Raw genomic sequence first — 57010 nt, 5'->3', positions numbered from 1 at the left:
GGTTCGAAGACGCGCTCGGCGCGCATCTGGCCGCCTCGGACCGCGCGCTGCGACGTGAACGGGCGGCATCGTGACCATCGTCATCACCCCGCGCACGATCGTGGGTCAGCTCGACTACGACATGGCCGAATTGCGCGCTGCGGCAACCGAACACGCCGCCTTGCTGGAGTCGCTCGGACCGGTTCCCGACCGGGACGAGACGGCGGCCGCCGCGGCCGCGGCCGCGCACCACGTGCTGCGCCGCCTGCGTCGGCAGTTCCTGCGACGGCACCTCGCTGTCGTCTACGGAACGGCCACCGATGACCTGCGGCGAGGTCTTCGGCTGAGCGCGCTCGCCGCGGCCGTGACTGTGCTGTATCCCGGCCTGCTCCCGAGCACCGCGCAGGTGCACGCCGACGCCGCGGTGCCGCAGCCGGCGAAAGAGGGCTGGGAGATCGATCAGGGCATCTTCTTCCAGGCCGTGTTCGCGGACCCGGTCCTCGGCAATCACCTGCTCGACGCGATGCGCGCGCCCACCGAGGCCGCCCTCGACCTGCTCGCCGACTTCCGCGCTACCGGCTCGATCGCACTGCCTGCCGCGCGCCTCGAGCGCAGCGGCAGCACCTCGACGATCACGATCACCAACACCGAGTGCCTCAACGCCGAGGACAACCAGCACGTCGCCGATATGGAAACCGCGGTCGACCTGGTACTGCTCGACCCCGAGACCCGGGTCGGCGTGGTCCGCGGCGGCGTGATGGACCATCCGCGCTATCGCGGTCGCCGAGTCTTCAGCGCGGGCATCAATCTCGCCCACCTGCACCAGGGCAAGATCTCCTTCCTCGACTTCCTGCTCGGACGCGAGACCGGCTACATCGCGAAGATCCTGCGCGGACACACCGAGGACGCGGCGCGCTGGCCCGCCGTCCCGGTCACCAAACCCTGGGTCGCGGCCGTCGATTCGTTCGCGATCGGGGGCGGAGCACAGCTGCTCATGGTCTTCGATCGGGTCATCGCGGCGACCGACAGCTACGTCAGCCTGCCCGCCGCGCAGGAGGGCATCATCCCGGGCGTCGCGAACCTGCGCCTGGGACGATCGGCGAACTTCCGGCTCTCGCGGGAGGTGATCCTGTGGGGCCGCAAGATCTGGGCGACCGAACCGGAGGCGCGGTCGCTGATCGACACCGTCGCCGAACCGGCCGACATGGACCTCGAAATCGGCAAGGCCGCAGCCAGACTCGCCTCGCCCGCCGTGGTCGCCAACAAGCACATGCTGGTCGTCGCCGAGGAACCACAGGACGTGTTCCGCCGCTATCTGGCGGAATTCGCGCTGCACCAGGCGTTGCGGCTGTACTCCCCGGACGTCATGGCCAAGACCGAGCGGTTCGACCGCAAGGCGCCGCGATGACCACCGTGGCGCCGTCGAGCACCGTCGAGTACCGCAAACACGGCCATCTCGCGACCGTGGAACTCAACCGGCCGCGGGTGCTCAACGCGATGAATCGCGCCATGCACGCCGAGCTGGCCGAGATCTGGGACGACATCGAAGCCGACGACGACATCTGGGCCGTCGTGCTGAGCGGGGCGGGGCGGCGGGCGTTCTCGGTCGGGCAGGACCTGACGGAACTGGCCGAGCGGATCGGCGACGGCGCCCCGACCCGGTCCTCGTTCGGCAGCGCGGGAAAGCCGGGGTATCCGCGGCTGACCGAACGCTTCTCCTTCGCGAAACCGATCATCGCGAAGGTGTCCGGGTACGCGCTCGGCGGTGGGTTCGAGCTCGCGCTCGCCTGCGACATCGTGATCGCGTCGACCGACGCCCGATTCGGGCTCCCCGAGGCGAAACTGGGGCTGATCCCGGGCGCGGGCGGGGTCTTCCGGCTGCCCCGGCAGGTGCCCTACCGCGTCGCGATGGGGCATCTGCTGACCGGCCGCCCGATGTCGGCCACCCGGGCCTACGAGCTCGGGGTGGTCAACGAGGTGGTCGACGAATCGGAACTGGACGCGTGCGCCGACCGCTGGGCCGCCGACGTGCTCGCCTGCGCGCCCCTGTCGATTCGCGCGATCAAGGAATCCGCCGCGCTGTCGGCGAATCTGCCACTGCCCGCCGCCTTCGAGGCCGACTACCCGTGGGAGCGCGTCCGCGCGGACTCGTCCGACGCGACCGAGGGCCCGCTGGCCTTCGCCGAGAAACGTCTACCGCACTGGACCGGGCGGTAGGACCAGACCGACTCGATTGCTTGAGGATCTTCATGCGAACACCCGATACCTACATAGCCGCCCTCGGCTCGTTCCTCCCCTCGACCGTCACCACCGAACAGGCTGTCGCACAGGGCTTGTACTCCGCCGAGACCGCGGAGATCCACGAGCTCGGCGGCGCGGCGGTGGCCGGTCCGATCCCTGCCCCGGAGATGGCGTTGCGCGCCGCGGAAGTCGCGGTGAAACGGTCCGGTCTGGCCGCCGACGAATTCGATCTGCTGCTGTACGCCAGCACCTGGCTGCAAGGCCCGGAGGGCTGGCTGCCGCACCCCTACCTGCAACGTCATCTCGTCGGGCCGATCCCGGCGCTGGAGATCCGGCAGGGTTGCAACGGCATGTTCGCCGGCCTGTCGATGGCATTCGACTACCTGCGCGCCGATCCCGACCGGCGGACCGCGCTGTTGGTGGCGGCCGACAATTTCGGCACCCCGCTGATGGACCGGTGGCAGATGTCGGCGCTGTTCGTCGCCGGTGACGCCGCCTCCGCGGTGGTGCTGAGCAAGACCGACGGCTTCGCCCAGCTGCTGTCGGTGTGCCACACCTCGATTCCCGAAGCCGAGGAGATCCACCGGGCCAGTGAACCGATGTTCCCGCCCGGTGTCTCGCTCGGGAAGTCGCCCGACTTCTTCGCCCGGCTGCAGGAGATCACCGCCAAGGTGGCCGCAGCGCCCGATTCGCCCTTGGGCGCGGCCCTGGCGCGGGTGCGCGAGCAGATCCCGGTGGTGGTCGGCCAGGCGCTCGCCGATGCGGGCATCGAGCTCGGCGACATCGCCCGCGTCGCGTTCCTGAACTGTTCGCGCGAGGCCACCGAACAGCGGTGCATGGTGCCGCTCGGTTTGCCCATGGAGATGTCGACCTGGGAATTCGGGCGCGACATCGGCCACTGCTCGGCCAGCGACCAGATCCTGTCGTTCGAGCATCTGATCACCACGGGTCAACTCGGGCCCGGTCAGTACATGCTGCTGTTCGGCTCGGCGCCCGGCGTGCTGCTGTCGGCCGCGGTCATCAAGGTTCTGCGTGATCCGGGGTGGATCGCGTGACCGTCCATCCCGATCCCACGTCCGTCGCATCCAGGAACGAGAACGCTATGTCCCACCCTGTCTCCGGCAACGCCTCCCACACCCCGGTCGATCCGGTGGCGGTGATCGGCATCGGCTGTCGCTTCCCCGGCGGCGTCGGTTCCCCCGCCGACTTCTGGCAACTGCTCTCGGCCGGGCGCGACACCTACGGCGAGATACCGCCGGAGCGCTGGTCGCGATATCGGCACCGCACACCACAATTCGCGACCGCCATCCAGAACACCGTGACCCGAGGCAGCTTCCTCGACGAGATCGAGCGCTTCGACGCGGAATTCTTCGGCATCTCCCCGCGTGAGGCCTCGCTGATGGACCCGCAGCAGCGGTTGCTGCTCGAGGTCACCTGGGATGCGCTCGAGCAGGCCGGGATCGCGCCGCGAGAACTCGCGGGCAGCGAGACCGGTGTGTTCGTCGGCGTCTGCACGGGTGACTACGGTGCGCTGATGCTGGAGGACCTGGCGAGCATCGAGGCGTGGACCGGCATCGGCGCGGCGACCTGCGCTGTCGCCAACCGGTTGTCGCACTCGTTCGATCTGCGCGGACCGAGCATCGCGGTGGACACGGCATGCTCGGCCTCGCTGGTGGCGCTGCACCTGGCCGCCCAGAGCCTGCGCAACGGTGACTGCGATCTGGCGATCGTGGGCGGGGTGAACCTGATCGTCACCCCCGGCCAGACGATCACCCTCGACGCGGCGGGCGCGCTCGCCCCCCGACGGCCGCAGCAAGGCCTTCGACGCCTCGGCCGACGGCTACGGCCGTGGCGAGGGCTGCGGCGTCGTGGTGCTGCGCCGCCTGGACAGCGCGCAGCGCGCGGGCGAGGAGGTGCTCGCGCTCATCCGGGGCAGTTCGGTGAATCAGGACGGCCGGACCAACGGGATCATGGCGCCGTCGGGCGAAGCACAGGCTCACGTCATGGCGCGGGCCTGCCGCAACGCCGGAATCGACCCGGCCACAGTCGATTTCGTCGAGGCGCACGGCACCGGCACCAGATTGGGCGACCCGATGGAAGCCGAGGCGCTCGCCTCGGTGTACGGATCGGTGCGTCCGGTCGGCGACCCCTGCCTGATCGGGTCGGTGAAATCGAACATCGGCCACCTCGAGGGGGCCGCGGGCGTGGCCAGTGTGATCAAGACGGTGCTGGCGTTGCGGCACGCCGAGATCCCGCGCACGCCGCTGTCGACCGAGCTCAATCCGGAGATCCCCTGGGACACTTCGGGTATTCGGCTCGCCACCGAGCACACCGCGTGGTCCGAGGGCAGCAGTCCGCGGCGCGCGGGCGTCTCGGGCTTCGGCTACGGCGGCACCGTCGCGCACCTGGTGCTGGAGGAAGCGCCCGCCGCGCCCGTGCCACCAGTCGCGCCGCCGCGGACCGAGCTCGACGGGCTCCGGCTGTTTCCGCTCTCGGCGGCCTCCGATGCCGCCCTGCGCGCGTACGCGGATCGGCTCGCGGAGTGGGTCAGCGACCGGGCGGGCGCGGTGTCGCTCGACGCCGTCGGCCGCACCCTGTCCCATCACCGGTCGCGACTGAACCACAACGCGGCCGTGGTGGCCCGCGACGAGCACGAGTTGATCGCACGACTGCGGGAACTGGCCGCCGCACGGCCGGACCCCGGCGTCGTGACGGGAACCGTGGCCGCCGAATTCGGTAAGGGCCTGGTGTGGGTCTTCTCCGGACACGGTTCACAGTGGCGCGGAATGGGACGCGAGCTGCTCGCCGTGCCCGAGTTCGCGGCGGTGGTCGACGAGGTGGAGCCGATCTTCCTGGCCGAGATCGGCTTCTCGCCGCGACAGGTACTGATCGACGACGAGATCGACGGCGTCGACCGGATCCAGACCATGATCTTCGTGATGCAGACGGGTCTGGCCGCGATGTGGCGAGCGTACGGGGTGACCCCGGACGCCATCATCGGCCACTCCGTCGGTGAGATCGCCGCCGCCGTGGCCAGCGGGGCGCTGCCGCTCGCCGACGGCGCCCGGCTGATCTGCCGGCGTTCGATCCTGCTGCGCCGGGTCGCGGGCAACGGCGCGATGGCGATGGTGACGATGTCGTTGCGGGATGCCGACGAAAAGCTGGGCGGCAGAACAGATCTGGTGGCCGCGATCGCGTCGTCGACAGTGTCGAGTGTGCTCTCCGGTGACCCGAGCGCGATCGAGGAGGTGCTCGCGCAGTGGCCCGACGACGGGATCGGAGTGCGCCGCGTCGCCTCCGATGTGGCGTTCCACAGTCCGCACATGGACCCGCTGCTCGCCGAGCTCGCGGCGGCGGGCGCCGACCTGGACTATCGCCCGCATTCGGTGCGGATGTACTCGACCGCGCTGCTCGACGCGCGTGCCGAACCGGCGGCCGACGCCGAGTACTGGGTCGCGAACCTGCGAAATCCCGTGCGGCTGGCGGGCGCCGTCGAAGCCGCGCTGGCCGACGGATTCCGCGACTTCCTCGAGATCTCGCCGCACCCGGTCGTCGCCCACTCGATTCGGGAAACGCTCGGCGAGAGCGGAATCGACGACGCGTTCGTCGGCACGACCCTGCGTCGCGACGTGCCGGAGCAGCAGGCCTTCCTGGCCGCGCTCGGCACCGTGCACTGCCGGGGACTGCTCGTCGACCTGGACCGCCTGCAGCCGCCCGCGGCGCAGGCGGATCTGCCCGGCTACGCGTGGCAGGGACGTCGGCTGTGGCACGCCCCCTCGGTGGCCGGTCGGGTCCCCGGCCAGGGGCACGCCGCGACCTCGCACACGTTGCTCGGCACCCCGAGCACCGTCGCGGGCAGCGATCTGCGGATCTGGAACACGGTGCTGGTGGACGAGAACCGCCCCTATCCGGGTAGCCACGCGCTCAACGGCGCCGAGATCGTCCCCGCCGCCGTGCTGGTCGAGACCTTCCGGCAGGCCGGTGTGCTCGGTGACGCCGCGATCGAGCTCGCCGGGGTGGCGATGCGCCATCCCCTGCTGACCGACGGTGAGCGTGAGGTGCAGGTCGTGCACGATCCGGATCGTGGGCTGCTGCGGATCGCTTCGCGGACACCGGGTGAGGACCCCGAGCAGGAAGCCGCCTGGCTGATCCACGCCGAGGCATCCTCGGTGCCGGTCGCAGCCGGGGTGCCGCTGCCCACGGCCCTGGACGACCCGGCGGCGCGCCGGATGTTCCCGGTCGAACCGGGCGTGGTCCACCAGCGACTGGCCGCGGTCGGGGTGCCCGAAACCGGGTTCGAGTGGCGTGTCGAGGAATTGCTCTTCGGCGCCGACGTGGTGCGCGCGCGAGTGCGCGTCGCGGCAGGCGGCAGCGCCACCTGGGCACCGGTACTCGATGCGGTGATGTCGATCGCGCCCGCCGCGTTCGGCGGCGAACCGGTCCTGCGGATGGTGGTCCAGATCGATGACGTGCGCTGTGCGGGTGAGCCGGCCGACGAGGTGATCATCGAGGTGGCCCTGGATCCGAAGCGCACCGATGTCGTGGACGGGCTGGTCGCGTCGACGGACGGCACGGTGATCGCCCGGGTCAGCGGAATGGAGTATCCGGTCATCGACCGTCCGGTCGAGGACGATTCAGCGGCAGGCTCGGCGCTGTCCGGTCCGGTGCTGTCGCTGGAGAACCTGACCACCGAGCAGGTGCGGGAGCTGATCGCGGCGGAGGTGTCGGGCACGATCGCCGCCGAGATGCGCTTGCCCGATCCGGCGGATCTGAATCCGCGCCGTCCGCTGCTGGAACAGGGACTCGATTCGGTGATGACGGTGACCATTCGCAAGAAGCTCGAGAAGCGGTTCGGCCACAAATTGCAGGCCACCGTCTTCTGGCAGCAGCCGACCGTTGTTGCGATCGCCGATCATCTGACGGAGATGCTGACGGCGTAGATCAGTGTCCTGCCGCCGTGCCGAGGCCTCGATCAGGCCCGGTACGGCGGCAAGGGCCGCGTTCTGCGCCACGGCTCAAACCCGGTGGGCGTTGCGCTCGTCCCACCACGCGGGCGCGTCGACGAAGTGGTTGTCGAATTCCTCCTGGGCGGCGACGAATTCCTCGTGGGTCGCCGTGCCGTGGATGAGCCGATCGAGCAGGCGGAAGTACTCGAAGCGTTCGACGCCGGGCATCAGGGCGATGAGGATGCGCGCGCCGCTGTCCGGGGTGGCGCCGAAGGCGTGCGGCATCTGCCGTGGGACGACCAGCGAGCCGCCCGCGCCGACGGTGAGGATGCGATCGCCCGCCATGACCTGGAGTTCGCCGTCGGCGACATAGAACAGCTCGTCGGAACGGGTGTGGAAGTGCGGAGCGGCGCCGTCGGCACCCCGCGCCATGGTGACCTCGAGGGTGCTCACCGCGCCGTCGCTGGCGTTCGCGTCGGTGAGCAGGCGCATCCGCACGTTCTCGGTGCCCAGTGTCTCGGCATCCTCGGGCAGGCAGAGGGCGATGTCGCGGGTGTTCGTCATGACCATTCCGTTCGTCGGTTGATAATTCGCTACCGAACTATATCTCAGCGAATAGAATCGTGTCCATGGATGAACGCGAACCGGACGTGGTGGATGCGATCACGGCGCAGTGGCAGCGGGAGCGACCCGAACTGGAACTCGAGGCGATGGCGGTCTTCGGCAGGCTCGGCAGGCTGATGAACATCGCCATGGCTCGGATCGAAAACGTCTTCGCCGCACACGGTTTGCAGCGTGGTGAGTTCGATGTGCTTGCGGCACTGCGTCGTTCGGGCTCGCCCTTCGAACTCAACCCGTCGGTGCTCGCCGACACTCTGATGCTGTCGCGCGCGGGGATGACCGGCCGCATCGACCGGCTCGAAGCGGCGGGCCTGGTCGTCCGGATCGCCGACCGCGAGGATCGTCGCGCCGTGCGGGTGGCGCTCACCGAGCAGGGCCGGGTGCTGGTCGACACGGTGGTCGTGGCGCACACCGAAAACGAGACGGCGATGCTGTCGGTGCTGACGCCCGCGGATCGGGCCGCCCTGGACCGGATCTCGCGAACCCTGCTCGATGGCTGGGCGAGCTGACCCGCCGATCCCGGCCGGGGAAAGGGCGCCCCGTGGTGATCCCGCCGTGCGCAATCGGCGAAAGTTCGGTGGCCATGGAGGCGGGAATCGAACCCGCGACATCCGTCCTGTGGAGTCGGCGTTCTACCTGCTGAACTACTCCATGGCCACGCCGAGCCTAACTCAGGATTCCTTGCGCCGCACCGAGGCTTCGACGAGATCCAGTACGGCGGAAAGGTTTTCGTTGGTGTGGCCCGAAGCGATGCGGGCGATGAGGCCGTCGAGAACCAGGTCGAGGTAGCCGAGCAGGACGTCGGTGGGGACGTCGTCGCGCAGGGCTCCGGCGGCCTTGCGACGCTCCAGGCGGGCGAGCGTCGCGGCGGTCAGTTCGGCCGAACGCTGGGTCCAGCCCGCGCGGAATTCGGGGTCGGTGCGGACTCGGCGCGCGATCTCGAGGCGGGTGCCCAGCCAGTTGAATTCCTCCGGGCGGGCGAGCATATCGCGCATCACCTGGACGATGCCCTGGTTGGCGGCGACTTCGGCCATGCGTTCGGCGTCGTCCTTGGCCAGGGCGAAGAAGAGAGCGTCCTTGTCACGGAAATGGTGGAAGATCGCACCGCGGGACAGGCCGATGGCCTCCTCCAGGCGGCGCACGGTGGCGCCGTCATAGCCGTATTCGGCGAAGCAGCGTCGTGCACCGTCGAGGATCTGGCTGCGGCGCGCGGCGAGGTGGTCGTCGCTGACCTTGGGCATGATTCCTCCAACTAGCGGATACACGGACCCCCGCCCCGGCGAACCGAGACGGGGGCTGTCGCATTATTCACGGGCACACGAATGCCCTTGTGGCGCAACATCTCACGATGTCACGCCACCGGATCGAGCAGTTAGCCGCGGATCATGTTGCGCAGCACGTACTGCAGGATGCCGCCGTTGCGGTAGTAGTCGGCCTCACCGGGGGTGTCGATGCGCACGACCGCGTCGAACTCGGTGACCTTGCCGTCTTCGGCGGTGGCGGTGACCTTGACGGTCTTGGGGGTGACACCCTCGTTGAGGGCGGTGATGCCCGCGATGTCGAAGGTCTCGGTGCCGGTCAGGCCCAGCGACGCGGCGGACTGCCCGGCCGGGAACTGCAGCGGCACAACGCCCATGCCGATCAGGTTGGAGCGGTGGATGCGCTCGAACGACTCGGTGATGACGGCCTTCACGCCCAGCAGGCTGGTGCCCTTGGCGGCCCAGTCACGCGAGGAGCCCGAACCGTATTCCTTGCCGCCGAGCACGACCAGCGGGATGCCCGCGGCCTGGTAGTTCTGCGAGGCGTCGTAGATGAACGCCTGCGGGCCACCGTCCTGGGTGAAGTCGCGGGTGTAACCACCCGAGACATCGTCGAGCAGCTGGTTGCGCAGCCGGATGTTGGCGAAGGTGCCACGGATCATGACCTCGTGGTTACCGCGACGCGAGCCCAGCGAGTTGTAGTCCTTGCGGGCCACACCGTTGGCGTCGAGGTACTGCGCGGCCGGAGTGCCGGGCTTGATCGGGCCCGCCGGGGAGATGTGGTCGGTGGTGACCGAGTCGCCCAGCAGCGCCAGCACGCGAGCGCCGGAGATGTCGGTGACGGGGGACGGATCCATCGACATGCCGTCGAAGTACGGCGCCTTGCGCACGTAGGTCGACTTCTCGTCCCACTCGAAGGTGTCACCCTCCGGGGTGGCCAGGCCCTGCCAACGCTGGTCACCGTCGAAGACGGTGGCGTAGGAGTTGCGGAACATGTCCTGGCTGATCGAGGACTTGATGGTGTCGTCGATTTCCTGCGGCGACGGCCAGATGTCCTTCAGGAACACCTCGTTGCCCTCGGTGTCGGTGCCGAGCGCGTCGGTCTCGAAGTCGAAGTCCATCGTGCCCGCGAGCGCGTAGGCGATGACCAGCGGCGGGGAGGCCAGGTAGTTCATCTTCACGTCGGGGGAGATGCGGCCCTCGAAGTTGCGGTTACCCGAGAGCACCGCGGTGACCGAGAGGTCGTTGTCGTTGATCGCGGCCGAGATCTCCTCGGGCAGCGGGCCGGTGTTGCCGATGCAGGTGGTGCAGCCGTAGCCACCGACGAAGAAGCCGAGCTTCTCGAGGTAGGGCCACAGACCGGCCTTCTCGTAGTAGTCGGAGACGACCTGCGAGCCCGGCGCCATGTTGGTCTTCACCCACGGCTTGGTCGACAGGCCCTTCTCCACCGCGTTGCGGGCGAGCAGGGCGGCGCCCAGCATGACCGACGGGTTGGAGGTGTTGGTGCAGGAGGTGATGCCCGCGACCACGACGGCGCCGTGATCGAGGACGAAGTCGCCGCGCTCCTGGGAGCGCACCTGCACCGGCTTGGACGGGCGACCCGCGGCGCCGTTGGCGGCCGAGTGGGCGGGGGTGTAGCTGTCGTTCGCCGAGGAGGCCGACACCGAGACCGGATCCGAGGCCGGGAAGGTCTCGTCGACGCCTTCGTCGAGCGCGGTGAAGTCACCGGTGACGTAGTCGCCGATGTCGGAGCGGAACGCCGACTTCGACTCGCTGAGCAGGATGCGGTCCTGCGGGCGCTTCGGGCCCGCGATGGAGGGTACGACGGTGCCCAGGTCCAGCTCCAGGTACTCCGAGTACGCGGGCTCGTTGTCGGCGTCGTGCCACATGCCCTGTTCCTTGGCGTACGCCTCGACGAGCGCGAGCTGCTCGTCGGTGCGGCCGGTCAGGCGCAGGTAGTTGATGGTCTCCTCGTCGATCGGGAAGATCGCCGCGGTGGAACCGAACTCCGGGCTCATGTTGCCCAGGGTGGCGCGGTTCGCGAGGGGCACCTCGGACACGCCGGCGCCGTAGAACTCGACGAACTTGCCGACCACGCCGTGCTTGCGCAGCATGTCGGTGACGGTGAGCACCACGTCGGTGGCGGTCACGCCGGGCACGATCTCACCGGTCAGCTTGAAGCCGACGACGCGCGGGATCAGCATGGAGACCGGCTGGCCGAGCATCGCTGCCTCGGCCTCGATGCCGCCCACACCCCAGCCCAGCACGCCGAGGCCGTTGACCATGGTGGTGTGGGAGTCGGTGCCGACACAGGTGTCGGGGTAGGCCTGACCGTTGCGAACCATGACGGTCGGGGCCAGGTACTCGATGTTGACCTGGTGGACGATGCCGACGCCCGGGGGGACGACCTTGAAGTCGTCGAAGGCGCCCTGGCCCCAGCGCAGGAACTGGTAACGCTCGCCGTTGCGCTCGTACTCGAGGTCGACGTTGCGCTCCAGTGCGTCCGCGCGGCCGAAGACGTCGAGGATCACCGAGTGGTCGATGACCATGTCGGCGGGCGAGAGCGGGTTGACCTTGCTCGGGTCGCCACCGAGGACGGTGACGGCCTCACGCATGGTGGCCAGGTCGACGATGCAGGGCACGCCGGTGAAGTCCTGCATGATCACGCGCGCGGGGGTGAACTGGATCTCGACGCTCGGCTGCGCCGAGGGGTCCCAGTTCGCGATCTCGCGGATGTGATCGGCGGTGATGTTGGCGCCGTCCTCGGTGCGCAGCAGGTTCTCTGCCAGCACCTTCAGGGCGTAGGGCAGCTTCTCGGTGCCGGGAACAGCCGAGAGACGGAAGATCTCGTAGGAGTTGCTTCCGACCTCGAGCGTGCCCTTGGCGCCGAAGGTATCAATCTTCGTCACGTCAGCTCCACTCATGTGTGAGGGTGTGCCGCCGGCGGGGCTGTGCCGGCGACTCGCGTCTTCGGAGGGGGTATCCGGCACCGTGAGATGCCTGATTCCTCGCCGTACGATCCTAACAGTACGCTTGTCCTATGAAATACGCGGGGGCCGTGGGTGGTGCCGCGCAGGCGTAGCCGGGCGCCGAGTCGCGTACTGTGCCTGACGAGCGAAGTCGGGGAAGACGCAGTGACGCTCACCTTGGCAGTGTTGGACGCCCGTCGCGACACCGGCGATCGTGGCTCGACAGACCGGATGGAACATGACCACTTTTGCGCCGATGGCGGCCGAACTGCCGCCGAACACCGTGCTGAGCAGCGTCGCGTCCGACCTCGCCGACAATCACGTCGCGGCCCCCAAGGGTCAGGATCAGGAGAAACTGGCGGCGATCGTCGCGCAGGCGCGATCCGAGGGGATCCCGCTCAGCGTCGTCATCGTTCCCGGTAATCCCGGCCACGACTCGAGCCTACGTGACCTGGCCACCGAGGTCGGCGAGAACACCCACGGCACTGTCGCCGTGTTCAGCGACGACTGGCTGGGCACCTACAGCGACACCATCAGCCGGGTGCGACTCGAATGGGCCGAGGATGCGGCCAAGTACAAGGGCAATCACCCCGAAGAGGCCGTGCAGGCCTTCGTCGACCGGCTCGAGCAGCCGGAGGGCGTTTCCTGGGGCGTCATCACCACGGTGTTGCTGACCCTGATGGCACTCGTGATCGCCGGGCTGTACCTGGTGAAGGTCCGCCGCGGTCCCGATGCGGACGCGTCGGCAGCCCCCACGTCCTCGCGCGTCGATGCGGGTTCCACCAACTAACTGGTTTCACTGCAGTCACATTTCCAGACCAACGGTCTGTTTTCTGCGGTAGAAAACTGTCTTTCGTCAGGCTAATTCCGAGCAATCTGTGAATTGATGCCGCGCCCCACTGTGACGGATGTTTCCTTTGTGAACTATGTGTCGTACGGTTGCGATGAACGCGATCGTGAATGCAGTGGTACAGGGGGCATTGGTCGACTCTTGTGGTCGGTGTTTCGACTGATGCGCCGGTGGCGTATGTCGAGTCGAGATACTCGGAGGTGCCGTGCGCAGTGCGGGCAGGCAGGACGAACCAGGTCTATTACGAATAGCGATCGGTTTGCTGGCGGTAGTGGCAGTGCTGCTCGCCGCGGGACCGGTCGCTGCTGTGCCACCCCCTCCACCCAATCCGTCCGACGGTGAGATCGCCGGTGCGGGCGCCCAGGTCGACGCGCGGGTCACCGAGATCGGTGTACTGATCAATCGCGTCGCCGCCGCCGATCAGCAGTTACGCGAACTCGACGATCAGCTCGCGGGCAAACGGGAAGCGGTCAACCAGGCACTCGTGGACCTGCAGACCGCGCGCGACGCCGCCGACGCCGCCGCAGCCGCCGTCACCGACAGCCAGACCCAGCTGGCCGACGCGGGCGTGAAAGTCGGTGCGGCACGCCAGGATTTCGATCAGGTCGCCACTCAGGCGTACGTGCGCCCCGCCAACAGTTCGGTCGTCACCTACCTCGCCTCCTCCACCCCCGATGCCGCGATGGATCGCGCGCAGGTGCTCGGCATGGTGTCGAAGAACCAGCGACAGGTCCTGGACGGCTTGCGCCGCGCCCAGGTCGCCCAGGCCAACCAGAACTCCGCCGCGCGGCAGGCCAAGACCGACGCCGACAACGCCGCCGCCGGGGCTGAGCAGAAGCGCGACGCCGCCCAAGCCGCGGTGAACATCGCGAAGTCCGAATTCGACACCCAGGCCGTGGCTCGCGACACCCTGCGTCGCGACCGCAGCGCGGCACAGTCCGCTCTCGACGTCGCCCGCTCGACCGTCGCCGGGCTGCAGAGCCAGCGCGAGATCTTCCTGGCCTGGGACGACCAACGCGAAGCCGAGGTGATGGCCCTGCTGGCCGCCGCCAACGCCGCCGCCTCGCGCGCCGCCGCCGACAAAGCCGCCCGCGACCGCGCCGCCCAGCTCAACGAGGGCCAGCGCCCGCACGCCGACCTCGAGTCCACCCCGGCCTCCCCGCGCCGAACCAAACCGCGACCCTCGCAACCGCAGGTCACCGGTTCGGCCGCGATCGAAACAGTGGTCGACCGCGCGATGTCGCAACTCGGCGTCACCTATGCCTGGGGCGGCGGCGACGAAGACGGTCCCACCCTCGGCATCCGCGACGGCGGCACCGGCGACGCCCACGGTGACTTCAACAAAGTCGGCTTCGACTGCTCGGGCCTGATGCTCTACGCCTTCGCCGGCATCGGCGTGTCGCTGCCGCACTACAGCGGCTATCAGTACAACGCGGGCACCCGGGTCGACGTCGAGGACCGCGAGCGCGGCGACATGCTGTTCTGGGGTCCCGGTGGCAGCGCCCATGTGGCGATGTATCTGGGCAACGGCAAGATGATCGAGGCCCCTGAATCCGGGGATGTCGTGAAGATTTCCCCGGTCCGCGAAGACGGCATCATGCCGTACGCGGTCCGCATCGTCACCGGCTGAGTGTCCATCGCCGCTGGTAGGGCCGCGATCGATGCAGCGTGCGCCACAGTCGCCGCTGCGCGTGAGCGGCGTCACGAGCATGACGAATCCCCGTCTAGTACTGGCCGGTTGCGGCGCACCGGGCGATTCAATGGAATAGTTGGTGCCGCACGCACAGGACCAAAGCGAAAGCGGGGATGTTGGTGACTTCGACGGAAGGTGTGAGCGGGCCGAAGCTGGCGAAGGACGCCGGTACGGCCACGCCGAGCACCCTGGAGCGTGACGTCCAGACTCTCGAGAAGGCGATCTACGAGGTCAAGCGGGTTATCGTCGGTCAGGACCGGCTCGTCGAGCGTTTGCTCGTGGGCGTTCTGGCGCGCGGACACGTGTTGCTCGAAGGTGTGCCGGGCGTCGCGAAGACTCTTGCGGTGGAAACCTTCGCCAAGGTCGTCGGCGGCTCGTTCTCCCGGGTGCAGTTCACCCCGGACCTGGTGCCGACCGATCTCATCGGTACCCGCATCTACCGGCAGGGCCGCGAGGAATTCGACACCGAGCTCGGCCCGGTCGTCGCGAACTTCGTGCTCGCCGACGAGATCAACCGCGCGCCCGCCAAGGTGCAGTCGGCACTGCTCGAGGTGATGGCCGAGCGCAAGCTGTCGATCGGCGGCAAGACCTACCCGATGCCCGATCCGTTCCTGGTCATGGCCACCCAGAACCCGATCGAGAGCGAGGGCGTGTACCCGCTGCCCGAGGCGCAGCGCGACCGCTTCCTGTTCAAGGTCGTCGTGGACTACCCCTCGGTCGAGGAAGAGCGCGAGATCATCTACCGGATGGGTGTGAGCGCGCCCGAACCGAACCAGATCCTCGACCCCGAGGACATCATCCGCCTGCAGAAGGTGGCCGCCAACGTCTTCGTGCACCACGCGCTCGTCGACTACGTGGTCCGTGTGATCACCGCGACCCGCACGCCCGCCGACTTCGGCATGGAGGATGTGGCGAGCTGGATCTCCTATGGCGCGTCCCCCCGCGCGAGCCTGGGCATCATCGCCGCGGCGCGCTCGGTCGCGCTGATCCGTGGCCGTGACTACGTGGTTCCGCAGGATGTCGTCGAGGTCATCCCGGACGTGCTGCGTCACCGTCTGGTGCTGTCGTACGACGCACTGGCCGACGAGGTTTCGCCCGAGGACGTCATCAAGCGCGTGCTCCAGACGGTCGGGCTGCCGCAGGTCGCCCCGCAGGCCAACGGCCAGGCCGCACCGCAGCAGCCGCCGGTGCCCCAGCCGCCCCAGCAGCAGCCGGTGCCGCAGGCGGTGAACGGGCAGCAGTCCCAGCCCGCCGGCTCCGTCGCGCCCCAGTGAGTGCGCCGGAACCCGTTGTCCGCGTGCCCGTGTCGTCTCACGCTCCGCCCTCGTTCCGTGCCGGTGAACTGACCGACCCGAAGCTGGCCGCCGCGCTCAAGACCCTCGAGTTGACCGTGCGGCGCCGCCTCGACGGCGTGCTGCACGGCGACCACCAGGGGCTGATCCCCGGACCGGGTTCGGAACCGGGGGAGGCACGGCTGTACCAGCCGGGTGACGATGTGCGACAGATGGATTGGTCGGTCACCGCCCGCACCACCCATCCGCATGTGCGGCAGATGATCGCCGACCGCGAGCTCGAGACGTGGCTCGTCGTCGACCTGTCGTCGAGCCTGGACTTCGGCACCGGCCGGGTACACAAACGCGATCTCGCGATCGCGGCGGCCGCGGCGATCACCCACCTCACCTCCGGGGGCGGCAACCGGATCGGCGCGGTCGTCGCGACCGGTCAGGATCTGGTACGCATCCCCGCTCGCAGCGGACGCATGCATGCCCAGACCCTGCTGCGCGGCATCGCCACCACCCCGCACGCCCGCGACGGCGTACGCGGCGATCTCAAGGCCGGGATCGAATCGCTGCGCCGTCCGCAACGCAAACGCGGTCTGGCCGTGGTGATCAGCGACTTCCTCGGTGACGTCGACTGGCAGCGCTCCCTGCGCGCCATCTCCGCCCGCCACGACCTCCTCGCCGTGGAAGTGCTCGACCCCCTCGATGTCGCGCTGCCCGACGGCGGCGACGTGGTGCTGCACGATCCCGAATCGGGCCGCACCCGCGAGTTCAGCGTCACTCCCACGCTGCGTGCCGATTTCGCGGCCGCGGCCCGAGCCCAGCGTGAGCAGGTGGCGCAGGCGCTGCGCAGCTGCGGCGCGCCGGTGCTCACCCTGCAGACCGATCGGGACTGGATCGCCGACGTGGTCCGGTTCGTGTCCACCCGGCGCCACAGCCTCGGCGCCCCGAGCGGGCGGGTGCCTCGCCAGTGAGTATTTCGCATTTCACGGCCGTCGTCTGGCTCGGTTTCCTCGTGGTCGTCGCCCTGCTCGTGCTCGGTTACGTGCTGGTGCAGCGCGCCCGGCACAAGCGGATGCTGCAGTTCGGCAACATGGCCATCCTGGAGCGGGTCGCCCCGTCGCGACCGAGCCCGATGCGCCATGTCCCGATCGCGTTGATCCTGGCGGGCCTGGTCCTGCTGACGATCGCCGCGGCCGGTCCGACCGCCGTGCAGAAGGTGCCGCGTAACCGCGCGACTGTGGTTCTGGTGATGGATGTTTCGCTGTCGATGGAAGCCACCGACGTGGAGCCGAACAGGTTGCAGGTCGCGCAGAAGGCAGGCAAGGATTTCGTCGACGGTCTGACCCCCGGTATCAACCTCGGTTTCGTCACGTTCGCGGGCACGGCCTCGGTGATGGTGTCGCCGACGACCAATCGCGAGGCGGTCAAGCACTCGATCGACAACATCAAGCTGGCCGAGCGCACCGCCACCGGCGAGGGCGTCCTCACGGCCCTGCAGTCCATCGACACTCTGGCCGCCGTCCTCGGTGGCGCCGAGACGCCACCGCCCGCGCGGGTGGTGCTGATGTCGGACGGCAAGCAGACCGTGCCCGACGACAAGGACGTCGACAACCCGCGCCACGGTTTCACCGCCGCGCGCCTGGCCAAGAACAAGGGCATCCCGGTCTCGACGATCTCCTTCGGTACCGAATGGGGCACGGTCGAGATCCCGGACTCCGACGGCAAGGGTTCCCAGCGGGTGAAGGTGCCGGTCGACAACGACTCGCTGCGCGAGATCGCCGAGCTGTCCGGCGGCGACTTCTACACCGCGTCGTCGCTGGCCGAACTCACCGCGGTCTACGACACCCTCGAGGAACAGATCGGCTACGAGACCACACGGGGCGATGCGAGCCGCCCGTGGCTGTTGTTCGGCATGCTGGCCATCGCGGCGGGAGTCGTGGTCAGTTTGCTCTATCGTCAACGCCTGCCCTAGCTCCCACCGCCCCGCGTTGTGAGCTGTCGCAACGGCGCGACCCTGACGCGGGGCGCACGAATCGGAACAGATAGGTTGGACCCTATGTCGAACGTCACATCCCGGTCGGTCCTGGTCACCGGCGGTAACCGCGGTATCGGTCTCGCGGTCGCGCAGCGTCTGCAGGCCGACGGCCACAAGGTCGCCGTCACCCATCGTGGATCGGGGGTACCCGAGGGTCTGTTCGGCGTGAAATGCGATGTCACCGACAGTGATTCGGTCGATCGCGCGTTCACCGAGGTCGAGGAGCACCAGGGTCCGGTCGAGGTGCTGGTCGCCAATGCGGGCATCACCGACGACACCCTGCTGATGCGCATGACCGAGGACCAGTTCGAGCGGGTCATCGACGCCAACCTCACCGGTGCCTTCCGCTGTGCCAAGCGCGCCAACCGCGCCATGCTCAAGGGGCGCTGGGGCCGGATGATCTTCCTCGGCTCCGTCGTCGGGCTCGGCGGTGGCCCCGGCCAGATCAACTACGCCTCTTCCAAGGCCGGTGTGATCGGTATGGCTCGCTCCATCAGCCGTGAGCTGGGCTCGCGTTCGATCACCGCGAATGTGGTGGCGCCTGGTTTCATCGAAACCGATATGACCGCTGAGCTGCCCGATGATCTGAAGGAAACCGCGAAGAAGTTCATCCCGCTCGGGCGTCTCGGCCAGGCCGAGGATGTCGCCGCGGTGATCAGCTTCCTCGCCTCCGAGGACTCTCGCTATGTCACCGGCGCGGTCATCCCGGTCGACGGCGGCATGGGCATGGGTCACTGATCCGATAACGGCGCTGTCGTCCACGTCGACGGCTGCTATTGCATGGGTCACTGATCCGCTAACGGATCGCCCCGCGCCACCGACAAGGTGGCGGCAACCATACTGATTTCAGGAGAACCGAAAACTCATGGGCGGACTGCTCGAAGGCAAGACCATCCTGGTCACCGGCATCATCACCGACTCGTCGATCGCGTTCCACGCGGCCGCGATCGCGCAGGAGCAGGGCGCGAGGGTGATCATCACCGGCATTCCCGACCGACTGCGGCTCATCGACCGCATCGCCAAGCGGCTGCCGCAGGAAGTGCCGCCCGCCATCGGCCTCGACGTGACCAACGAAGAGGATCTGGCCGCGCTCACCGAGAAGCTGCGTGAGCTGGCACCCGAGGGCATCGACGGCGCGCTGCACTCCATCGCGTTCGCGCCGCGGTCGATCATGGGCCCCGGCGCGCTGCCGTTCCTCGAGGGCCCCGGCCCCGATGTCGCCAAGTCGTTCGAGATCTCCGCGTGGAGCTACGCCTCGCTCGCGCGCGCCGTGCTCCCTGTCATGAACGAGGGCGGCTCGCTCGTCGGCATGGACTTCGATCCGCGCGTGGCCATGCCGTACTACAACTGGATGGGCGTGTCCAAGGCGGCGCTGGAGTCGGTGAACCGCTATGTGGCGCGTGAGGTCGGTGCCGCCAAGAAGGTGCGCTCCAACCTGATCGCCGCGGGTCCGATCAAGACCCTCGCGGCCAAGGCCATCGCCGGCACCGCGACCGACGATGCCAAGCAGCTCGTCCAGCTCGACCAGTACTGGGACGGCGCGTCGCCGATCGGCTGGGACGGCAACGACCCGCGCGCGGTCGGCAAGTCGATCGTGGCGCTGCTCTCGGATTGGCTGCCCGCCACCACCGGCTCGATCATCTACGTCGACGGCGGCGCCAGCCACAATATGTGGTTCCCGGAGAACATGTCCCTGAGCTGATGCCGGACGCCCTGCTGCTGCTGTCCTTCGGTGGTCCCGAGGGCCCCGAGGACGTGATCCCCTTTCTGGAGAACGTCACTCGGGGCCGTGGGGTGCCCCCCGAACGGCTCGCCGAGGTCGCGCAGCACTACCTGCATTTCGGCGGGGTCTCGCCGATCAACGCGTTGAATCAGCAGATCATCGCGGCGCTGGAGGCCGACCTCGCCGATGCCGGGCTGGATCTGCCGGTCTATTTCGGCAATCGCAACTGGCATCCCATGGTCGAGGACACGGTCGCGCGGATGACCGCCGACGGCGTGCGTTCGGCACTGGTCTTCCCGACGTCGGCGTGGGGTGGGTATTCCGGTTGCCGCCAGTACGACGAGGACATCACCCGCGCCCGCACGGTGGTCGGTGCCGGTGCCCCGGAACTGGTGAAACTGCGCCAGTACTTCGATCACCCGCTGCTGATCGAGTCGTTCGCCGACGCGATCGCCGCTGCGGTGCAACAGATTCCGGCCGAGCGCCGCGACGGCGTGCGCCTGGTTTTCACCGCACACTCCATCCCCGTCTCGGCCGACCTGTCGGCGGGCCCGCCGGCCGACGGTGGCCGCCTCTACAGCAGGCAGGTCGCCGAGGCCGCCCGATTGTGTGCCGCGGCAACCGGTTTCGCCGAGTTCGATGTGGTGTGGCAGTCGCGTTCGGGCCCGCCGCAGGTACCGTGGCTCGAACCCGACATCGTCGACCATCTGGATGTGCTGCACGGCAAGGGCATCGACGCCGTGGTGGTGTGCCCGGTCGGTTTCGTCTCCGATCATCTCGAGGTGATCTGGGACCTCGACAACGAAGCGTCGACCCGCGCCGCCGAGCTCGGCATGGCCTTTGCCCGTGCGGGGACACCCGGCACCGATCCGCGATTCTCCCGCATGATCGTCGAACTGATCGCCGAACGCGTGAGCGCCGGTCCGGTGCGCGAACTCGGCACGGTCCCCGGGTACGGCTGCACCGTCGACGGAGCCCTGTGCGCCCCCGGTTGTTGCGAACCGCCCGCGCGCCCGGTCCGGCGCTGAACACAACCGGATAACCATTCACCGGTAGTCCCCGGTTCGAGGAGTAGCCTTTTCACAGTTGCGCTCGACTGATCGGAGGATTTCCGATGATTTCGACCACGCCGCGCCGCGCTGCCGGGTTCGCCCTCGTGCTGACCGCCGCCGCGCTCGGTCTGACCGGCTGTGGCGGGGACTCCGGCTATCAGACCCAGCCCCCGCAGCCCACCGAGCCCACGATCTCGCAGGCATCCGTCGAGGAATTGTGCGGCATCCTCGACGGACAGAAGGGGACGTGGAAGGCGCTGGGCCCGCGCGTCGCGCGGGTGGCGTTCACCGGTGCGATGAAGCTGTGGACGGTCAACGACACCGTCGCCAACGCCGCGATCGCCTACAACCGCCACATCGTCGACACCGTCACCATCCGCACCTGCCCGCAGGTCCGCGATGCGACGCTCAGGTCGCTCGATGTGCCCGATCTCAAAGTCGCCCTCGGCGGATTCTGAACTGGCGCTTCCCCGTTCGGCGCATCTCTGCGTTAGCATCGCCGCAGACCTTCGCCCGAAGGTCGGGTGACGCTACGGGGAGGGCCCGATGAACCATGCCGACATGATGCTGACCGCACTGGCTCGGGGAGGTGGTCTTCTCGCCGGCGACGACATACGCGCGGGCGATGCGGAGGCGGTGCTGGCCCGTCGTGGGGGCGGTAGCAGCGTCAGCGTCGGTGGTGGCGGGGTCCCGGAGTGGGTCTGGTACCTGATCATCGGCGTTGTTGTGCTCATCGTGGTGATCGTGTTGATCCGCACGTTCAGCGGTTCCTCGAATCAGGCTGCGCCACATCAGATGCCGCCACAGCACATGGCACATCAGCAGCAGCCGTACCCGGCGCAGTACCAGCAGCCGTACCCACAGCAGCACCCGTCGGGCCCCGGCTATCCGCAGGCACAGTACTCGCCGCAGTATCCGCAGGGTCAGTACCCGCAACCGTATCCGCAGCAGCAGCCGATGCCGTACCCGCAGCAGCAGCCTTACCCGCAGCAGATGCCGTATCCACAACAGCCGCAGTACCAGCAGCCTTATCGGCACTGACGGATCGGCTCCGGCGTGCGCCACCGGACTCGGTGACTACCCCCGTCTGTCCGGAATGCGGAAGGTCAGCCGTCGCGGCGGGCAGCGGCGTGAACCGCGACGAGGCGCGCCTCGCGGATCGTGTTCCACAGCGGCCGCAGCAGGGATTCATGCGCCCCGAGCGCGGTGGCCGAGGTGGGTGAGGACGCCGGCTCGTGCTGAGCGACGGTGAGGATCGCGGCCACATGATCGGCCGTATCGAGAATTCGCTTGGCGCGCAACGGGATCGAGTCGGGATAGGCGTGGCGCGCATAGGCCGCGAGCTGGGCCTCGATCTGTTCACGCGGATCGTCGTCGCCGTTGCCGACCGAGGTGGTGTGCAGTTGCATCAGGGCGTCGGCGGCGTCGCGCACCGATTCGCGCATGGTGTACTCGGCCTCGCCGAGCGACATGTCGTGACCCGCGATACGCGGCAGATCGACGCCGTAGACGGTCCACTGCAGGGTGTCGTCGTCGTCCCACTGCGGAATCAGGCCGGTGCCGGGCTCGCCGGGAACGCCGAGCAGCAAGCCCTCCTCGGCGTCGATCGCGTCGGCCGCGAACGCGGTGCCGACCGGCAACCCGCGCACGTCACCCGGTGCGGGCAGGACCAGGCGCAGCTGCGCCCCGGCGGGAGCCATCGCCTCGCGGATCACCTTGAGCAGCGGCATGGCTCCGTTGCCCGCCGCACCGCGCGAGGTCCACGGCAGGTCGGTACGTCCGCCGGTGACCGGGTCGCCCGCCGCGATGGTGTGGTGCGGCGCCCAGGCGTGCAGTGCCTCCAGCACGTCGTCGGGCGCGCTGGTACCGGCCAGCCAGGAGCCGGCCCACAGCGTCAGCGTGGCACTGGGAGAGCACATAATCATCGAGCATAAAGGTTCGCCCGCGATCGCGTGCGCGCACCGAGGTGGTCGATGGTGCCTACGCGGATCACCGATTTCGGCGCGAGGATCCGTCTGACCTGCTGTGCGTTCACTCCGGCTCGGTCACGAAGTCGATGAGCCGTTCGACCGCGCCGATGAGTGGGGCTTCCAGATCCCGGAACGAGCCGACCGCATCGTAGACACGGCGCCAGGCCTGCTGCGGTGTTCCCCAGCCGAGGCGCGCGCAGATTCCGGTCTTCCAGTCCTCGCCGCGCGGCACTGTCGGCCAGGCATCGATGCCGAGCGCGGCGGGGCGTACCGCCTGCCAGACATCGATGTAGGGATGGCCGGTCACCAGCACGTGCGGGCCGAGGCCGGCGGTCAGGTGCGTCTCCTTCGAGCCGGTCACCAGGTGGTCGACGAGCACGCCTACCCGCGCGCCGGGGCCGGGTTCGAACTCGGTGAGCCGGGCACCGAGGTTGTCGAGGCCCTCGAGGTGTTCGACGACCACGCCCTCCACCCGCAGGTCGTGGCCCCACACCCGTTCGACGAGCGCCGCGTCGTGCACGCCCTCCACCCAGATCCGGCTGGTCCGCGCGACTCTTGCCCGCAGCCCCTCGACGCGGGTGGACCCCGACGCCGACCGCACCGGCTGTTTCGGCGCGGTCGCGGTGGGCTTGATCAGCGTGACCGGTTTCCCGTCGATCAGGAACGCCGCCTCCCGCATCGCGAACAGCCGCACCGCCCCGCGCGCGTCCTCCAGCTTCACGAACTCGCCGTCGTAGCTGCGATCGAAACCCACTACGGCACCGCAGAATCCGCTCGCCGCGTCCTCGACCACCAGATCGCGTTCGGCGTTCACTGTCGGCACCGGCTTCTTCTTGGTCCGATCGTGTCCGGAATAGATGTCGCCGTAGCTGTCTCGCGCACTCACGTCCCGAAACTACCGCGCGCGCCAGCGCGCGCGGTACCGGCGCACCGGGAGGCGGCGATTACGCGAGCCCGCCCCCGAACCGGTCATCGAGGCTAGGCTGGCAGGGTGGCCGCAATAGTCTGGCTGATCGCGGGCATCGTTCTCGCGGCGGCGGAAATGCTCACCGGGGACCTCACGCTGCTCACCCTCGGGGTGGCCGCACTCGGCACCGCGGGGATCAGCGCCGCCACCGACCTTCCGGTCTGGGGAGACGCCCTGGTGTTCGCCGCGATGGCCGGTGTGCTGTTCGTCGGGGTGCGCCCGCTGTTGCGCCGCAAGTTCGGTACCCCGCCGCCCACTCCGACGAATGCCGATGCGCTGCCGGGGAAGTCGGCGCTGGTGCTCGAGCAGGTCGCGGAGTATTCGGGTCAGGTCAAGCTCGGCGGCGAGGTCTGGACCGCGCGTCCGCTCGACCCGAGTGAAGTGTACGAAGCCGGTGTGACTGTCTATGTGATGAAGATCGATGGCGCGACCGCCGTCGTCTGGAAGGGTCCCTAGCAATGGTTGCCTTGATCGTGGCCGCCGTCCTCGTCCTGTTGGTCGTGGTGGTGGTGTTCAAATCGATCGCCCTCGTCCCGCAGGCCGAGGCGGCGGTGATCGAACGGCTCGGGCGTTATTCGCGCACCGTGTCCGGTCAGCTGACGTTCCTCGTCCCGTTCGCCGATCGTGTCCGCGCGAAGGTGGATCTGCGCGAGCGGGTCGTGTCGTTCCCGCCGCAGCCGGTGATCACCCAGGACAATCTCACCCTGCAGATCGACTCGGTGGTGTATTTCCAGGTCACCAGCCCGCAGGCCGCTGTCTACGAGATCAGCAACTACATCGCCGCGGTCGAGCAGCTCACCGTCACCACGCTGCGCAATGTGGTCGGTGGCATGACCCTGGAAGAGACGCTGACCTCGCGCGATCAGATCAACAACCAGCTGCGCGGTGTGCTCGACGAGGCCACCGGCCGCTGGGGCCTTCGGGTGGCCCGGGTGGAGCTCAAGTCCATCGATCCGCCGCCGTCGATCCAGGAATCGATGGAGAAGCAGATGAAGGCCGATCGCGAGAAGCGCGCGACGATCCTCACCGCCGAAGGTAACCGCGAAGCGCAGATCAAGACCGCCGAGGGCGCCAAGCAGGCGGCGATCCTGACCGCCGAGGGCGGCAAGCAGTCCTCGATCCTGTCGGCCGAGGGTGAACGCCAGAGCCGCATCCTGCGCGCCCAGGGCGAACGCGCCGCCTCCTACCTGCAGGCCCAGGGGCAGGCGAAGGCGATCGAGAAGGTGTTCGCCGCCATCAAGAACGGCAAGCCGACTCCGGAACTGCTTGCCTACCAGTACATGCAGACTCTGCCGATGGTGGCCAAGGGCGATGCGAACAAGGTGTGGCTGGTCCCCAGCGATTTCGGCAAGGCGCTCGAAGGCTTCGCCCAGAACTTCGCCACCAAGGGCGAGGACGGTGTCTTCCGCTACGAACCGTCCGCCGACGAAGCCCCGGTGAAGATCGAAGACGACACCGACGTGGCCGACTGGTTCGAAACCGCCTCCGACCCCAAGATCGCCGAAGCAGTCCGCGCCGCGGAAGCCACCGCCCGCACCCCCGTCGAAGGTTTCGATTCCCCCGTACCCCGGCCCAAAACCTCGGTGGCCAAGGGGGACCCGGAACTCCCGACCCCACCTCCGATCGCCCCGGCGGAACACCCCGCCCCGCGCCCGGACGACCCCTACGGTCGCCCCTGGCAGCCGCCGCAACACGGCTGATCCGAGCAGGGTACGGCCCGGTGTGGACTTCCACTCCGGGGCCGTTTCTGTTGTGCGGCAGCGCTGTCGGGTCAGTGCGGGAGGGGAAGGAGTTCGACGAGGGAGCCTCGGCCGGTGCCGGGCGGCAGGATGGCCAGGGCCTGGCAGGGGATGAGACCGGCCAGGTGAGGGGTGTGAGCGGGGCCTGTGCTGCGCCAGACGCCGCCGGGGTGTTGCTGGACGCCGACTATCCGGGTGGCTTCGCCTTCCATCACGCCGGCGTCGGAGAGGCGGCCCCACATGGTGGGGCCGGGCGTGCGCAGCGTGAGGGCGTCGACGATGGCCGGGCCGACGGCCAAGAGGGCCGCGACGGCGGCGAAGGGGTTGCCGGGCAGACCGAGCAGGACTCGGCCGTCGGGGAGCTGGGCGACGAGGGTGGAGCCGCCGGGGCGGATCGCTATCCGTTCGACGATGATGCGCGCGCCGAGGTCGGCGAGCAGGGTGCGCAGGTGATCGGCGGCGCCGCGACCGGTGGCGCCGACCATGACGACCAGGTCGGCGTGGGATTTCAGGGTGAGCCAGGAGCGCAGCAGGTCGCGGCTGTCGGCGAGGTGCCACAGGCCGGTGCTCTCGATATCGCAGCAGCGCAAGAACTCCGGCATGACCGGGCCGAGGGAGTCGCGGGTTTCGCCCGGACCGAGCGGGCCGACAGCGCGGATCTCGTCACCGGTCATCACCACATCGGCGCGCAAAGGACCACGCACCGTGACAGTTTCGGCTTCGGCGCTGAGGGCCGCCGAAGCCAGGGCCGGTGAGACGCGGGCCCCAGCGCGCGCCAATTCCGTTCCGCTGCTCCAGTGTTCGCCTTGGCGGCGGGTGTCGTCGCGCACCGGTGCGCCGGGCGCGCGCATCACCACCGGTTTGCCGGACACGCTGGTGGTCACGATGTGTTCGTCGCGCAAAGTCGCCGTGGTACCCAGCGGGGTAGCCGCGCCGGTCGCGATCCGCACCGCCTCGCCGGGCGCCAGCACCACCGAGCAGCCGCGCCCGGCGTAGCTGACCTGCTGGTGTAGCCGCCACCACGGTCCGGGGCCCGCCACCGCGTAACCGTCCATGGCGGCGCTGTCCACCCGCGGCAGGGGAGTGCCCGCCGCGAGGGCGACAGCCAGGGTTGCCCCCACGGCCTCGGCCACGGGTCGTTCACGCACCGCGATCGGCTCGAGCTCGGCGGCTATTCGCGCGCGCACCAGCCCCAGCCCACATTGCACCGCCGCAACTACGCCCACCCGTGCGCTCGTCACCACGTTCCGCCTTCCGAGGACCCATCACCGATACTGGGACTCATCGTGCGCACCACCGATTGCCTGCGATTTTCTGGGCAGTTGCCGCGCGATGACGTTGTGCTCACGCACACGCGTGCCGCTCGGTGCGCAGTTCGGGCGTCACGAGTGGGTGACCCGCAGGTCTGCCGGGCTGGGTGCCCCGACATCCGGGCGGGCAGCGGTGGGGGAGAAGCCGACGGGGTTCACGCTTCGGTGAGGGCGTTCGCCAGCTCGGCGGCGCGGTCGGCGATGGCGGTGCCCAGCTCGGCGGTGGTGGCGGTGCCGCCCAGGTCCGGTGTGCGAACCGTACCCGCGGCGAGGACGTCGCAGACCGCGCGGTCGACGGCGGCGGCCGCGGTGTGCTCGCCCAGGTGGGAGAGCAGCATCGCCCCGGCGAGGATCTGGGCGACGGGGTCGGCGATGCCCATGCCCGCGATGTCGGGCGCGCTACCGTGCACGGCCTCGAACATCGACGGCGCGTCCGCCGCGGGGTTGATGTTGCCCGAGGGCGCGAGCCCGAGTCCGCCGGTGACGGCCGCGGCGAGGTCGGAGAGGATGTCGCCGAACAGGTTCGAGCCCACGATCACATCCAGGCGATCGGGGTGGAGCACGATTTCGGCGGCGAGGGCGTCGACGTGCATCTGCCGGGTCCGCACCGTCGGGTACTCCTCGGCTACGCGCTCGACAATGCTGTCCCAGTAGGGCATCGAGTGGATGAGCCCGTTGGATTTCGTCGCCGAACAGAGCTTGCCCGAGCGTTCGGCGGCGCGGTCGAACGCATAGCGGATGATCCGTTCGCAGCCGGTGCGGGTGAACACTGATTCCTGCAGCACGAATTCGTCCGGCCTGCCCGGGTTGTGGATGCCGCCGATCTCGGAGTACTCGCCTTCGGAGTTCTCCCGCACGATGAGAATGTCGAGGTCCTCGGCGGTGCGGTCGCGCAGCGCCGATTCCGTGCCGGGCAGCAGTCGTACCGGCCGCAGGTTGACGTACTGGCCGAAGGCGCGCCGCAGCGGAATCAGCAGGCCCCACAGCGAGATGTGGTCGGGTACCCCGGGGAATCCGACGGCGCCCAGCAGGATCGCGTCGAACCCGGCGAGCTGCTCGGGCCCGTCGGCGGGCATCATCGCGCCGGTCCGCAAATAGTTCTCACAGGACCAGTCGAACTCGGTCCAGCTGATTCCCGGCAGGACCCGGTCGAGCACCTTCACCGCCTCGACGGTCACGTCGACCCCGATTCCGTCGCCCGGAATGGTCGCGATCCGGTATGTGCGCACGCTGTCTCCCTAAACCTTGACGCCGATGTATTTGGTCTCGAGGAATTCGTCGATCCCGGTGAAACCGCCCTCACGCCCGAGCCCCGATTCCTTCACCCCGCCGAACGGCGCGGCCGGATTGGAGACCACGCCCTGGTTCAGACCGACCATTCCCGTGTCGAGCGCTTCGCAGACGCGCAGGCCGCGACGCAGGTTCTCGGTGAACACGTACGCCACCAGCCCGTACGGGGTGTCGTTGGCGCGGGTGATCGCCTCGTCCTCGGTGTCGAACGTGCCGATCGCGGCGACGGGTCCGAAGATCTCGGTGTGGCACAACTCGGCGTCGTCGGGCACGCCGGTGAGCACAGTCGCCGGGTAGAAGGTGCCCGGTCCGTCGATCGCCGTGCCACCGAGCCGCACCTGGGCGCCGCGCTGCCGGGCGTCGGCCACGAGGTGTTCCACCTTGGCCACGGCCTCGGCGTCGATGAGCGGCCCGACGACAACGCCCGGCTCGGTGCCACGGCCCATCGGCAATGCCGCCATCCGCGTGGCCAGTCGTTCGGCGAATTCCGCAGCGATGCCGCGCTGCACCAGAATTCGGTTCGCGGCCGTACAGGCCTGGCCGATGTTGCGCATCTTGGCGGCGAGCGCGCCCTCGACCGCTTCGTCGAGATCGGCATCGTCGAACACCAGCAGCGGTGCGTTACCGCCGAGTTCCATCGAGGTGCGCATCACGGTGCGGGCGCACTGTTCCAGGAGAAGTTTCCCGATGGCGGTGGACCCGGTGAAGGAGAGTTTCCGGGAGCGCGGATCGGCGATGAGCGGTGTCATCAGCGCGCCGGGGTCGGCGGTGGTCACCACATTGACCACACCATCGGGCACACCCGCCTCGGCCAGGATCGCCGCGAGCGCCAGCATCGACAGCGGTGTTTGTTCGGCGGGCTTCACCACACAGGTGCAGCCGGCGGCCAGCGCGGGCGCGATCTTGCGGGCGCCCATCGCCATCGGGAAGTTCCACGGCGTGATGAGCAGACTCGGCCCCACCGGCTGCTTCGTCACCAGAAACCGGGATCCCCCCGTCGGCGCGGGCATGTACCCGCCGTCGAGGCGGACGGCTTCCTCGGCGAACCAGCGGAAGAACTCCGCGGCATAGGCGATTTCGCCGCGCGCCTCGGCGAGCGGCTTGCCCATCTCGAGCGTCATGACCAAGGCGAGGCGTTCGGTGTCGGCCAGCAGCGCGTGGTGCGCGCGCATGAGGACGTCGCTGCGGGTGCGGGCCGGGGTGTGGGCCCAGGCGGCCTGGGCGGCGGCGGCCGCGGCGAGCGCGTCGAGTCCGTCGGACGCGGTCGCGTCCGCCACCACGCACAGCTGCGCGCCGGTCGCGGGATCGAGGACGGGCAGCGTGGCGACGGACTCACGCCATCGGCCCCCGATGAACAACCCCTGCGGAACGCTGTCGATCGCGGCCCGCTCGGCGGCGCTCAGGATGTCGAGCAGCTGCGCGCTGCCCCCGGACTCGTCCATGCGGTGCCTGCCTCCCGACGCGGTGGATCAACCGTTGCTGTGAACCCTGCCGCCATGTTATGCATATTGTCAACAATCCGACAATAGACAATCTGGGGAGTCCTTGATGACCGAGCTGTCTCCCGTCCTGAAGCAGGCCACGCCCGTCCACGTCGACCACGGCGCAGGCTGCTACCTCTACGACACCGACGGTCGCCGCTACCTGGATTTCACCGCCGGGATCGGCGTCACCAGTACCGGGCACTGTCACCCCACCGTGGTCGCGGCGGCGCAGGCCCAGGTCGCCAGCCTGATCCACGGCCAATACACCACGGTGCTGCACCGACCGCTGCTCGAGCTCACCGAGCGCCTCGGCGCGGTGCTGCCCGAGGGTTTGGACACGCTGTTCTTCGCCAATTCCGGCAGCGAGGCGGTCGAGGCCGCGCTGCGTCTGGCCCGCCAAGCCACCGGGCGCCCGAACGTGGTCGTCTTCCACGGCGGATTTCACGGCCGCACCGTCGCCGCGGCGACCATGACCACCTCGGGGACCCGGTTCTCGGCGGGGTTCAGCCCGCTGATGTCCGGGGTGCACGTGGCCCCGTTTCCGACCGCCTTCCGCTACGGGTGGAGCGAAGCCGAAGCCACCGACTTCGCGCTGCGTGAGCTCGACTACCTGCTCGCCACCCTCACCTCGCCCGCCGAGACCGCCGCGTTCATCGTCGAACCGGTGCTCGGCGAGGGCGGCTACATCCCCGGCAACACCCGCTTCTTCCAGGGCCTGCGCGAGCGCGCCGACCGGCACGGCATCCTGCTGGTCTTCGACGAGATCCAGACCGGCTTCGGCCGGACCGGAAAGTTCTTCGGCCACCAGCACTTCGACGTGCGCCCCGACGTGATCACCATCGCCAAGGGGCTGGCCAGCGGGTTCCCGCTGTCGGGCATCGCGGCGTCGCGGGAGTTGATGGCCAAGGCCTGGCCGGGCTCACAGGGCGGGACCTACGGCGGCAACGCGGTGGCCTGTGCCGCCGCGGTCGCGACACTCGAGGTGATCGAGGCCGAGGGTCTCGTCGACAACGCCGCCGTTCGTGGAGCGCAATTGCTCTCCGGCGTCGGGAGTCTCGCCACGAAGGCGATCGGGGACGTCCGTGGCCTCGGTCTGCTCGTCGGCGCCGAGTTCACCACGCCGACCGGCGAACCCGACACCGCGACGGCATCAGCCGCCCAGAAGGCCGCCGTCGACAAGGGACTGCTGCTGCTCACCTGCGGGGCGCACATGAACGTCGTGCGCATGATTCCGCCGCTGATCGTCACCGAAACTCAGGTGCAGGATGCCCTGGCGATCTGGTCGGAAGTCCTCGCCGAGCTGTAGTCCGCCACGCTGTCCCCGCTCGGGTTCCGGGCGGGGACTCGCACCACAACCGGGACAATCCCGAAATCCCGCACCGCACAGGAAGCAGGAGCCGATGGCCCGCTACATGAGCATCACCCTCACCGAAGCCGGCGTCACCTGCCGCGCGCGCCTGCTCGACGACGAGGCTCCGCGCACGTGTGCCGCCGTCTGGGCTGCGCTCCCGCAGGAGGGCGACGCCTTCCACGCCAAATACGCCCGCAACGAGGTCTACGCGCTGGTGCCCCGCATCACCGCGGCCCCGCATCGCGAAAACCCCACCGTCACACCGATTCCCGGCGACGTCTGCCTCTTCGACTTCGAACCGTGGGAAATCGGCAACCCCGCCTACGGCTACGAACCGGGCTCCGCCGCCCATCACGCCCAGGGCGCCACCGACCTCGCCCTGTTCTACGGCCGCAACAATCTCCTGATCAACGGCGACCTCGGCTGGGTTCCCGGCAGCGTCTTCGCCACCATCGAGGATGGTCTCGCGGACTTGGCGGCCGCCTGCAACGGGTTGTGGTTGCGCGGTGTCGAGGGTGAGACGCTGGCTTTCGCCCGCGCCTGACCGAGCGACCGCTCCGACGCCGTCGAATCCCTCGGCGGCGTCGAAAGAGGTGAGCGCCCTAGATATTTCAGGAGTTCAGCACGAACTCGGCGTGCCTGGCCACCGCGAGGATCAAGTCATCGGAGTGCCGGGGTCCCACGATCTGCAAGCCCACCGGCATTCCGGTGCGAGTCGTGCCGACCGGGATGCTGATGGCGGGCTGCTGCGTCATATTGAACGGGTAGGTGAACGGGGTCCAGTCCGGCCAGCCGCGCAGTCCGCTGCCAGGCGGCACATCGTGTCCGGCCTCGAACGCGGTGATCGGCATGGTCGGGGTGATCAGCACGTCGTAGGCGGTGTGGAAGGTGCCCATCGTGATACCGACTTCCGCCGCGACATGGCGGGCGTCGAGATAGTCCACGGCGCTGACAGCTTCGCCGCGAGCCCAGACCGCGCCCAAGCCGGGATCCACCTTCGCCCGGGACCCGGCCGGGAACTTCGACAGCATGGTCGCCGCACCCGCCGCCCACAGGGTTTCGAAGGCTTCGCGCGGGTCGGCGAATCCGGGATCGACCGCATCGATGGTCAGATCGGCCTCGGCCAACCGCTGCACCGCCCTCTCGACGATCTCGGCCACCTCCGGATCCACCTGTGCGTACCCGAGCGTGGCGGAATAGCCGACCGACAGCCCGCGCACATCCCGCTGTATCTGACTGCGGAATGTTGTCAAGGTGGGGGCCAGCGCGGTCGGGTCACGCGGATCCGGCAGCGACAGGATATCCATCAGCAGCGCCGCGTCCTCGACGGTGCGCGTCATCGGCCCGGCATGGGCGAGGGGCCCGAACGGGCTGGCCGGGTAGAGCGGCACCCGCCCGTGCGTCGGTTTGAAGCCGACGATCCCGCAGAACGAGGCCGGAATACGGATGCTGCCGCCACCGTCGGTGCCCACCGACACCGGCGTCATCCCACCCGCCACCGCCGCCGCGCTGCCACCGGACGATCCGCCCGCGGTCGTCGCGGGATCGGCGGGATTGCGGGTGACGCCGGTGAGCGGACTGTCGGTGACGCCCTTCCAGGCGATCTCCGGGGTGGTCGTCTTGCCGACGAACACCATCCCGTCCTCGCGCAGCCGAGCGGCGACCGGACTGTCCACCAGCCACGGCCCGCCGGCGTCGACGCAGGTGGAACCACGCAGGGTCGGCCAGCCTTCGGTCAGAAAGATGTCCTTGATGGAAATCGGCACGCCGTCGAGTAACCCGCGCGGATGGCCCGACTGCCAGCGCGCCTCGGAGTCCTTCGCCTGCACCAGCGCCCGGTCCGGATCGACCAGGCAGAACGCGTTGAGCGCGCCGTCGCGGGCCGCGATGACATCCAGGCAGGCTTGCGCTGCCTCGACGGGGGACAGCTGCCCGGCCGCATAGGCCGAGACCAGCTGAACCGCCGTCATCACGGTGGGATCGGTGGGGAGATCGGGCTGCGTCATGGCGGGGCTCCTTCAGCCGGGCACGTACCCGAGCGTCTTGTCGACAACGTTGTCCAGCGGCAGTCCGGCTGCCCACCTGCCGAAATTGTCGGTGAATGCGCGGACGATCTCGGTGCGCCAGCCGTGGAAATCGCCCGAATTGTGTGGCGTGAGCACCACGTTCGGAAGATCCCAGAGCGGATGGTCCGCGGGCAGCGGTTCCGGATCCACCACGTCCAGTGCGGCCGCGGCGATCGAACCGTTGCCGAGCGCGGCTACGAGATCGTCGGTAACCACTGATTCCCCGCGCCCGACATTGACAAACCTGGCATGCGGTTTCATGGCCGCGAACGCGGCGGCATCGAACATGTGCCGGGTCTGCGCGGTGAGCGGCGCGATCGCGATCACGTAGTCGGCGCCGGGCAGTTCGGCGTGCAGGTCGTCGCTGATGGTGCCGAAATCCGGGTCGCCGGAGCGGGCGCGGCGCCCGACCCCGCGCACCGTCATGCCCGCGGCGCGCAGCAATCGCGCGGTGGTGCGGCCGATCGAGCCGGTCCCGACGATCAGTGCCGTGGTCCCGGCCACGCGTTCGGATTCGCGGTGCCGCCACTCGTGCCGCTGCTGCAACCGGATCGAGCCGGGCAGGTCCTTGGCGAACGAGATGATCTGTCCGAGGACGTATTCGGCGATGGCCGTATCGAAGACATTGCGGGTGTTGGTGACCACCACCTCGGACGCGCGCAGCTCCGGGAACATCACCGGGTCCACGCCCACACCGCCCATGTGCAGCCAGCGCAGGCGATCGGCGCTGGGCCACGCACCGGGAACGGCGCGAGTCTGGAAGTCGTAGACGAACAGCACATCGGCGCCGTGTAGCGCATCGGCGAGCCCGTCGGCCTCGGTGTAGCGCACGTCGGCGCGCTCGGCAACGGGGGCCATGAGGTCCGATTCGGGCAGGCTGTCACGATGTAGGACGGTGACAATCGGCCCGTTTTCCACATTGACACCGTACGATCAGATCGTATGATTGTCAACAATCCGATCGTGTTCGGAGGTCTGCCCGGCTGAGCGCGAGAGGGGCCGCAGTGGAGTTCAGCTTCCCGGACATCGACGGGCCGGTAGCCCAACGAGGTATCGGCGTGATCGCGCCGTTCGACCTGGCCCTCGAACGGGAACTGTGGCGGTGGGCGCCCCTCGAGGTGAGTCTGCACCTGGCCCGCACACCCTATGAACCGGTGCCGGTATCCCTGGCGATGGCCGAACTCGTGTCCAATCCGCTGCATCTCACGGCGGCCACCCACGACGTGCTGCACGTGGAACCGGAGGTCGTTGCCTACCTGTGTACTTCGGGCAGTTTCATCAACGGTCTCGCCTACGAACGATCCCTGCGGGAAACGATCTGCCTGGCCGGCGCACCGGATGCGGTGACCACCTCCGGCGCCTTGGTGGAAGCGATCAAGCACCTCAACATCACCCGGATGTCGGTGATCACCCCGTACGACGAGATCCTCACCGGCAAACTGCACGACTTCCTCGACGAAGCGGGCTGCACCACGATCAAGTCCGATCATCTCGGGCTCGGCGGCGGCATCTGGAAGGTCAACTACCGCACCATCGCCGAACGGATACTCGGCGCCGACGACCCCCGCTCGGAAGCGATCTTCGTCAGCTGCACCAACCTGCCGACCTACGACGTGATCGAGCCACTCGAACAGGCACTCGGCAAACCCGTCCTCACCGCCAACCAACTGACCATGTGGGCCTGCCTCGGCCGGATGAAACTCCCGATGATGGGCCCAGGAAAATGGCTCGTCAATGTCTTCTAGTCGAATGACGACGCGACATTCTGCCCAGGTAAATGGCTCGTCAATGTCTTCTAGTCGAATGAGGACGCGACATTCTGCCCAGGTAAATGGCTGGTCAATGTCTTCTAGTCGAATGAGGACGCGACATTCTGCCCAGGTAAATGGCTCGTCAATGTCTTCTGAACGGAGCGAGATGCACATGCCGACCATCGGATTCATCTACCCCGACCACGCCGCCGAGGACGACTACCCGCGTGCCGCGGCCCTGCTCGGCGCCGCGTTGCCGGTGGCCCACATCTACGGCACCGACCTGCACGCCGTTCCCGAACTGCTCGATCTGGGCAGCCCGGAGAAGCTGAGCCACGGCGCTTCGTTGCTCGCGGCCGAAGACCCCGCCGCTGTGGTCTGGGCGTGCACCTCGGGCAGTTTCGTCTACGGGCCACAGGGTGCGCGGGGTCAGGTCGACAGCCTGGCCGAGGCGGCGGGAGTGCCTGCCTCCAGTACGAGTTTCGCGTTCGTCGAAGCGGCGCGGGCGCTCGGTGTGCGGCGCGTGGCCGTGGTCGCGAGCTACCCCGAAGAGGTGGCACGGTTGTTCGTCGACTTCCTCGTCGACGCGGGCATCGACGTGGTGTCGATGTCGAGCGCCGGGATCGACACCGCCGCGGAGGTCGGCACCCTCACTCCCGACCAGGTCCTGACCCTGGCCGTCACCAACGACCACCCCGACGCCCAGGCACTGCTCATCCCGGATACGGCCATGCATACTCTCGAGGTGCTTCCGAAACTCGAGGCCGCGCTCGGCAAGCCGGTGCTGACGGCGAACCAGGTCACCATCTGGGAAGGTCTGCGGCTGGCGGGTGTCACCGCGGTCGCTCCCGAGCTGGGCGCGTTGTTCGCGGAGGGGAGTCGCCATGTCGATCATTGATTTCGAGCCGGTCAATCAGCAGTCCACCGCGGAGATGATCGCCGACCGCCTGCGCGAGGCGATCATGCGCGGTGCGCTGGCACCCGGCGCCCAGCTCGGGGAAGCCGACCTGGCAACCAGTTTCGGTGTCTCCCGCGGACCCGTGCGCGAGGCCATGCAACGTCTCGTGCAAGAGGGGCTGCTGTTCAGCATCCGCAACCGCGGCATCTTCGTCATCGAACTCACCACCGACGACGTCATCGACATCTACCGCGCCCGCACCGCCCTGGAAGGCGGCGCGCTCGACCTCATCCTCGACGGCCGCCGCGACATCGCCTACGCCGCACTGCGACCCAGCGTCACCGCCATGCGGCGCACCGCCGAGGCCGGCGATGCCGCCGGTGTCTCCGACGCCGACCAGGCCTTCCACGAAGCGCTCGTCACCGCCGCCGACAGCCCCCGCCTCGTCCGCGCCGCCCGGACCCTGCTCATCGAAACCCGCATGTGCCTGGGCGCCCTCCAAACCACCTACCCCGACCTGCGCGAACAAGCCGGCGAACACGTCGAACTCCACGAAGCGATCGGCTCGGGTGCACCCGAGCGGGCCCGCGCCCTGCTCGTAGAGCACATGGACGACGCGGTCCGGCGCTTGCGCGACCGCTAGCTGCCGCGGCTCGGGGGAGGGCATCACGGTGTCCGTCCGCAGCCGCGGCCGCAGTGCGCCGAGAGTGAGCGGGCGACGTGCGAGGTGATCGTGCGCGACGGGCACAATGGACCGTACGATCACCTCGACTCCCCGCAGGAGCTCTCGTGGACAGCGAACAGCGCACACGCGCACAGGCTTTCGTCGATCTGCACCGCGAAGGCTGCTTCCTGCTGCCGAATGCCTGGGATGCGGGGAGTGCGCGAATTCTGGAGTCGGTGGGATTCCCCGCGATCGCGACCACCAGCGCGGGGGTCGCTTTCTCGTCGGTCGCCCCGACCACGACTTCTTCACCGAGCACGGTGCGCACGGTCGCGTCGATCGTTCGACGATGATGGGGCGGATCCACGAGATCACCACCGCTGTGCGGGTGCCCGTCAGCGCCGATCTCGAGGAGGGGTACGGGCCGGACGCCCAGGAGGTGGCGACCACCCTCTCCCTCGCCATCGACGCCGGTGCGGCGGGCGGCAACATCGAGGACTTCACCGGCGACCGCACCACCCCGCTGTTCGACGAGGTGCACGCGGTGGACCGGGTCCGGGCGGCGCGCGCGGCGGTGGCCGCCAGTGGTGTGCCGTTCGTGCTCGTCGGCCGGACCGACGCGCTGCTGGTGGACGCCGGTCTCGACGAGGCGATCCGGCGCGCCAACTCCTACCTCGCCGCGGGCGCGGACTGCGCCTTCGTTCCCGGGGCGGCCGACGCCGCCACGATCGCCACGCTCGTCGAAGCGATCGACGGACCGCTCAACGTCGTCATGGGCCTGACCGGTGGCGGCCTGTCGATGGCCGAACTCGCCGACCTCGGCGTCCGCCGGGTCACCGTCGGCGGCAGCATCGCCCGACTGCTCTACCGCCACCTCCTCGACGCGGCCACCGAGCTCTCCGAGCACGGCACTTTCACCTACGGCGACACCCAACTCACCCAGACGGCGCTCAACGCCCACTTCACCGACCGCACCTGACGGGCGAGCTCGCACGGGGGCCTCATCAGGAAGTAGGCCGGGCACCTCGCAGGTCGAGGAGCATGCCGAGGTACCCCATTTCCTGACTTTGGGATTGGGCCATCGCGCGGGCGGCCTGCTTCACCGGACCCGAGGTGAGCAGGGTGTCGGCGGCGCGGGCCATCGTGACGCCGCCCGCGTGATGGCGGTACATCAGTTGCAGGAAAAGGGTTTCGGCGTCGGCCGCACGGGCCCCCGCGAGGGTGTCGAGGTCGGCGATGGTGGCCATCCCGGGCATCGTGGTCGGCGCGGCGGTCGAGTGGTGGTGGGTTCCCGCCATCCAGGTCATCGGGACATCGGCCGTGGGTGCGGCGCCGGCCAGCTGGGTCCAGCCGAGCAAGGTGCCGATCTCCACGCGCTGAGTGTCGGCGATCTGGTCGGCCAGCCTGCGCACGGTGGGATCCGCGGCCGGATCGAGGCGCTCGGTGAGGATCAGCGCCTGCTGATGGTGCGCCGTCATGTCCTGGACGAAGCCCAGCTCCGTCGTGGTGAGAACCGGTGCGGGTGTGGCCGTCTCGGTGACGAAGAGCGGTCGCAGGGCCGCCCCGAGTGCCAGCAGGAAGAGGACGGCGGCCCCGGCGAATGCCAGGCGGATCATCCGGTTCACGGTCACGACCCGACCGTGGACTGCTGGTTCGCGGGCGGTGTGTACACCTCGTTGTCGAGCTGCAACACCATGAACCCGTTGTCGGAACAGGTGACATACAGCTGATCGCCACGCCACTCCGGCGGGGACAGGCACCAGTCCGTGGACAGGTCGCCGAACGCGATATCGCCTGCCCGGGCGGTCAGCACCTGCGCGGGATCGAACAACCCCTCGGCCATCGACCGCAGTGCCGCCGGGGCGCTCATCACCGGAATGCCGATGATCGAGGCCAGGGCGTGGGGCGAGTTCCAGATCTCGAGATTGCGTCCGGTGCGGGCAGGCGGGTTGAAGTAGGCGATCTCGCGGATGTCGCCGGGATCGCGGACGTCGAACACCCGGATACCGGAGGAGATCCAGCCGCAGGCCAGGGCGGTCGGGTTGTCGGGACGGTCGGCGGTGCAGTAGTGCGATTCGTAGGAGAACGCCGAACCGCCCATCGAGGAACCGATGCCCGCGTCGATATTGTCGGGCAGGTTGATCTCGAGTTTGATCTTCGCGGTGATCCTGGGCGCGCTGTCGTCGGACACGTCGATGAGTTTCACGCCACCGGAGCCGCCCTCGTCGACCGTGAACAGATGGGGCACACCGTCATAGGTCACGGGCACGCTGTGCTGGGTGGCCCAGCCGTCGGTCCAGAATGTGCGGCCGAGGTGGGGGACATGTGGATTCGGGTCGCGGCGTTGCACCGCGCTCACGTCGAGCACGGTGAATCCGCCCAGGGCGGAGATGTAGAGCCGGTTTCCGTCGGGACTCACCCCGAGCCCGTGTGCCTCGATCCCCGTCAGCCACTGCCAGATCACCCGGGGATTCGCGGGGTCGGTGAGGTCGATCGCACTGAGAAAACCGGGGACCAGGCCCGACGCCCAATACGTGCGTCCGTCGGGGGAGAAGCCGCCCTCGTGTGTCGTGATCGGCAGCGGCATCAGCAGATTCGAGCCGGTTCCGGGATTGAGCAGCCGGGGATGCGCGCAATCGGAGATGTCGTACACCGACAGGTACCCGGCACCGATGCCGACCGGCACACCCGTTCCGACGAGCAGTTTGCGAGCCGTGTTGACCTTCAACGTCTCCCAGGTGCCTGCCAGCATGGCGGGTTCGGCGAGGGTCGCGGTCAGCCGCGGATTCGCCGGATCGGAGACATCGAGGACCTGGACGCCGGGGTGCTCGCTGAGCATGTTGCCGGGGAAGAACGTGCCCATGTAGGCGCAGTGCTCGAAACTGGTGGAGGTGATGCCCGCTCCGCGCCCGGCGTAGCCCCCGACCATCGACATGTTGCAGCGATAGCCCTGGGTGCTGCGCCCGCTGTCCCGGTCACCGGCGGGGACGTCGCCCTGCAATCCGGACTCCGGCAGTGATCCGGGCCCACAGTCGGCCCGCGGCACCGCCGTTCGGCCGACATCGAGGAATTCCTGCACCGCGCCCGTCAGGTCGGCGCCGAAATCGGCCGACGCACCGGACGGCAGGCCGACGGCCACGAGTGCGGTGATCGCGGCCGCCGCCACAGCACGCAGCAGCGAATGTCGTCGGCTGTTCGGCGGTGCCGCGCCGGAATCGCCCGGCGGGTTCGCGGACCCGGCTTCGGGTCGTGTGTCGGTGTGCGGACGTGATGGCATCGTTGCCCTCCCGAATCAATGATGCGGACAACACAACTGGCTCAGACAGTTGTGCCGCATCACGAATAGTAAGGCGATCGAATGGTTGCCGAAGGGTGTTTCGGGGAACAGGGTGTGGGGCGGGCTCGCGCTTACCTCGGGTCGCCGCCCATACGCTGTACGGTTGCTCTGCACGACCAGCGCGTCTGAAAAGGCGGGGAGTTTCCGCGATCGGAGAGGACTCGGACCCATGTCGAACGATGTCGTAGGAAGTTCCGGCACCGCACCGCCGCCGGGCGGATCGGTAGCCGATGGGTCGCCGGGCAAGCCCAGGCTGGATCTGCTCATCTTCTGCGCCACCGCGATCGGCGCACTCGCCTTCGTCGCCTGGGGTGTCCTCGACGACGAGAGCCTCGCCTCCGCGGCGAGTACCGCGCAGAAATGGGTCATCACCAATACCGGCTGGTTGTTCGTGCTCACCGCCACCGCGTTCGTGGTGTTCGTGATCTGGCTGGCGGTCAGCCGATACGGCCGGATCCCGCTGGGCGCCGACGACGAGAAACCCGAATTCCGCACCGTGTCGTGGATCGCGATGATGTTCAGCGCGGGCATGGGCATCGGTCTGATGTTCTGGGGTGTGGCGGAACCGTTGTCGCACTTCGTGAACCCCCCGCCGCATACCGCCGAGCCCGGATCACCGGCCGCCGCGGAAGTCGCCATGGCCACCACACTGTTCCACTGGACTCTGCACCCGTGGGCGATCTACGCCGTCGCGGGCCTGGCCATCGCCTACGGCACGTTCCGAAAAGGCCGCTCGCAGTTGATCTCCTCGGTGTTCCGGCCGCTGCTGGGCCGGCACGCCGACGGGATCGGCGGCCGGGCGATCGACATGATGGCGATCTTCGCGACCCTGTTCGGCTCGGCGGCGTCACTCGGTCTCGGCGCGTTGCAGATCGGCGCGGGCATGGAGTTCAACGGCTGGATCGACGGCATCGGAAAGATCGGTCTGGTGGCGATCATCGCGGGTCTGTCCGTGGCCTTCGTGCTGTCGGCGGTCTCAGGTGTCGAACGCGGCATCCAGTGGCTGTCCAACATCAATATGGTGCTGGCCCTTGCCATCGCGGCGTTCGTGTTCATCGCGGGCCCCACGCTGTTCGTGCTCAATATCCTGCCCACCTCGATCGGCGACTACATCGAGAGCCTGCCGACCATGGCCTCACGCACCGGCGCCGGCGACGACGCGATGCAGACATGGCTGTCGAGCTGGACCATCTTCTACTGGGCCTGGTGGATCTCGTGGACGCCGTTCGTCGGCATGTTCATCGCGCGGATCAGCCGCGGCCGCACCATCCGCCAGTTCGTGACCGGCGTGCTGCTGGTGCCGAGCGTGGTGAGTCTGCTGTGGTTCGCGATCTTCGGTGGCGCGGGCATCGCCGAACAGGCCGAACACGGCGACCTCACCGAACCGGACGGCTCGGTCGATTCGAACTTCGCGCTGTTCCACCTGCTGGACCAGTATCCGATCACCTCGGTGACCACGGTGGTGGTGATGATCCTCGTCGCGATCTTCTTCGTCTCCGGTGCCGACGCGGCCTCCATCGTGATGGGCACACTGTCCGAACGCGGCAGCATCGAACCGTCGAAGTGGGTCGTCATCTTCTGGGGCGCGGCCACCGGCGCGGTCGCCGCGATCATGCTGGTGATCGCCGATTCCGACAACCTCGGCGGCGCTCTGACCGGCCTCCAGGCGTTGACCACCGTGGTGTCGCTGCCGTTCCTGGTGGTGATGGTGGCGATGTGTGTGTCGCTGTACAAGGACCTGCGCGACGACCCGCTGATCCTGCGCATGGATCGCGGCATCGAGTTGGTCGAGGTCGCCGTCGACCAGGGCACCGAGCTGCACGAGGGTGACTTCGCCCTCGTCACCGAGGCCTCGCCGGACAAGGTCGACGTCGCCGACGATCCCCCCGTCGCCGGTACCGAACGCGGCTAGTCCGCGGTGTCGATCCTGGCCTGCGCCGACGACAAGTCGGCGCAGGCCAGCCGCAGGCGGTCCCGCAGTGCGTCAGCGGATTCGGCGATCGCCGCCTGGGATCGGACGTACTCCGCGCGTCCGGCCGGTGTTTCGATGCGCACCGGCTCGTAGCCGAAGCCCGACAGATCGTAGGGGCTGGCCCGCATGTCGAGTTCCCGTGCGGTGCAAGCGAGTTCGAAGCAATCGAGCAACAGGTCCGAGGAGATCAGCGGCGCGAGCTTGAATCCCCACTTGTAGAGATCCATATTCGCGTGCAAACACCCCGGCTGCTCCCGCTGCACCTGGTCCGCGCGGGTGAGCGGTTCGGCATTGCGCCCCACCGCCTCCGGCGTGAAGAACCGGAACGCGTCGAAGTGCGTGCACCGCAACGACATCGACTCCACCACCGCGTCCGTCCCCGCGTGTCCCAGACGCAGCGGAACCTGCTGATGCCGCACGTCATCGGTGCGATAGACCATCGCCCATTCGTGCAGCCCGAAACACGACAACTGCGCCGGACGGCGCGCGGTAGCGGTGAGCAGGCCGGACACGAACCCGATCGTGTCGCGCCGCTTGGCGAGGTAGGCCGGGTCGGCCGTGAACACTCCGTGCTCATCCGGATGCTCGGCATACCCCCGCGCACCCTTGTAGTCGCCCGCCGCACGCAGCCCGATCCCGAACCCCGGATGCCACCGACGCAGCTGTGAAGGCTTATGGCCGTAGTAGGTGAAAAGGAAATCGATGACCGGATGGGTGGTCCCCGCCGCCCGCCGCTCCAGATACGGCCCGACCAACCGATCGAGCCGGTCACGATGTGCGCGCGCGGCGGCCCGCCACTCGACCGCCGGTAATACCCGCAAGTCGAGAGCGTGGTCGAGGTCGCCGTCCGTGCTCACCTGGACATTCTCCCGCACCGGCTTTCCCCGGCGAATTCGCCCTGAATCAGATCTCGGGGCGCGACCCCGGCCGGACTACGCATCTTCTGGGTTGCTCGAACGATCCGGGGACTTCCGCATCCGACGAGATCTGTGGTCCCGACGCGCCTATTTGTCGCGCCGGATGACGGCGCGGCAGCGCCGTTCCAGGAGCAGGACGGCCAGGCCGAAGGAGCGGAAGGCCGGATTGGTGGTCTGGCGGTGATAGTAGCGGTAGTAGATCTGCTGGCAGATCACCGCCAGACGGAACAGGCCGAAGACTTCGTAGAAGGCCCACTCGCGGTCGGTGAGACCGATGCCGGTACGGCGACAATAGTATTCGACCACTTCGTCGCGGGTCAGCATGCCCCGAACGTGGGTGGGCTGGCGCCGGAAGAACTTGAAGGCGAGGTTGTCGTCGGCCTGGACCCAATAGGCCAGGGCGCCGCCGAGATCCATCAGCGGGTCGCCGATGGTGGCCATCTCCCAGTCGAGCAACCCGATCGGACGGGTGGGATCGGCGGGATCGAGCACGATGTTGTCGAAGCGGAAGTCGTTGTGGATCAGCACCGATGCGCGATCGGGCGGTTGGTTGGCGGCCAGCCACGCCATCACGGATTCGAACGAGCCGACAGTGCGGGTGCGGGCGCGGCGATAGCGGTCGGACCAGCCCGACACCTGCCGGGTGATGTATCCGGGGCCCTTGGACATCCAGTTCAGCCCTGCGGCGGTGGGGTCGATGGTGTGCAGGTCGACGAGCACGTCGAGCACATTGGTGCACAGTGCGTGCACCCGCGATGCTGTCCAGGAGGGGTCGGGCGGGAGTTCCTTCCGGGGGATGAGTCCGTCGAGACGTTCCATCAGGTAGAACGGCGAGCCGAGCACACTGTCGTCCTCGCACAACGCCACTGTCGGCGGCGCGTAGTCGAACACCGGGCCGAGGGCGGTTTGCACGCGGTACTCGCGAGCCATGTCGTGTGCGCCCTCGGCGCGGTGTCCGCCGGGCGGTCTGCGCAGGATCAGATCACACTCGGGGTACTGCACGAGGTAGGTGAGATTGGAAGCGCCGCCGCAGAATTGGCGCACCTGTGCGATGCCGGTCAGTGATTCGCCTGTTTCGGCGCGTAGCCATTCCGTCAGGGCGGCGACATCGAAAGCGTCCTCGGTGCGGACGGCACGGGCATCGGCGGGGGAGGAGGACTCGGTCACGTCAGCCGCCGCAGCAGGGACACGGGGAGCAGCTTCACCACGACCGACAGCGGAACCCATGGCCAGGCCGGGACGTAGGCGACGGGTTTGCGTGCTTGGATCGCGCGGACCATCGCGGCGACGCCGGGCTCGGTGTCGACCAGGAAGGTGGTGCGACCTTCCTTGCCGTCGGTCATCTCCGACCGGATGTAGCCGGGGCAGATCAGGGAGATATCCACGCCGGGAATGCGTTCCGCGCGCAACCCTTCGGCGAGCGAGGCGACCCCCGCCTTGCTCGCGGCATAGGTGGTCATCGACCGGCGCATGCCGCGCAACGCGGAGAACGAGGAGATGAGGACCAGGTGGCCACGGCCCTGCGCGCGGAACACCGCCAGGGCGTGTTCGCTCTGCGAGAGCGCGCCGACGAAATTGGTGAGGGCGGTGCGCCGGTTGGCCGCGTGCCCACCGGTGCCCAATGGGGCCCCGTGGCCGAGGCCCGCGTTGACCACGACCCGGTCGAGGCCGCCGAATTCGGCCCGGAACTTCTCGAACACGGTCTGCACGGCGGCATCGTCGGTGACGTCGAGCGCGGCGGTGCGCACGACGATGCCGGGGTGGGCGGCGAGGAGTTCGTCGCGCAGCGTGTCGAGTCGGTCGGCCCGGCGGGCGCAGAGCCCGAGATCGTAACCGCGCTCGGCGAATTGGCGGGCCATCTCGGCGCCGAGGCCGGAGCTGGCGCCGGTGATGACGATGGTGCCGGTGCTCATCGGGAGGTCTCCTTGTCGTCGGCGGTCGCGATGCGACGGCCCATGGCGGTCAGTTGCCGGTCGTAGAGCGGGCGCAGCAGTCGTTTCGTCCAGAAGGCCACGCGCCCGGATCGGTCGGTGAGAACGAGGAAGCGGCGCGCGTCGATACCGGCCAGCGCGGCTTCGGCGATGTCGTCGGCGTCGGCCTCGGCGCCGTCGATCAGGCGACGGGCGACCTCGGTCATCAGGGGATCGGCGTTGCCGAGCGAAGACGCCAGATCGGTGCGGAAGAACGACGGGCACACCACCGAGACGTCGATGCCGTGCGGCGCGAGTTCGTAGCGCAGGCTCTCGCTGAGTGCGACGACGGCCGCTTTGGCGGCGGTGTAGGGCGCCATGGCCGGTGGGTGGACGAGTCCCGCCATCGAGGCGATATTGACCAGGTGACCGCCGCCCTGCGCTTCGAACATCGGGGTGAAGGTCCGGCACCCGGTCGCCACGCCGAGGACGTTGACGGTCATGACCCGGGCCCATTCCTCGGCGGGCACCCGGTCGATGCGCCCGCCCGCGGCGATACCCGCGTTGTTGACCAGGATGTCGAGCCCGCCCATGGTGGCCTGCACGGTGTCGCGGGCCCGGTCCCAGTCCTGCTCGGACGTGATGTCCGCGCGCAGATACGAGGCACCCGGCGGGACCACGGCGTCGTCGGCGAGATCGGTGACCACGACGCGGTCACCGCGGGCGGCGAAGCGCCGCGCCAGCGCGGCTCCGAGACCGGAGGCGCCACCGGTGATGAGCACTCTGGACATGGTTACCGCCCCTGCCCGTACTCGGCGAGCTCGAGCCGTCCGACCATGTCCAGATGCACCTCGTCGGGACCGTCGGCCAGGCGGATCGCCCGGGCGGTCGTCCAGGCCGCCGACAGCGGCACATCGTCGGAAAGTCCCGCACCACCGTGGATCTGCATGGCGAAGTCGATGACGTCCTGCGCCATCGACGGCACGTGCGCCTTGATCTGGCTGATCTCGCTGAGCGCGCCGAACGCACCGACGGTATCGAGCTTCCATGCCGCGTGCAGGACGAGCAGGCGCGCGGCATCGATCGCGATCCGTGCCCGGGCGATGCGTTCCCGGTTGCCGCCGAGCCGGGCCAGTGGCTTGCCGAACGCGGTCCGCGTCGTCGCGCGTTCGCAGGCCGCGGCGAGCGCGGCCTCGGCCAGGCCGATCAGCCGCATGCAGTGATGGACGCGGCCGGGACCCAAACGGCCCTGGGCGATCTCGAACGCTCGGCCGGGACCGAGGACGATGTTCGCGGCGGGCACACGCACGTCGGTGAACGACACCTCACCGTGCCCGAACGGCTCGTCGTAGCGGCCCATCGCGGGCAGCATCCGTTCGATCTTCACGCCCGGAGTGCGGACAGGTACGAGCACCATCGTGTGCCGACGGTGTTTCTCGGCCTCGGGATAGGTCAGGCCCATGAAGAGGACGACCGCGCAGTCACGATGGCCGATACCGGTGGTCCACCATTTGCGGCCGTTCACGACGACGTCGTCGCCGTCGAGGACGGCGGTGGCCGCCATCGTGGTGGCGTCCGAGGAGGCGACGCCGGGTTCGGTCATCCCGAAGGCAGACCGAATGCTGCCGTCGAGCAGCGGTTCGAGCCACCGCTCCCGCTGCGCGGCGTCGCCGTAGTGGAGCAGCACCTCCATGTTCCCGGAATCCGGTGCGTTGCAGTTGAAGACGTGCGGCGCCAGGAACGAGCGCCCGGTCTCCTCGGCGATCGGCGCGTAGTCGACATTGGTGAGGCCGGTGCCGCCGTCGGTCCCGAAGCGCGCGGCGTACCGGCCGGCATGGGCGGCGGGCAGGAACAGATTCCACAGACCCGCCGCGCGGGCCTTGGCGCGCAGCTCGCCGAGCACGGGCAGGGGATCCCACGGGTCGGCGCCGGTCTCGCGCAGCGCGGCCACGCTGCGGTGATAGTCCGCCTCGATCGGGGTGATCTCCTCGGCGATGAAGCCGCGTACTCGGCCGACCAGGTCGGTGGCGCGGGTACTGGGAGCGAAGTCCATGTCTCTGCTTTCGGTGAAAGGGGAACGGCGGCGGGGGATCCCGCTGGAATTCAGGAGGGTAGGTGGGTGAGACCGAGGGCGGATTCGTCCAGGCTGCCCAGCACGAGCGTGCCGTTCGCCTCGGCCACGCCGGTGACCATCGCGTAGTCCGCGCCGTCGCGCTGCAGGTCGTGGACGATGGTCCCGGCGTGATCGACCGCGATCACCCAGGCAGTACGGGCGGGGCGTGGCCTGAGCCGATCGGGTACCCGCCACAACAGTTTTCGCGCGATCGCCGGTGCGGGCAGCAGGCGATCGAGCAGGGGATTGCGCGGTGCGGCCAGCGTGACCCAGATCAGTCCGTCGGAGCCGAGGGCGATGTTGTCGGGGAAGCCGGGCAGGTTCTCGATCAGCACCTCGCGAGTACCGGCTTTCGGGCCGCGCACCCAGTAGCGGTTGAGTCGGTAGGCCGCCGTCTCGGCGACGATCAGCGACGCCCGATCGGGTGCGAAGGCGATGCCGTTGGCGTACTGGAGGTTGTCCAGCAGGGTCGCGGTCGTCCCGTCGGGGGAATGCCGGAACAGGCGGCCGGTACCGGAATGCTCGAGCAGGTCGCCCATCCACAGCTCCAGCGGCCAACGGCGCGAAGACGCGGTGAAATAGACGGTGCCGTCGCGCGGATCCCCGACGACATTGCTGGCCATGTTCAGCGGGCCGTCGTCGACGGCACCCACCAGGACCTCGATCTCGGTACCGGTCCAGCGCAGCAGGCCGCGGTGCGCGTCGCAGATGAGCAGGGACCCATCGCCGACCGCGCAGAGCCCCAGCGGGCGGCCACCGGTGTTCGCGACCACCTCCACACTCTCGGTGGCGATGTCGACCCGCAGGATCCGGCCGTCGGCGATGCCGGTGTAGACGAGGCCGTCGGCGCCGAGAACCACATCCTCGGGGCCGGCGCCGGGGAGCTCGATCCGCCGGACCGGGGGCATCGGTGGCGTACTTCGGCGCTGCCCGGCGCGGGGAGTCGCCGTCGGTGGTGACCACCGAACGGGCGCCATCCCAGGTGCGGACCGAACACCGACGACCATGCGTGCCTCCCAGCGATCGAGCGCCGCCCGCTGCCGCGCTCTCTGTGCACATGCCATTCTTGGGTCCAGTCAGCGGCGTTGAAATAGGCGAGGAAACCGAGTTGACTGTGCATATGCACACCAGCGAGCCGGTGCCCGCGCTGGCGCTGGGACCGCACCGGCGCAAGATCGCGGCGCGCATCGCCGCGATGATCGCGGAGGTCGATCCGGCACTCAACGAGATGGCCGCGGACCTGACGCGGCTGTACCGCGACAACATCCCGGTCTACGACCAGGTCGACGCGGCCTCGATCGAGACCAACACCCGTGCCGTGTTGCGCATCGTCGTGGCGCAACTGGGCGACGAAGGAGCCGCGCACGCGGGGTTCGACGAGCTCACCACCCTGGCGAGAACCTGGGCAGACCAGCAGATCCCCCTGGATCTGGTGGCGCACAGCCTGCAGATCGGCGCGCGCCGGATCTTCGAGCTGATCCGTCGCCGCGCCGCCACGCACGGGGTGCCTGCCGCCGAGATCGACGAGATGCAAGACCTCACCTGGGAATGGGCGACCGCGTCCGCCACCGCCGTGCACCGGGTGCTGCGGGAGCGGGCAGTGGCCGGGGCCGCGCGGCGCGCCGACTTTCTGCGCAGCCTTGTCGACGGCACGGTAGCGCCCGCGGTGCTGCGCGCCGAGGCGCGCGATCACCGGCTCGATCCCGAGCATCGGTACCGGATCGCCTGCGCCGCGTGGAACGGTACCGCCGCGGCGACGGACCTGCTCGCCGCGTTGCGAGCGCGGGGTTCGACGGCGAAGCTCCCGGTCGTCGACACGGTCGTGGATCAGCATCTGGTCGCCCTGCTGCCGCGGACTCCGGACGCGTTGCCGGAGGGCAGCGTGGTCGCGGTCGGCTCCGCGGTATTGCTCGGTGATGCCACGGCGTCGTACCGGCAAGCGCGGCGCGCGTTCGATCTCGCGGTGCGGCACGGCAGGAGCGGCCTGGTCGATCTCGGATCGCTGGGCCCGCTGCCGCTGCTCGGGGAGGCCGAGGGCACCGCGCGACTGCTCGCGGACAAGCATCTCGCGCCGCTGCGACGCCATGCTGGGGCCGAGGAGATACTCGGCACGGTCGAGACCTACCTCGACTGCGATCAACGCGTCGACGACACGGCGGCCAGGCTGTACCTGCACCGCAATACCGTCCGCAATCGGCTCACGCGCTTCGCCGACCTCACCGGCCTCGATCTGGGCCGGACCGACGACCTCATCGTCGCCTGGTGGCTCCTGCACCGCGATCCGGACTCGCCTCCGCCGTCGCGCTGACCGGCGATGCGTTCGGGATCGCGCCGAGGTGCCGCGGTCGCCACCCGACGGCAGCGGTAGCCACCGGTGAACAGCACAACTGCTGGGCCGACGCTGTCAGGTGCCGGTGTGGAACGCCCGCCGGTGTTTGTCCGGCGAGTCGAGCGGGTGACGTCAGCTCACCCGGGCGTCGTGCGTCAGCACACCACCGGTGCTGACGGGGGCGGCGAGTGATCCGGCGAGCATGTCGATGATCTCTGCCCACACCTGTGTATCCGTGGCCCGTGCATCCCCTGCTTCGGCCGCCCGTTCGTGATCGGCCAGGAGCGCGAAAAGCATGGTGGTCAGCGCCCGTAGCCGCCGAACCCGCAATCGTGGTGGCAAGGCGCTGAGCTCGCGGTCGAGGCCCTGCATGATGACGCGCACCGACGTGCGCTCCGCGCTGTCGAGATTGGTCGCATCCGAGATCGACGGGTGGGGTTGGATCTGTTCGAGAAAACGCGCGTAGTGGCGAATTCCGTGCCGCTCGCCGAGCTCGAACATCGGCACCACCAAGGCTTCGAGCAATCCGTGCAAGCCTGGTGGCCGACCCGAGCCCGCTTGTTCGGCGAGCAATTCCAGCCGCCGCACTTCCAATGTCGCCAGCCGGAACTCGACCACCGCCGCGATGAGCCCGTCGCGGGACCCGAAGTGATATTGGATCACTGAATTGTTTCGCTGACCTGCGGCAGCGGCGATATCGCGCAGCGGTACCGACCGTCCGTGCTCGGCGATCAGACGCTCCGCCGCGACGATGAGGCGCTCCCGCGCTGCTGTTGCTGCCACAGATCGAACAGTAGCCGTTCATCAACAGGATTGAGAAGTACTCATTGACAGTTAAGTGAAATCTCTTAAAGATGCAGTGTGACCGCAGCCACATGCGGCCATCTCAGAGAGGAGCTTGCACCATGATCCTGGATGCCTTCCGGCTCGACGGTCGCGTTGCCATCGTCACCGGAGCGGGCCGCGGTATAGGCGCGGCCACCGCGCTCGCGCTCGCCGAAGCCGGTGCCGACGTCGCCATCGCCGCCCGCACCACCGAACAGCTCGACGAGGTCGCCGGGAAGATCCGGGCCCTGGGCCGCCGTGCTGTGACCGTGACGGCGGATCTCGCCGACCTGGCCGCGGTGAAGGCCTTCGCCGACACCGCCGCCGCCGAACTGGGCCGTATCGACATCGTGGTCAACAATGTCGGCGGCACCATGCCCAATACCTTCATGACCACCTCCCCGAAGTTCCTGGAGGAGGCTTTCCGCTTCAATGTGTCCACCGCGCACGCGCTCACCCAGGCCGCGGTACCGCACCTGCTGGAGTCGGACAACGCCTCGGTGGTCAGCATCTCCTCGATGATGGGCCGCACCGCGGGCCGTGGCTTCCTCGCCTACGGCACCGCCAAAGCCGCTCTCGCGCACTGGACCAGGCTGGCCGCCACCGATCTGTCTCCACGTATTCGCGTCAATGCCATCGCGGTGGGGTCGGTACTCACCTCCGCGTTGGATGTCGTTGCGAGTCAACCCGAGATCAAGGCCACGATGGAAGCCGCGACCCCGCTGGGTCGGCTCGGCGAGCCCTGGGAAATCGCGGCGGCCATCGTCTACCTCAGTTCACGCGCGGGCGGCTATGTCACCGGCAAGATTCTCGAGGTCGACGGCGGCATCGAAAGCCCCAATTTCGAACTCGGCCTGCCCGACCTGTGATCCACTCCCGCGCAAAGGATCTGACATGACCTACCGTGTAATCCAATGGAGCACCGGAAACGTCGGTGCGCGAGCGCTGCGTTCCATCATCGCCCGGCCCGAACTGGAGCTCGTCGGCGTGTGGGTGTCGAGCTCGGCCAAAGCCGGGAAGGACGCGGGCGAGCTCGCCGGGCTGTCCGTCGACACCGGCATCACCGCCACTACCGATGCCGACGCCCTGCTGGCCCTGAAACCCGACTGCATCGTGCACACCGCTATGGCCGACGACCGGCTGATGGAATCGGTCGAGGACCTGAAACGGTTCCTGCGCGCCGGCATCAATGTGGTCTCCAGCAGCCCTGTCTTCCTGCAATACCCGTACGGCACCCTGCCCGACGAGGCGATCGCCCCGATCGTCGCGGCCGCCGAGGAGGGCGGTGCGTCCCTGTGGGTCAACGGCATCGACCCGGGCTGGGCCAACGACTGGCTGCCGCTGCTGCTCTCCAGTGGCTCCGAACGGATCGACCGCATCATCTGCTCGGAGATCATGGACTACTCCACCTATGACAATCCCAAGGTCGTCTTCGACATCATGGGATTCGGCAGTGACCTCGATGCCCTGCCCATGCTGCTGCAACCCGGCGTCCTCACCCTTGCCTGGGGCAGCGTCATCCGGCAGCTCGCCGCCGCGCTCGACATCGAACTCGATTCGGTCACACAACATTTCGAACGGTTGCCGGCCACCGGTGATCTCACCGTCGGCGACCGCACCATCGCCGCGGGTACGGCCGCCGCGCTGCGCTTCCAAGTCCACGGCATCCGCGCCGACCGCGAGGTGCTGACTCTCGAGCACGTCACCCGTCTGCACCCCGACCTGGCTCCCGATTGGCCACAGCCGACCGGAAAGGGTGGCTACCGCGTCGAAATCCAGGGCGAACCGGACTACCGGCTGGACCTGCAGCTCACCAGCGACGGTGACCACGCTCTCGCCGGTGTGGTCGGCACCGCTGCCCGCCTGGTCAGTGCCGTCTCGGCCGTGGTCGAGGCCCGCCCCGGTCTGCTCACCGCCACCGATCTGCCCCTCACCACCGGCCGTGGACTGATGTCCTGACGGCCCGCTGTCCCGCGACTCGACTGGTGCCGAAAATCTAGAACACGTTATAGTTCGGCTGATCGGGCGACGATGCGGTCGGCCCGTGCTCGGAAGGGTGGACAAGTGCGGGCCTGGGATGACGCAGCCGATGTCGTGGTCGTCGGATACGGCGGAGCGGGAGCGGCCGCGGCGCTGGCCGCGCGGGAATCCGGCGCCGAAGTGCTGGCCGTCGACCGGTATCTGGGTGGCGGCGCTACGGCACTGTCGGGTGGCATCGTGTACGCGGGTGGCGGCACCTGGGTGCAACGCGACGCGGGCATCGACGACGACGTCGACACCATGCTCGCGTACCTGCAGGCCGAGGTCGGTGACGCCGTGAGCGCCGCGACGCTGCGCCGATTCTGCGAAGAATCCCCGGCGATGATCGACTGGCTGACCGGGCACGGCGTGCCCTTCCAGCCCTCGGTGTGCCCGTACAAGACGTCCTATCCGACCGATGACTACTACCTGTACTACTCGGGCAGCGAGAACTCCGGCGGTTACCGCGATCTCGCGAAACCGCGTCAACGCGGTCACCGTACGCACGGTCCCGGCGTCTCGGGCAAGGCGCTGTTCGGGCCGCTGGCGGCGTCGGCGGCCGAGCACGGCGTTCGCGTCCGGACCGGAACCAGGGCGACTCGGCTCGTTGTCGAGGACGGGCGCGTGACGGGCATCGAGGCGCTCACGATCGCCGACGCGCCCGCGGCGGTACGGCGCCGATTCGCCGCGCTCGCCCGGATCTCGGCGAAACCCGGTGTGTATCACCAGGGTTTGCGCCGGGCGGTGGAAAAGCTGCTGGCCCGGATCGAGCGCAGATACGGTGTGCCGGTCCGGATCCAGGCGAGATCCGGCGTGGTACTCACCACGGGTGGGTTCATCGCGAACGGGGAGATGGTCGCACGGCACGCCCCCGCGTATCCGTGGTCGCAGGGACTGCCGCTGGGGAGCGCCGGCGACGACGGCAGCGGCATCACCATGGCGCTCGACATCGGTGCGGCGAGCGGCAAGATGGACGCGCTGTCGACCTGGCGGTTCATCGCGCCGCCCAGCGCCTTCTTCGGAGCGATCGCGGTGAATGCCCTGGGCGAGCGCATGATCGACGAGTCTCGCTACGGCGCGGCCCTGGGCGCGGCCATCGCCGCCAGTCCGGGTCATCGCGCGTGGCTGCTCGTCGACGCGGAGCTGGAGGCCGAGGCTCGCGGTCAGATCGGTACCCAGTCGGTGTGGTTCCAGCGAATGCAGACCGAGCGTTTGCTGCGGATCGGGCGCGTCTCGGGGAACACCGTCGAGGAGGTGGCCGCCCGCGCCGGTATCGACCGGTCCGCCCTGCGTGCGACCCTCGACGCGCACAACCGTGCCATCGAGGACGACCGCCCCGATCCGCTGGGCAAGCCCGACGACATCCGCCGCCCGCTGCGCACCGGACCGTTCGCCCTGCTGGATATCTCGTTCAAGGCGCGGCTCACCTATCCGATGCCGATGCTCACCCTCGGCGGCCTGCTGGTGGACGAGGACACCGGCGCTGTGCGCCGCGAGAGCGGGGGAGTAGTGCCGGGACTGTTCGCCGCGGGGCGCGCCGCGGTCGGGGTCTGTTCGAACTCCTACATCAGTGGCCTCTCGCTGGCCGACTGCATCTTCTCGGGGCGGCGGGCGGGCACCCACAGCGCCCGGTCGCTGCTCCCTCGATGAGCACCCGCCGACGCCGGCTGATCAGGCGGGCATCCGATCCGGCGGGCCGCTCGCTCGCTCGATCCCGGTGACGAACGCGCTGACCTCGGCCAAGGCGGCGACTGCTTCGGGGACGGCCAGATAGCCGGCCTGGAAGACGTGGACTTGGCCGGGCCAGATCTGCAGGTCACAGCGCACGCCGACGCGGCGGGCGGTCGCCGCGAGGTGTTCGGCGTCGGCCTGCAAGACCTCGAGCCCGCCGACCTGGATGAGCATCGGCGCAAAGCCGGGGGCGATCCCCGCCGCGACGTCCAGGCGAGGATCGGCGAGGTCTGACCCCGCCACGTACATGCCGACCAGCCGGTTGCCGGTGGTGGCCGAGGCGTACGGGTCGCGTATGCCCGGTTCCTTCGTCGCGGCCAGCCCGAAGGTGGGGTCGGCCACCGGCGAGAACAACACCAGCCCGGACGGTTGTGGAAGTCCGCGCCGGGCCAGCTCACCGGCGAGGGCCAGTGCCAGGTGCCCGCCCGCGGAGTCTCCGGCGACGACGATGTCGGCGGGTCGATGCCCGCGGGCGAGTAACCAGAGGTACCCACGCAGCGCGTCCTCGTGTGCCGCGGGAAACGGGTCCTCGGGCGCGAGCCGGTACCGCGCGGCGAACACGGGGCGTCCGCTCGCGCGACCCACCCGCCCGACCAAGCCGCGGTGGGTGCCCGGCGAACAGGAGAAGTACGCACTGCCGTGCAGGTAGTAGACGACCGGCTCGTGTGGCTCGGGTACTGCGTTCACCCATTCGCCGCGGACCGCGAATTCGGTGTCCGCGTGTTCGTGGACGGGAAAACGCGCCACCGTCCAGGACGGCATGACCAGGCGCAATCCGTGCATTGCCGCGCGTCCGATACGGACGCCGGCGCGAGTGGCGGGAAGCCGCGAGCCCAGTCGGCGCACTGTCAGCAGCATGACCGCCGCCACGATTCGGCTGGCGCGCGACGGTGTCGCGCTGAGATTTCGATCCATGCCGTGCATCATCTCGGGAAACAGGTCAACTGACAAGAACTCATGTCAAAACGCGCGATTGTCCTGTACTTTGTTGACATGACTTCATGTCAAAATTGGGACAGGCAATGAAAGGGCAGGTCATCGCGGTGACCGGCGGTGCGCGTGGGATCGGGAGGGAGATCGCCGCGCAGCTCGCCCGCGCGGGCGAGCGCGTCGCGATCGGCGACATCGACGAATCGGCGGCCCGCGCCACCGCGACGGAACTGGGTGCGCAGGTGCGGGGCTTCGGTGTCGATGTCGCCGACCGGGATTCGTTCGCGGCGTTCCTCGCCGCCGTCGAGCAGGTGTGGGGACCGCTCGATGTGCTCGTCAACAACGCCGGGGTGATGTGGGTCGGCCCGTTCGATCGGGAACCCGAGGCGGCGCGGCGACGACAGTTCGACGTGAACGTGCACGGCGTCATCAACGGGGTGACCCTCGCCGCACCGGCCATGCGTGCGCGAGGCGCCGGGCACATCGTCACCGTGGCCTCCGCCGCGTCGAAGCTCGCCCCGCCCGGTGAGTCCTCCTACGCCGCGACCAAGCACGCCGTCTTCGGCTACCTGAGCGGGGTCCGCGCGGAACTGCGCGGCAGCGGGGTCGAACTCTCGGTGATCATGCCGACCGTCGTGGACACCGAATTGGCGACCGGCACCGCCACCGGCGCGGTGGCACTGCTCCAGCCCGCCGACGTTGCCCGCGCCGTCCTCCGGACGATCGAACGCCCGCGATTCGAGGTGACAGTCCCCCGCTACATCGGAGCGCTGCTGCGCGCGGTGAACGTGCTCCCGGCCGCCCTGCGCGACCGTGTCCTGCTCGGCATGGTCCCGGATCAGGTTGCCGCCGTTCATGATTCATCGAGCCGGGCCGACTATGAACACAAGGTCTGTGGCCCCACCGAACCTCCACCCACGCCGACGACAGGAAACCGGACATGACCACAACCGACGCTCTCGGCGACATCCGGCCGATACCGGAGTTCGCCGGTGTCCACGACGTGTGGCCGCGCGGCGACCGGCTCGAGGCGGTGCGCGAAGGCGCGCGCCGCTACCGCGAGCGGTTCCTCCGGCAGGGGCAGGTGCGTGCGGTCAAGAGCTTCGACATCGCCGCCGCCCCGTATCCGCAGCGATTCGCGTTCCAGGGCTATTCGATCGGCCCCAACCCGATGATCTCGATCATCAACCGGATGTTCGTGGTCCAGTTCGAGGGATTCGACGGCACGCTCCGAACGCTGGTCTGGGAGCCCACCGTCGCGGCCGGATCGGGCAAGGCCCCGTTCTACGCGAAACTGCAGAAGCTCTCGCGCACGCTGCGCGCGGAGTCGCTGTTCGTCAAGTACTACAACGATCCCGAGGCGGTGCTGCCCCGGCTGGGCCTGCGCAACGAGGGTGTCGACTACGTCAGCTTCGACCATCTGCACGTGCAGGACATCCGCATGATCATGGGCAGCGACGTGCCGATCGACGGAGAGTCCGGCCCGCGTGACCCGCTGTTCCCGAACGCGCGGATGCTCGTGCAGCGCACCGAACTCGGCACGCTGGAATCGGTGCACCCGATGCAGTGGGCGTGGTACGTCGACGGCGGTATGGACGGCGTCCCCGCCGAGCGGCTGCAAATCCTCGACGGTGACGTCGAGTTGGGTGTCGGGGTGAGCCTGCTGTGGACACCCGGCCACACCGACGGGAACCACTCGCTGTGCGTGAACACGCCCGACGGTGTGTGGGTGTCCTCGGAGAACGGGATGGCCGCCGACAGCTGGCAACCGGAACTGTCCAGGATTCCCGGGGTCCGGCAGCAGGCGCAGTTCTACGGCCGCGAAGTCGTCCTCAACGCGAACACTCTCGAAGACTCGCTGGATCAATACGATTCCATGGTCAAGGAGAAGACCATGGCTTCCCGGTCACCGCGCGATCCGCGCTGGCTGCAAGTCATCGCCTCCTCGGAATGCGCGAACTGGAAGCGGCAGTGGCCGGTCGTGCCGACTTTCACCCACGGCGGACTCGACTACGGGACGATCGTGATCCCACCGCGGGCCGATGACTAGGATGGAGACCTTCTAGATCAGGTAGCCGGATGCGGGAGGACAGTGACCGAGACCGACGCTCCGTCCGGGAACCGAGCTCCGTCGCGCCGCTACGGTGGGCGGGACAAGGAGAGTCGAAGCGCTGAGCGTCGAGACGCGCTCCTCGCGGCCGGCCTGGAACTGTTCGGCACCATCGGTTATCCGGCGTCCTCGGTGAAGAAGATCTGCGACCGCGCGGGTTTGACCGAGCGGTACTTCTACGAGTCCTTCACTCATCGTGAGGCACTGCTGCGCGCGGTCTACGACGGTCAGATCGACCAGGTCCGCGCCGCGACCTTGGCGGCGCTCGCGGGTGCCGAACCCGATCTGGCTCCCCAGGCACACGCCAGTGTCGACGCCTTCGTTCGGACCGTGGCCGCGGACCCGCGCCGCGCCCGGGTCATCTTCATCGAGGTCGTGGGAGTCAGCGCGGAGCTCGAGGTGCACCGGCGCGCGGTCATGCACGAATTCGCCCAGCTGATCGCCGGTTTCGCCGACGCCTACTTCCATGTTCCCGCCACCGATCGCTTGGCGATCGCGGCAATGCTGTTCGCCGGCGGGATGACCGAGCTGATGGTTGACTGGACGCTGGCCGACGCACCCTTGCCGCTCGACGAACTGATCGACGTCGCCGTGAGCATTCTGATCCACGGCCTCGGGACCCTGGATCGCCGACCCGGCGACCAGGTGTAGCCCGGTCGGCGATCCGCCAGGCCCC

53 protein-coding genes, 1 tRNA gene and 1 pseudogene (1 of these 55 cut by a window edge) are annotated in these 57010 nt (G+C 68.7%); 34 read left to right on the top strand and 21 right to left on the bottom strand.

Annotated elements, in window-relative coordinates; all coding sequences use genetic code 11:
* From dpgB to ACFQ9R_RS29855, 6 genes and pseudogenes are all read left to right on the top strand, one after another.
* Positions 1–74 carry the end of an enoyl-CoA-hydratase DpgB gene (gene dpgB / locus ACFQ9R_RS29880; protein WP_378995349.1) on the top strand. The gene continues 598 nt to the left of window position 1, outside the view, so the window shows 74 of its 672 coding nt (coding positions 599–672); its start codon lies beyond the left edge, outside the window; its stop codon occupies positions 72–74.
* Complete coding sequence (gene dpgC, locus ACFQ9R_RS29875) at positions 71–1387, top strand: (3,5-dihydroxyphenyl)acetyl-CoA 1,2-dioxygenase DpgC (protein WP_378995300.1); 1317 nt, start codon at positions 71–73, stop codon at positions 1385–1387. Before dpgB ends, dpgC begins: the two co-directional genes overlap by 4 nt.
* Positions 1384–2196, top strand: coding sequence for an enoyl-CoA-hydratase DpgD (gene dpgD, locus ACFQ9R_RS29870; RefSeq protein WP_378995298.1), 813 nt, complete (start codon positions 1384–1386; stop codon positions 2194–2196). Before dpgC ends, dpgD begins: the two co-directional genes overlap by 4 nt.
* A 32-nt stretch (positions 2197–2228) precedes the next feature.
* Positions 2229–3275 carry a ketoacyl-ACP synthase III family protein gene (locus ACFQ9R_RS29865; RefSeq protein ID WP_378995296.1) on the top strand — a complete coding sequence of 349 codons (1047 nt, stop codon included), beginning with the start codon at positions 2229–2231 and terminating at the stop codon, positions 3273–3275.
* A 47-nt stretch (positions 3276–3322) separates the two neighbouring features.
* Positions 3323–3970 (top strand): annotated as a pseudogene (locus ACFQ9R_RS29860) (polyketide synthase); the annotation flags it as partial.
* A gap of 118 nt (positions 3971–4088) precedes the next feature.
* Positions 4089–7160 (top strand): type I polyketide synthase, encoded by a 3072-nt coding sequence (locus ACFQ9R_RS29855; RefSeq protein WP_378995293.1) that lies wholly within the window; start codon positions 4089–4091, stop codon positions 7158–7160.
* Between the two features lie 75 nt (positions 7161–7235).
* Here the strand turns inward: ACFQ9R_RS29855 and ACFQ9R_RS29850 are convergent, their stop codons facing one another.
* Positions 7236–7730, bottom strand: a complete 495-nt coding sequence (locus tag ACFQ9R_RS29850) for a cupin domain-containing protein (RefSeq protein WP_378995291.1) — start codon at positions 7728–7730, stop codon at positions 7236–7238.
* 65 nt (positions 7731–7795) lie between these two features.
* On the opposite strand from ACFQ9R_RS29850, the gene ACFQ9R_RS29845 reads away from it, so the two are divergent.
* The gene (locus ACFQ9R_RS29845; protein WP_378995289.1) at positions 7796–8296 is read left to right on the top strand and encodes a MarR family winged helix-turn-helix transcriptional regulator; all 501 of its coding nucleotides are present in this window, start codon (positions 7796–7798) and stop codon (positions 8294–8296) included.
* Positions 8297–8365: 69 nt separating this feature from the next.
* Here the strand turns inward: ACFQ9R_RS29845 and ACFQ9R_RS29840 are convergent.
* The 3 genes from ACFQ9R_RS29840 to acnA form a co-directional block, all read right to left on the bottom strand.
* Positions 8366–8441 (bottom strand) — tRNA-OTHER (locus ACFQ9R_RS29840).
* Between the two features lie 17 nt (positions 8442–8458).
* Complete coding sequence (locus tag ACFQ9R_RS29835; protein WP_358072240.1) at positions 8459–9028, bottom strand: helix-turn-helix domain-containing protein; 570 nt, start codon at positions 9026–9028, stop codon at positions 8459–8461.
* 131 nt (positions 9029–9159) lie between these two features.
* Positions 9160–11970 (bottom strand): aconitate hydratase AcnA, encoded by a 2811-nt coding sequence (gene acnA, locus ACFQ9R_RS29830; protein WP_378995286.1) that lies wholly within the window; start codon positions 11968–11970, stop codon positions 9160–9162.
* Between the two features lie 283 nt (positions 11971–12253).
* Between acnA and ACFQ9R_RS29825 the strand changes: the two genes are divergently transcribed.
* The 10 genes from ACFQ9R_RS29825 to ACFQ9R_RS29780 all read left to right on the top strand — a co-directional run bounded on the left by ACFQ9R_RS29825 (position 12254) and on the right by ACFQ9R_RS29780 (position 21692).
* A complete protein-coding gene (locus ACFQ9R_RS29825; RefSeq protein ID WP_378995284.1) occupies positions 12254–12805 on the top strand; it encodes a DUF6676 family protein in 552 nt (183 codons plus the stop codon).
* 322 nt (positions 12806–13127) lie between these two features.
* Complete coding sequence (locus ACFQ9R_RS29820) at positions 13128–14495, top strand: NlpC/P60 family protein (protein WP_378995347.1); 1368 nt, start codon at positions 13128–13130, stop codon at positions 14493–14495.
* Between the two features lie 176 nt (positions 14496–14671).
* Positions 14672–15832 carry an AAA family ATPase gene (locus ACFQ9R_RS29815; RefSeq protein WP_378995282.1) on the top strand — a complete coding sequence of 387 codons (1161 nt, stop codon included), beginning with the start codon at positions 14672–14674 and terminating at the stop codon, positions 15830–15832.
* Positions 15833–15855: 23 nt separating this feature from the next.
* On the top strand, positions 15856–16812 hold the full coding sequence (locus tag ACFQ9R_RS29810; RefSeq protein ID WP_378627164.1) for a DUF58 domain-containing protein: 957 nt from the start codon (positions 15856–15858) through the stop codon (positions 16810–16812).
* The gene (locus ACFQ9R_RS29805; protein ID WP_378995280.1) at positions 16809–17813 is read left to right on the top strand and encodes a VWA domain-containing protein; all 1005 of its coding nucleotides are present in this window, start codon (positions 16809–16811) and stop codon (positions 17811–17813) included. The genes ACFQ9R_RS29810 and ACFQ9R_RS29805 overlap by 4 nt, the downstream gene beginning before the upstream one ends.
* Before the next feature lie 84 nt (positions 17814–17897).
* Complete coding sequence (fabG1, locus tag ACFQ9R_RS29800; protein WP_101467171.1) at positions 17898–18614, top strand: 3-oxoacyl-ACP reductase FabG1; 717 nt, start codon at positions 17898–17900, stop codon at positions 18612–18614.
* Positions 18615–18741: 127 nt separating this feature from the next.
* The gene (inhA, locus tag ACFQ9R_RS29795; RefSeq protein WP_266290283.1) at positions 18742–19578 is read left to right on the top strand and encodes an NADH-dependent enoyl-ACP reductase InhA; all 837 of its coding nucleotides are present in this window, start codon (positions 18742–18744) and stop codon (positions 19576–19578) included.
* On the top strand, positions 19578–20627 hold the full coding sequence (locus tag ACFQ9R_RS29790; protein ID WP_378995277.1) for a ferrochelatase: 1050 nt from the start codon (positions 19578–19580) through the stop codon (positions 20625–20627). The genes inhA and ACFQ9R_RS29790 overlap by 1 nt, the downstream gene beginning before the upstream one ends.
* Positions 20628–20713: 86 nt before the next feature.
* Positions 20714–21109, top strand: coding sequence for a hypothetical protein (locus tag ACFQ9R_RS29785; protein ID WP_378627168.1), 396 nt, complete (start codon positions 20714–20716; stop codon positions 21107–21109).
* An 88-nt stretch (positions 21110–21197) separates the two neighbouring features.
* Positions 21198–21692 (top strand): hypothetical protein, encoded by a 495-nt coding sequence (locus ACFQ9R_RS29780; RefSeq protein WP_378995275.1) that lies wholly within the window; start codon positions 21198–21200, stop codon positions 21690–21692.
* A 65-nt stretch (positions 21693–21757) separates the two neighbouring features.
* Here ACFQ9R_RS29780 and ACFQ9R_RS29775 read toward each other — a convergent pair whose 3' ends face one another.
* Together ACFQ9R_RS29775 and ACFQ9R_RS29770 are read right to left on the bottom strand one after the other, a co-directional pair.
* On the bottom strand, positions 21758–22570 hold the full coding sequence (locus ACFQ9R_RS29775; RefSeq protein ID WP_378995273.1) for a hypothetical protein: 813 nt from the start codon (positions 22568–22570) through the stop codon (positions 21758–21760).
* Between the two features lie 112 nt (positions 22571–22682).
* On the bottom strand, positions 22683–23507 hold the full coding sequence (locus ACFQ9R_RS29770) for a DUF3097 domain-containing protein (RefSeq protein WP_378995271.1): 825 nt from the start codon (positions 23505–23507) through the stop codon (positions 22683–22685).
* Positions 23508–23612: 105 nt separating this feature from the next.
* Between ACFQ9R_RS29770 and ACFQ9R_RS29765 the strand changes: the two genes are divergently transcribed.
* Both ACFQ9R_RS29765 and ACFQ9R_RS29760 read left to right on the top strand, forming a co-directional pair.
* On the top strand, positions 23613–24044 hold the full coding sequence (locus tag ACFQ9R_RS29765; protein ID WP_378995269.1) for an NfeD family protein: 432 nt from the start codon (positions 23613–23615) through the stop codon (positions 24042–24044).
* A gap of 2 nt (positions 24045–24046) precedes the next feature.
* Positions 24047–25288, top strand: a complete 1242-nt coding sequence (locus tag ACFQ9R_RS29760) for an SPFH domain-containing protein (protein ID WP_378627173.1) — start codon at positions 24047–24049, stop codon at positions 25286–25288.
* 71 nt (positions 25289–25359) lie between these two features.
* Here ACFQ9R_RS29760 and ACFQ9R_RS29755 read toward each other — a convergent pair whose 3' ends face one another.
* The 3 genes from ACFQ9R_RS29755 to ACFQ9R_RS29745 form a co-directional block, all read right to left on the bottom strand.
* Positions 25360–26568, bottom strand: coding sequence for a molybdopterin-binding protein (locus ACFQ9R_RS29755; protein ID WP_378995267.1), 1209 nt, complete (start codon positions 26566–26568; stop codon positions 25360–25362).
* A 224-nt stretch (positions 26569–26792) separates the two neighbouring features.
* A complete protein-coding gene (locus tag ACFQ9R_RS29750) occupies positions 26793–27866 on the bottom strand; it encodes a tartrate dehydrogenase (RefSeq protein WP_378995265.1) in 1074 nt (357 codons plus the stop codon).
* Positions 27867–27875: 9 nt separating this feature from the next.
* Positions 27876–29369, bottom strand: coding sequence for an NAD-dependent succinate-semialdehyde dehydrogenase (locus ACFQ9R_RS29745; protein WP_378995263.1), 1494 nt, complete (start codon positions 29367–29369; stop codon positions 27876–27878).
* Between the two features lie 106 nt (positions 29370–29475).
* Here ACFQ9R_RS29745 and ACFQ9R_RS29740 point away from each other — a divergent pair, with 106 nt between their 5' ends.
* Positions 29476–30717: an aspartate aminotransferase family protein gene (locus tag ACFQ9R_RS29740; protein ID WP_378995261.1), complete on the top strand. Its 1242-nt coding sequence runs from the start codon at positions 29476–29478 to the stop codon at positions 30715–30717.
* Between the two features lie 94 nt (positions 30718–30811).
* On the top strand, positions 30812–31306 hold the full coding sequence (locus tag ACFQ9R_RS29735) for a DUF3830 family protein (protein ID WP_378995259.1): 495 nt from the start codon (positions 30812–30814) through the stop codon (positions 31304–31306).
* A 67-nt stretch (positions 31307–31373) separates the two neighbouring features.
* Here the strand turns inward: ACFQ9R_RS29735 and ACFQ9R_RS29730 are convergent, their stop codons facing one another.
* Both ACFQ9R_RS29730 and ACFQ9R_RS29725 read right to left on the bottom strand, forming a co-directional pair.
* Positions 31374–32768, bottom strand: a complete 1395-nt coding sequence (locus tag ACFQ9R_RS29730; protein ID WP_378995257.1) for an amidase — start codon at positions 32766–32768, stop codon at positions 31374–31376.
* 12 nt (positions 32769–32780) lie between these two features.
* Positions 32781–33746, bottom strand: a complete 966-nt coding sequence (locus ACFQ9R_RS29725) for a D-2-hydroxyacid dehydrogenase (protein ID WP_378995255.1) — start codon at positions 33744–33746, stop codon at positions 32781–32783.
* An 86-nt stretch (positions 33747–33832) separates the two neighbouring features.
* Between ACFQ9R_RS29725 and ACFQ9R_RS29720 the strand changes: the two genes are divergently transcribed.
* The 5 genes from ACFQ9R_RS29720 to ACFQ9R_RS29700 all read left to right on the top strand — a co-directional run bounded on the left by ACFQ9R_RS29720 (position 33833) and on the right by ACFQ9R_RS29700 (position 37120).
* On the top strand, positions 33833–34573 hold the full coding sequence (locus ACFQ9R_RS29720) for an Asp/Glu/hydantoin racemase (RefSeq protein WP_378995253.1): 741 nt from the start codon (positions 33833–33835) through the stop codon (positions 34571–34573).
* Between the two features lie 178 nt (positions 34574–34751).
* Complete coding sequence (locus ACFQ9R_RS29715; protein ID WP_378995251.1) at positions 34752–35477, top strand: maleate cis-trans isomerase; 726 nt, start codon at positions 34752–34754, stop codon at positions 35475–35477.
* Entirely contained in the window at positions 35464–36120 is a 657-nt protein-coding gene (locus ACFQ9R_RS29710; protein WP_378995249.1) for a GntR family transcriptional regulator, read from the top strand. Before ACFQ9R_RS29715 ends, ACFQ9R_RS29710 begins: the two co-directional genes overlap by 14 nt.
* A 146-nt stretch (positions 36121–36266) precedes the next feature.
* Positions 36267–36494 carry an isocitrate lyase/phosphoenolpyruvate mutase family protein gene (locus ACFQ9R_RS29705; RefSeq protein WP_378995247.1) on the top strand — a complete coding sequence of 76 codons (228 nt, stop codon included), beginning with the start codon at positions 36267–36269 and terminating at the stop codon, positions 36492–36494.
* Positions 36491–37120 carry an isocitrate lyase/phosphoenolpyruvate mutase family protein gene (locus ACFQ9R_RS29700; protein ID WP_378995244.1) on the top strand — a complete coding sequence of 210 codons (630 nt, stop codon included), beginning with the start codon at positions 36491–36493 and terminating at the stop codon, positions 37118–37120. The genes ACFQ9R_RS29705 and ACFQ9R_RS29700 overlap by 4 nt, the downstream gene beginning before the upstream one ends.
* A gap of 25 nt (positions 37121–37145) precedes the next feature.
* On the opposite strand, the gene ACFQ9R_RS29695 is transcribed toward ACFQ9R_RS29700, so the two are convergent.
* Together ACFQ9R_RS29695 and ACFQ9R_RS29690 are read right to left on the bottom strand one after the other, a co-directional pair.
* A complete protein-coding gene (locus ACFQ9R_RS29695) occupies positions 37146–37772 on the bottom strand; it encodes a DUF305 domain-containing protein (RefSeq protein ID WP_378995242.1) in 627 nt (208 codons plus the stop codon).
* Positions 37769–39418, bottom strand: coding sequence for an LVIVD repeat-containing protein (locus ACFQ9R_RS29690; RefSeq protein ID WP_378995240.1), 1650 nt, complete (start codon positions 39416–39418; stop codon positions 37769–37771). Before ACFQ9R_RS29690 ends, ACFQ9R_RS29695 begins: the two co-directional genes overlap by 4 nt.
* A 229-nt stretch (positions 39419–39647) precedes the next feature.
* On the opposite strand from ACFQ9R_RS29690, the gene ACFQ9R_RS29685 reads away from it, so the two are divergent.
* On the top strand, positions 39648–41390 hold the full coding sequence (locus tag ACFQ9R_RS29685) for a BCCT family transporter (protein ID WP_378995238.1): 1743 nt from the start codon (positions 39648–39650) through the stop codon (positions 41388–41390).
* Here ACFQ9R_RS29685 and ACFQ9R_RS29680 read toward each other — a convergent pair.
* From ACFQ9R_RS29680 to ACFQ9R_RS29655, 6 genes are all read right to left on the bottom strand, one after another.
* A complete protein-coding gene (locus tag ACFQ9R_RS29680) occupies positions 41387–42307 on the bottom strand; it encodes a 3-methyladenine DNA glycosylase (protein WP_378995236.1) in 921 nt (306 codons plus the stop codon). The two genes, ACFQ9R_RS29685 and ACFQ9R_RS29680, sit on opposite strands and share 4 nt — an antisense overlap.
* A 147-nt stretch (positions 42308–42454) precedes the next feature.
* Entirely contained in the window at positions 42455–43534 is a 1080-nt protein-coding gene (locus ACFQ9R_RS29675; protein WP_378995234.1) for a phosphotransferase family protein, read from the bottom strand.
* Positions 43531–44280, bottom strand: a complete 750-nt coding sequence (locus tag ACFQ9R_RS29670; RefSeq protein WP_378995232.1) for an SDR family oxidoreductase — start codon at positions 44278–44280, stop codon at positions 43531–43533. The genes ACFQ9R_RS29675 and ACFQ9R_RS29670 overlap by 4 nt, the downstream gene beginning before the upstream one ends.
* Complete coding sequence (locus ACFQ9R_RS29665) at positions 44277–45068, bottom strand: SDR family NAD(P)-dependent oxidoreductase (RefSeq protein WP_378995230.1); 792 nt, start codon at positions 45066–45068, stop codon at positions 44277–44279. Before ACFQ9R_RS29665 ends, ACFQ9R_RS29670 begins: the two co-directional genes overlap by 4 nt.
* A gap of 2 nt (positions 45069–45070) precedes the next feature.
* On the bottom strand, positions 45071–46330 hold the full coding sequence (locus tag ACFQ9R_RS29660) for an acyl-CoA dehydrogenase family protein (RefSeq protein ID WP_378995227.1): 1260 nt from the start codon (positions 46328–46330) through the stop codon (positions 45071–45073).
* 50 nt (positions 46331–46380) lie between these two features.
* The gene (locus ACFQ9R_RS29655) at positions 46381–47298 is read right to left on the bottom strand and encodes an SMP-30/gluconolactonase/LRE family protein (protein WP_378995225.1); all 918 of its coding nucleotides are present in this window, start codon (positions 47296–47298) and stop codon (positions 46381–46383) included.
* Between the two features lie 206 nt (positions 47299–47504).
* On the opposite strand from ACFQ9R_RS29655, the gene ACFQ9R_RS29650 reads away from it, so the two are divergent.
* Complete coding sequence (locus ACFQ9R_RS29650; RefSeq protein WP_378995345.1) at positions 47505–48698, top strand: PucR family transcriptional regulator; 1194 nt, start codon at positions 47505–47507, stop codon at positions 48696–48698.
* Between the two features lie 153 nt (positions 48699–48851).
* On the opposite strand, the gene ACFQ9R_RS29645 is transcribed toward ACFQ9R_RS29650, so the two are convergent.
* A complete protein-coding gene (locus tag ACFQ9R_RS29645) occupies positions 48852–49502 on the bottom strand; it encodes a TetR family transcriptional regulator (RefSeq protein WP_378995223.1) in 651 nt (216 codons plus the stop codon).
* Positions 49503–49624: 122 nt separating this feature from the next.
* Between ACFQ9R_RS29645 and ACFQ9R_RS29640 the strand changes: the two genes are divergently transcribed.
* From ACFQ9R_RS29640 to ACFQ9R_RS29630, 3 genes are all read left to right on the top strand, one after another.
* Positions 49625–50413, top strand: coding sequence for an SDR family oxidoreductase (locus ACFQ9R_RS29640; RefSeq protein ID WP_378995221.1), 789 nt, complete (start codon positions 49625–49627; stop codon positions 50411–50413).
* 25 nt (positions 50414–50438) lie between these two features.
* Positions 50439–51503, top strand: a complete 1065-nt coding sequence (locus tag ACFQ9R_RS29635; protein ID WP_378995218.1) for a diacylglycerol kinase — start codon at positions 50439–50441, stop codon at positions 51501–51503.
* Between the two features lie 72 nt (positions 51504–51575).
* Positions 51576–53213, top strand: a complete 1638-nt coding sequence (locus tag ACFQ9R_RS29630; protein ID WP_378995215.1) for an FAD-binding protein — start codon at positions 51576–51578, stop codon at positions 53211–53213.
* 21 nt (positions 53214–53234) lie between these two features.
* Here the strand turns inward: ACFQ9R_RS29630 and ACFQ9R_RS29625 are convergent, their stop codons facing one another.
* The gene (locus ACFQ9R_RS29625; protein WP_378995213.1) at positions 53235–54209 is read right to left on the bottom strand and encodes an alpha/beta hydrolase; all 975 of its coding nucleotides are present in this window, start codon (positions 54207–54209) and stop codon (positions 53235–53237) included.
* A gap of 107 nt (positions 54210–54316) precedes the next feature.
* Between ACFQ9R_RS29625 and ACFQ9R_RS29620 the strand changes: the two genes are divergently transcribed.
* Genes ACFQ9R_RS29620 through ACFQ9R_RS29610 form a run of 3 tightly spaced genes read left to right on the top strand, consistent with a single transcriptional unit; the run spans position 54317 to position 56985 of the window.
* Entirely contained in the window at positions 54317–55168 is an 852-nt protein-coding gene (locus tag ACFQ9R_RS29620; protein WP_378995211.1) for an SDR family oxidoreductase, read from the top strand.
* Positions 55165–56274 (top strand): hypothetical protein, encoded by a 1110-nt coding sequence (locus tag ACFQ9R_RS29615; RefSeq protein WP_378995209.1) that lies wholly within the window; start codon positions 55165–55167, stop codon positions 56272–56274. The genes ACFQ9R_RS29620 and ACFQ9R_RS29615 overlap by 4 nt, the downstream gene beginning before the upstream one ends.
* 42 nt (positions 56275–56316) lie before the next feature.
* Positions 56317–56985, top strand: a complete 669-nt coding sequence (locus tag ACFQ9R_RS29610) for a TetR/AcrR family transcriptional regulator (RefSeq protein ID WP_378995206.1) — start codon at positions 56317–56319, stop codon at positions 56983–56985.
* The last annotated feature ends 25 nt before the right edge of the window (positions 56986–57010 follow it).

This window comes from Nocardia sp. NPDC056541, from assembly GCF_042794235.1.
Classification (GTDB): Bacteria; Actinomycetota; Actinomycetes; order Mycobacteriales; family Mycobacteriaceae; genus Nocardia.
This window is presented reverse-complemented; position numbering and strand designations above follow the sequence as displayed.

Bases quoted from the DNA above. Each gene is read 5' to 3' on its own strand.
- ACFQ9R_RS29635 (WP_378995218.1), top strand. From the start codon at position 50,439: ATGACCTACCGTGTAATCCAATGGAGCACCGGAAACGTCGGTGCGCGA.
- ACFQ9R_RS29785 (WP_378627168.1), top strand. From the start codon at position 20,714: ATGATTTCGACCACGCCGCGCCGCGCTGCCGGGTTCGCCCTCGTGCTG.
- dpgD (WP_378995298.1), top strand. From the start codon at position 1,384: ATGACCACCGTGGCGCCGTCGAGCACCGTCGAGTACCGCAAACACGGC.
- ACFQ9R_RS29715 (WP_378995251.1), top strand. From the start codon at position 34,752: ATGCCGACCATCGGATTCATCTACCCCGACCACGCCGCCGAGGACGAC.
- inhA (WP_266290283.1), top strand. From the start codon at position 18,742: ATGGGCGGACTGCTCGAAGGCAAGACCATCCTGGTCACCGGCATCATC.
- ACFQ9R_RS29625 (WP_378995213.1), bottom strand. From the start codon at position 54,209: ATGGATCGAAATCTCAGCGCGACACCGTCGCGCGCCAGCCGAATCGTG.
- ACFQ9R_RS29640 (WP_378995221.1), top strand. From the start codon at position 49,625: ATGATCCTGGATGCCTTCCGGCTCGACGGTCGCGTTGCCATCGTCACC.
- ACFQ9R_RS29760 (WP_378627173.1), top strand. From the start codon at position 24,047: ATGGTTGCCTTGATCGTGGCCGCCGTCCTCGTCCTGTTGGTCGTGGTG.
- ACFQ9R_RS29620 (WP_378995211.1), top strand. From the start codon at position 54,317: ATGAAAGGGCAGGTCATCGCGGTGACCGGCGGTGCGCGTGGGATCGGG.
- ACFQ9R_RS29790 (WP_378995277.1), top strand. From the start codon at position 19,578: ATGCCGGACGCCCTGCTGCTGCTGTCCTTCGGTGGTCCCGAGGGCCCC.
- ACFQ9R_RS29850 (WP_378995291.1), bottom strand. From the start codon at position 7,730: ATGACGAACACCCGCGACATCGCCCTCTGCCTGCCCGAGGATGCCGAG.
- ACFQ9R_RS29780 (WP_378995275.1), top strand. From the start codon at position 21,198: ATGAACCATGCCGACATGATGCTGACCGCACTGGCTCGGGGAGGTGGT.
- ACFQ9R_RS29745 (WP_378995263.1), bottom strand. From the start codon at position 29,369: ATGGACGAGTCCGGGGGCAGCGCGCAGCTGCTCGACATCCTGAGCGCC.
- ACFQ9R_RS29845 (WP_378995289.1), top strand. From the start codon at position 7,796: ATGGATGAACGCGAACCGGACGTGGTGGATGCGATCACGGCGCAGTGG.
- ACFQ9R_RS29665 (WP_378995230.1), bottom strand. From the start codon at position 45,068: ATGTCCAGAGTGCTCATCACCGGTGGCGCCTCCGGTCTCGGAGCCGCG.
- ACFQ9R_RS29655 (WP_378995225.1), bottom strand. From the start codon at position 47,298: ATGCCCCCGGTCCGGCGGATCGAGCTCCCCGGCGCCGGCCCCGAGGAT.
- ACFQ9R_RS29835 (WP_358072240.1), bottom strand. From the start codon at position 9,028: ATGCCCAAGGTCAGCGACGACCACCTCGCCGCGCGCCGCAGCCAGATC.
- ACFQ9R_RS29825 (WP_378995284.1), top strand. From the start codon at position 12,254: ATGACCACTTTTGCGCCGATGGCGGCCGAACTGCCGCCGAACACCGTG.
- ACFQ9R_RS29710 (WP_378995249.1), top strand. From the start codon at position 35,464: ATGTCGATCATTGATTTCGAGCCGGTCAATCAGCAGTCCACCGCGGAG.
- ACFQ9R_RS29775 (WP_378995273.1), bottom strand. From the start codon at position 22,570: ATGTGCTCTCCCAGTGCCACGCTGACGCTGTGGGCCGGCTCCTGGCTG.
- ACFQ9R_RS29730 (WP_378995257.1), bottom strand. From the start codon at position 32,768: ATGACGCAGCCCGATCTCCCCACCGATCCCACCGTGATGACGGCGGTT.
- ACFQ9R_RS29615 (WP_378995209.1), top strand. From the start codon at position 55,165: ATGACCACAACCGACGCTCTCGGCGACATCCGGCCGATACCGGAGTTC.
- ACFQ9R_RS29740 (WP_378995261.1), top strand. From the start codon at position 29,476: ATGACCGAGCTGTCTCCCGTCCTGAAGCAGGCCACGCCCGTCCACGTC.
- ACFQ9R_RS29700 (WP_378995244.1), top strand. From the start codon at position 36,491: ATGATGGGGCGGATCCACGAGATCACCACCGCTGTGCGGGTGCCCGTC.
- fabG1 (WP_101467171.1), top strand. From the start codon at position 17,898: ATGTCGAACGTCACATCCCGGTCGGTCCTGGTCACCGGCGGTAACCGC.
- ACFQ9R_RS29685 (WP_378995238.1), top strand. From the start codon at position 39,648: ATGTCGAACGATGTCGTAGGAAGTTCCGGCACCGCACCGCCGCCGGGC.
- ACFQ9R_RS29660 (WP_378995227.1), bottom strand. From the start codon at position 46,330: ATGGACTTCGCTCCCAGTACCCGCGCCACCGACCTGGTCGGCCGAGTA.
- ACFQ9R_RS29670 (WP_378995232.1), bottom strand. From the start codon at position 44,280: ATGAGCACCGGCACCATCGTCATCACCGGCGCCAGCTCCGGCCTCGGC.
- ACFQ9R_RS29690 (WP_378995240.1), bottom strand. From the start codon at position 39,418: ATGCCATCACGTCCGCACACCGACACACGACCCGAAGCCGGGTCCGCG.
- ACFQ9R_RS29630 (WP_378995215.1), top strand. From the start codon at position 51,576: ATGCGGTCGGCCCGTGCTCGGAAGGGTGGACAAGTGCGGGCCTGGGAT.
- ACFQ9R_RS29735 (WP_378995259.1), top strand. From the start codon at position 30,812: ATGGCCCGCTACATGAGCATCACCCTCACCGAAGCCGGCGTCACCTGC.
- ACFQ9R_RS29815 (WP_378995282.1), top strand. From the start codon at position 14,672: ATGTTGGTGACTTCGACGGAAGGTGTGAGCGGGCCGAAGCTGGCGAAG.
- acnA (WP_378995286.1), bottom strand. From the start codon at position 11,970: ATGAGTGGAGCTGACGTGACGAAGATTGATACCTTCGGCGCCAAGGGC.
- ACFQ9R_RS29865 (WP_378995296.1), top strand. From the start codon at position 2,229: ATGCGAACACCCGATACCTACATAGCCGCCCTCGGCTCGTTCCTCCCC.